Source organism: Algoriphagus marinus (assembly GCF_001936475.1).
Classification (GTDB): Bacteria; Bacteroidota; Bacteroidia; order Cytophagales; family Cyclobacteriaceae; genus Algoriphagus; species Algoriphagus marinus.
Genome location: NZ_MSPQ01000001.1, coordinates 173,015 through 230,685 on the forward strand (window position 1 = coordinate 173,015; position 57,671 = coordinate 230,685).

Genomic DNA, 57,671 nt, shown 5'->3' on the forward strand with positions numbered 1-57,671 from the left:
AACCGGAGTAATTTGACAGGAGGAAAAGGTGGGCTTAGTTTGGTGAAAAGGCTCTCGTCAAACCCTTCTTTTACCTGCAGATATCCCTGCTCTACATGTGTCTCAATTACTAATTTCATAAAATAAGTGTGATTAAAAGCTAAGGATAAACAAGACAAACAAGATAAGCCAAATCAAATCCATGAAATGCCAGTAAACCGTAAAAAGCCTGATCCTCATTTTTTCAAAAGGATTAGTAAGTAAAATCAGATGTTGAATTTCATCTTGTTGCTTCTTCTTCATTTCAATAAGAAGTATTATCGCAAAAATCATTGCACCAAGCAAGTGGAAAATATGGATGCCTGTCAGCAAGTAAAGAAAGCTACCACTTGGAATTCCCTGAAAATCAATCCCCATCGCATCCAGCTCATACCATCCGACAATCTGTAGTCCCGTGAAAAGGATTCCAAGCCAAAGTGTATTTCGCAACGAGTTAATTAATTTATCTGTTCGCTCTTCGATAAAATAAAGTCTCATTTTAGTAGCGGTATAGCCGCTCAATATTAGTAAAAGCGTGGAAATCAAGAAAGCCACCGGAATGTGGTGATTGAAGCCCTCTAGTTGGTTCAATCCTGAAAAAACAAATGCAACCACGAGAAACAGAAAGATCAGACCACTTCCTATCATTCCCAGATAAAGTAAGGTTTCGTAGGGATGCATGCGCTCCAATTTCTGAAACCAAGTTAATTGTGAACTTGAATTGCTCATATTCTGACAAACATTATAAAGGCGCATAGGTTCAGAAATTTGTAAATCTAAATCAATTCAGAATCCGAGAACTGAGAATCCACTAACTTTGGGATTCGATTTCTCCTTCAAAATAAATCTCCTTGGATCGTCAGTCATTTCTTTCCATTTACCAATCCGACCCCGTTTTTCAGACCATCGAGCATGAGATCATGCAAGATGGCAAAATCACCTACCAGCTAAAAGGCCTTTCCGGCAGTTTGGACATGGTGCTTTTCAGTGCCCTATTCCAAAAAAAGGGTGGATTTCATCTGATAATAGCACAGGACAAAGAAGAGGCTGCTTATTTGAATTCGGATCTACAGAACCTCCTTCAAACTGAGGAGCATATGGTCTTCCCGTCAAGTTTTAAAAAAGCATATAACTATGAGGAAGTAGATAATGCGAACGTCTTGATTCGATCGGAAATATTGAATCTTATCCTGGAAGATCGGACAAAGTCCCGCATAATCATCACTTATCCAGAGGCTCTTTACGAACGGGTGATCAATAAACGATCGCTTCGCGAAAATACTTTCACAGCCAAAGTAGGAGAGCAGGTAGATATGGAATTTGTTTCCGAGCTTTTGAGTAGTTATGATTTTGAGCGAACCGATTTCGTCTACGAACCCGGTCAATTTGCAATCCGAGGAGGAATTTTAGACGTTTTTTCATTTTCCAATGAGCATCCTTATCGTCTAGAGCTTTTTGGAAAAGAAATAGAAAGTATTCGAACTTTTGACCCTGAAAGCCAGCTTTCAATTGCCGTTGTGGATCATCTCTCATTGATTCCAAATGTTCAAACCAAGCTCCTCCAGGAAGTCCGCCAATCTTTTCTAGCATTCTTGCCGGAGCATTCTAAAATATGGATCAAAGATCTCCAACTGACTAAAGATGTGATGGATGAATGCTTTCACAAAGCAAGTCAAGAGTTTGATCAGATAGTCAGAAAAACAAAAAACGACAAACTGGTGCTCAAGCCAGCTGACTTATTTGAAAATGGAAATGACTTTATTCAAGAAGTCGATCCTTTTTCTAAAATTGAATTTGGGCGACAGTTTTATTTGAAAAATGCCAAGCAAAGTACTTGGGACAGTCAACCACAACCTTCCTTCAATAAGAATTTCGATCTGCTTGTTAGCCATTTGTCGGAAAATGAAAAGAAAGGCTATACGAATATCATCACTGCAGAAAACGAAAAACAAATTGATCGGCTTATCGGGATTTTCAGGGAATTAGATCCCACGCTTGAAGCACAAAGCATGCTTTTGGGACTCCGTGAAGGATTTGAGGACCGTCAATTAAAAATTGCCTGCTTTACAGATCATCAGCTTTTTGAGCGGTTCCATCGCTATAAAACTCGTACCAAAGCCAGTAAATCAAAGGCGCTTACCATTAAAGAACTCAAAGCTCTTCATCCAGGAGATTACATTGTCCATGTAGATTATGGAGTAGGAAGATTTGCAGGATTGGAAAAAGTCGATGTTTCTGGCAAAATGCAGGAGGCTGTAAGATTGATTTTCAGAGATGATGATCTTTTATATGTAAACATTCACTCTCTCCATAAAATATCTAAATACTCAGGTCAAGAGGGTAGTGCACCTGCCATGTCTAAGCTGGGATCCCCAGAGTGGGAAAACAAAAAAACCAGGGCTAAAAAGCAAGTAAAAGATATTGCCAAAGACCTGATTGCCCTCTATGCTAAGCGAAGATCGGCACCAGGGTTTGCCTTTAGTTCTGATTCCGTATTACAGATCGAATTGGAATCCTCTTTTATATATGAGGACACTCCAGATCAGGCTATTGCGACTCAGGATGTAAAAACCGATATGGAAAAATCCTATCCTATGGATCGTTTGGTATGTGGTGATGTGGGTTTTGGGAAGACGGAGGTAGCGATTCGGGCAGCCTTCAAAGCAGTTAATGATCGGAAACAAGTGGCCGTATTGGTCCCGACAACAATTTTAGCGATGCAGCATTACCAGACTTTCAAGGAAAGACTGGAAAATCTCCCGCTAAAAGTTGATTATATCAATCGCTTTAGAACAGCTAAGGAAATCAAGGAAATCGTATCTCAAGTAAAATCCGGAGAGATTGATATTCTGATCGGCACTCATAAAATTGTCAACAAAGACATCGTATTCAAAGACCTAGGATTATTAGTCATTGATGAGGAGCAAAAATTTGGTGTGAAAGTAAAAGATCAGTTGAAAAATCTCAGGGTCAATGTAGATGTCTTGACTTTGACGGCTACTCCTATACCAAGAACACTTCATTTTTCATTGATGGGCGCTCGGGATCTTTCTGTCATCGCAACTCCCCCTCCGAACAGGCAGCCAGTCACAACTGAAGTCCAGACCTTCCAAGAAGAAGTAATTCGAGATGCTGTTGCGTACGAATTGCGTCGAGGTGGCCAAGTGTTTTTTGTGCACAATCGAGTTGGGGAGATTGATTCCATTGCCAATCTGATTATGAAGTTAGTACCGGATGCAAGGGTAATCGGGGCACATGGCCAGATGGATGGGAAAAAGTTAGAAAAGATCATGGTTGATTTTATCAATCATGAATACGATGTGCTAGTATCTACAAATATTATCGAATCCGGACTTGATATTCCAAACGCAAATACCATTTTGATTAATAGAGCTCATATGTTTGGTTTGAGCGATCTACATCAAATGCGTGGCCGAGTTGGGAGAAGCAATAAAAAGGCTTTCTGTTACCTTTTGACCAGTCCAATGTCCGGATTAACACCAGAAGCCAGAAAGCGACTCCAGACTCTGGAAGAATTTTCTGATCTCGGAGACGGATTCAAAGTAGCGATGAAAGACTTAGACATCCGGGGTGCAGGTAATCTATTAGGCGCGGAGCAAAGCGGATTTATTTCAGATTTGGGATTTGAGATGTATCATAAGATTCTGGATGAAGCAGTTCAAGAATTAAAGGAAAATGAATTCGCATCACTTTTCGAAGTAGATCTAGCAGAGAAAGTAAAGGTTCTTGTTCAGGATTGCACCATAGAGACTGATTTGGAATTGTTGATTCCAGAAGAATACGTAGGGAATATCAGTGAGAGGTTAGGGCTTTATTCCAAACTGGATGCAATCAAAAACGAAGAGGAATTAAGCAAGTTTTCTACTATGCTTTTGGATCGCTTTGGACCCCTTCCAGAATCCGTTGAGGATTTAATGGAGACCGTGAGATTGCGATGGAAAGCAGAAAAACTTGGAATAGAAAAGCTGACACTTAAAGGAAATCAGATGAAATGCTATCTGCTTCCTGCTAGTCGAGATGATTTCTATTCTTCTGATACATTTCAAAAAATCATGCGATTTGCTCAATTCAATACAAGGAACTGTAAAATAAAGGAGTACAAGAATCGTTTGATTCTTACATTGTCAGGTGTTTCGAGTATTTCAAAAGCACAAGTGAAGCTTAAAGAGATGAACGAATCTTAAAAAAATTAACATTTTTACTGGCATAAATATTGCAGTTTTGCACAACTATTCTGTAGTTAAATGAGATTTTAAGCGCTTTTAAGGCACTGTTAAGTTTATTTGATCATCAGAAATCATTGCAAGTGCTTGACATTGCATTTATATTGCATCGATAATTAGACCTAAACGAATACAAAATATGCGTCTGAGTAACAAATCTTGGGGAATGTGGGTAGCCGCTTTTGCGATTGTAGGAAGCTCTATTCTAACCTCATGTAACAAAACACCTGGTTATGGCAGAAGGACTGCAAACAACCCTGGTAAAAAGAGTGCTACAACCGGTCAGGAATTCAGTTTTGAAGAAAATGACTCGACAAACTTTTTCGTAGCCAAAAATGCTGAACAAATCCCTGGGCCGAATCTAAAGTTCATTCAAGGCGGTCGTGCTGTTTTGGGATCCCAAGAAGAGGATATCATGGCTTTCCGAGATAATTTGGAGCGAACCGTGACTGTTTCCAATTTCTATCTGGATGAGACAGAAATCACTAATAATGATTACCGCGAGTTTCTTTTTGATATGAAAAAGAAAGTAAGCGCTGATTCACTGTTAAAATTAGAGCCATCTGAAAATGTATGGAAGGGCGCAATGTCTTTTAATGACATGTACCAATCTTATTATTTCAGATTCCCTGGATTTAACTTTTACCCAGTTGCTGGTGTATCTTGGAGTCAAGCAAATATCTATTCAAAATGGAGAACTGAGTTTGTACAGGAGTTAATAAGAAAAGAAAGAGAAATTGATTCCACGTTTACTAAAACTCAATTAATCGAGAGAGGTGTAGCGTTGGCAGATTATCGTCTACCAACTGAAGCTGAGTGGGAATATGCTGCTAAAGCAATGATTGGAACTCAATATTTGGACGAAAATCAAGAGTATGGAAGAATCTATCCATGGGATGGTCGTGGTGTCAGAAACCCTTACAACGTAAAAAGAAAAGGTAAGCAAGGTGATCTGCTAGCTAACTTCAAAAGAGGTAGAGGTGATTATGGAGGAATTTCCGGTAATCAGCGAAATGATGGTGAAATTATCCCTACTAACGTATATGACATGGCTCCTAATGATTTCGGGCTTTATCACATGGCAGGAAACATGAATGAGTGGGTTCAGGATATTTATCGTCCTCTTTCTTTTCAGGATTTTGACGATCTAAACCCAGTTAGAAATAGTGGGGTATATGATGAAGAAGATACATATGAGACTTCTATGTTGACAGACGAACTACGTGTCTACAAAGGAGGATCTTGGAGAGATGTTACTTATTGGCTTGCCCCAGGTACCAGAAGATTTATGCATCAAGATTCTGCAACCAACGATATCGGTTTCAGATGTGCGATGATTTCAATCGGAGAGAAAGGAAAATAACTCTTAAGAACACATTTAAAAATACCCTTGGCTAATACTAACCAAGGGTATTTTTTTTACTGTTAAAAACCAATCCATATTTTTCAGAAGTAGATTAGGGTAGATAAATTCAGTGGATTTTGGTGAAACACTGCTACTACAAAATTTTCGCACATTAAATTAATCCAGTCAGAATCTTTACCACCAGACTTTACCAAAACCCGGATTAAGAATAAAATCCCGTATTGAAGGTTTAAATGGTAAAAAAAAGTCCTGAAGTTTCCCGTCGAAGGAATCTCATCGCAATAAATCGAAGCGGTTTAAAACTGTAATACAACTTCTATTGAATATCTCGGTTTTAGGAGATGCTAACCATCTTTCGCTCATTCTTGACACTGATTCCTTCCGATTTACAGAACCAAAAAACAACGATAGGCGAAAGTGCAAGAATCGTCATAATCATAATCGATCCGAAAGGAATGGAATCATTCAAACCAAACCAATCACCGGACACGAGAATAATTGCTAAGCCTGAGATACTTTTTAAAATTTCCCAAATCCAAGCTTTCGGATTTTTATCCATCAACTCTGTGTAAGCATAGACAGTCAAAAAGATAAATGCTCCATAAATAAAAATGCCAGGTGAACCAATAGAAGCAATATTGCCAAACATATAAAACACATAAAACACAAGCATCAGAAACTGAAAAATACTCCATCGAAGCAATGCCGGGGAGAGTAAAGGGCTGTATTTTTCAAAATGATATACATCCTCGATTTTTTCAACTGGAAACTTCTCCTCAACATCTGCTGGTCTCCAGCCCAATGGCATAAACCAGATTTTTAATTTATCCTCCCATTTGGAAGCTCTCCAGGCATCTTTGATTAAGAGCCATAAATGCATGAAATTGATTTTGATCGGGTTCCAGGTTCTTACTGGTCGAGTCACCCCATAGACAGCAGGCACATCTTCCAACTCTTCTTGAAACGTACCGAAAAACTTATCCCAGAAAATGAAAATTTGTCCATAATTCTTGTCCAAATAAATTGGATTGATCGCATGATGTACCCGATGGTGAGCTGGAGTAACAATAATATGCTCCAAAAAACCCATTCTCTTGATATGTTGAGTATGATACCAAAACTGGGCAAAAAGATGGATTGGGCCTACTTCTGCGATTACTTCTGTTGGAACTCCCAAAAATGCTGCTGGCAATAGAAACACGGTGAAAATCCTTACAAATGAAGATATACTTTGCCTTAAAGCACAAGCTAAATTGAACTCCTCACTACTGTGATGAATAATGTGATTGTTCCAAAAAATATTGTACTCATGGTTGATTCGGTGTACCCAGTAGCCAGAAAAATCCAAGGCGACGAAGGCAATCAAAAAGGTAAGCCAACTTGCATTTACATGGGTCAATGCTACATGATCAACCAGCCAGCCATAAGAAATAATAGCTATACTCAATCCCAGCACATCTTTGGTAACATTGGTAATACCTGAACTCAGGCTTGAAAGCATATCATTCGTTGGTACCGTATCATTATTCTTATACCAGCCATACCACTTTTCCAATAGAACTAAGACCAAAAAAGCTGGCATTGCAATTAATAATATCTTTCCGTAAGTCTCCATTTTTTAATTTTCCAAGATTAAAATACTGAAATAAACTGATTCCGAGCAAATTTTTAACTGTCTGGGAAATCATATCAAATTTAGTTTTGAAGTTTTTTCTCCAACAACTTTAATGAGCTTTTCTACTAAGCTATTTCAGGCACAAAAAAAAGGAAGCCTCCACTTCCTCTTTTTGATTTATTTTAATTCTAGATCTTAAAGCCTAATCCTGATTCCAGCATTAGCGAATAAGCCATTCGTTTTTCCAAAATCGATATTGGTAAAACTAGTTTGCAAATCGGTCACTGACCATTCATAGCTAATATCCACAAACAAAATCGAGAAATTCAGTCCAGCACCAGCAAAAACGCCCCAAGCCGGAGAATTAACATTATCCTTATTTACACCTTCTCCAGTATCTGTCACAAAGAAGCCTGAAGGACCTCCAAAAAGGCGAAGTGACGCAGTGGATTCTGAGTTTCCAATAAGGTTGTATCCAAGCGCTAAAGGAACTCTTATTCCTTTTAAATCTGCTTTCAAATCCGGCTGAGTCAAATTATCTGAAGATGAGAATTCTGCAGATTTACTTTGATAAAAAATTCCGGGTTCCACATAGATTTTTTCACCAAAGGCTACACTTGCCCCAATCTGCCATCCTGTTCTTCCATTTGCTGTTCCATCTCCATTTGACACTACATCAGTAAAGTTTACACCCACTGTTGGTTTAATGGTTTGTCCTTTAGTCAGATGAACCATTCCTATACTAAAAAGAATGACAATTATTATTTTTTTCATGGTTTCAGATTTTCTTTTTTTGTATCAAAACTTCATTCAATAGTGCTAAAATTAGTTTTATTCTCAAAATAATTTAACGAAATCCACTCATGGCTATGCGCTTATCCTAGAATCATGCAGTATTCAAGTAAGATACAGACCACTTATGAAGTTTACGAAAAGGTTTATTTATCAGGTTTTATCTTCATGCAAACTAATCCAATCAGAATATGAAACGGGTAATACTAATTATTATCTCCATTCTTGGGACTTTCTATCATCAAGGAATAGCCCAAACATCCTACCAAACTCCTCCAAAAGCAATTGCCGATTTGGTTAATGCACCGAGTACCCCATCTGTAAGCTTTAGTAAAAATGGCGACTGGATGATGCTTCTCGAGCGGGCAGACAATCCGAGCATAGAAGAACTTTCGCAGCCCGAGCTTCGAATAGCTGGACTACGAATCAATCCTGCCACATCAGGGCCAAGCCGGGGAAGAGGCGTAGAAAACATCAAGATCAAAATGACTCAAAGCGGTGAGGAAATCCAAATCAAAGGATTACCTACCAAGCCAAGTATGGGAGGGTTTGCCCTTTCAAAAGATGAAAAATATTTAGCTTTTACTCAAACAGAAGCTAATGGAATTAGCCTTTGGGTAGTAGACTTAGGCACTTTTGAAGCCAAAAAACTAACCGATCCAATTTTAAATGAAACCGTCGGAAATTCGATGGCTTGGACTCCGGAAAATCAAATCCTTATAAAAGCAGCCAACCCAAACAGAGGCGGGATTCCACAAAAACCTTCAGCGCCAGCAGGCCCGATCGTCCAGGAATCTACTGGAGAAGCTTCTCCAAACCGGACGTATCAGGATCTTTTGAGCAACCCGTATGACGAAAAATTATTCGCTTATTTCATAGATTCCCAAATCATGCTGGTCGATTTAGACGGGAATAAAAAACCTATCGGTCCTTCCGGAATGATCAAGTCAATGGATCTTTCTCCTGATGGAAAATTCCTCCTGGTTGACCTTATTAAAAAGCCGTTCTCCTATTTAGTACCTGCTTCCAGATTCCCCTACGACGTTGAGATATGGGACAGAACTGGTAAAAAAGTCAAGACCTTGGCACAGATTCCTTTGGATGAAAATCGCCCAACTGGTTTTGATGCAACTGTGACAGGGCCAAGAAATATCAATTGGAGAGCTGATAAAGGAGCAATGCTATATTGGGTAGAAGCACAAGATGGTGGTGATCCTAGAAACGATGTGAAAGATCGTGAGATCATTTACACACTGGATTCACCTTTTTCTGGAGAAAAGAAAACCCTAGCAACCACTCCTTATCGTTTTGCTGGAATCGCTTGGTCAGATGACAACTTTGCGATCATGAACGAGCGCTGGTCAGCGAGCAGAAAGGAAATGAGATCTGTAATCAATCCTTCTAAGCCAGATCAAGCTAAAAGAGTGATCATCGAGCGCTCTTCTGATGACCTTTATAATGATCCAGGAGATCCACTTTTTGTAGAAAACGAATTTGGGAAAAATGTCCTGATGCGAAATGGCGATTTGGTTTTCATGACCAGTCCAGGAGGATCACCTGATGGAAATATGCCTTTCTTATCCACATTTAACACTAAAACCAAAGAACAAAATATCCTCTGGAGATCGCAGGCTCCCTATTATGAAAGAGTAGTAAAAGTCTTGGATGATTCGGGTTCAGAGTTTATTACTCTGAAAGAAAGCACCGATATTCAGCCAAACTATTGGCTAGTTAATACCAAAAAGCGGATGGCTCCTCTCCAAGTGACCAATTTTGCGCATCCATACGAATCCCTAAAAGGAATCCAGAAGCAGCAGGTCACCTATTCGAGAGAAGATGGTTTAAATCTTTCTGCAGTAATCTATACTCCAGCTGGATATGACCCGGCAAAAGATGGCACGCTTCCAGTGCTAATGTGGGCTTATCCACGAGAGTACAAGTCCAAAGAAGTTGCGGCTCAAGTTAGAGGTTCTAAATATGCGTTTACACGTCTAAGTTGGGGCTCACCGATCTATTGGGTGACTCGAGGCTATGCGATTATGGATCAGACAGAGATGCCAATCGTGGGTGAAGGTGACAAAGAACCAAATGATTACTTTGTTGAGCAATTGGTATGGAATGCTGAGGCTGCCATAGACAAAATCGTAGATATGGGAATCGGTGATCGGATGAGAATCGCAGTGGGAGGTCATTCCTATGGTGCATTCATGACAGCTAATTTGCTTTCTCATACAGACCTTTTTGCTGCGGGAATCGCGCGAAGTGGTGCCTATAACCGAACCCTTACTCCATTTGGGTTCCAGTATGAGCAGCGGACTTACTGGGAGGCTCCGGAGGTGTACTTCAACATGTCACCTTTCTCTTATGCACACAAAGTGACAACTCCAATCTTGATGATTCATGGCGAAGCGGATAATAATTCCGGAACCTTCCCGATTCAGTCTGAGCGTTATTATAATGCTTTAAAAGGACACGGAGCAACAGCAAGATTGGTTTTCTTACCTAATGAAAGCCATGGCTATGCCGCTCAAGAATCCATTCTGCATACACTTTGGGAAATGGATACTTGGCTAGAAAAGTATGTGAAGAATAAGAATACGATGGATAAATCGAAGTAAGTTGGAAAACTTAAAACCCCACTCAAATTAAATTTTGAGTGGGGTTTTTACTTTTTAGGATGGATTGGGATACTATTTTTAATTTATTCTAAACTAATCAACCAAGATCAGTTCCCCACATAAAGATCAGAAAGAGGATTCCTAAGACAATCCGATAATATCCAAAAGCAGTGAAACCATGACTGGATACATACTTCAAAAATAGCTTCACTGCTATCCAAGCAGTGATAAATGCCACAACTAATCCGATTCCCATAAATGAAAGTTGCTGATTAGTCATAGCCAAATCACTTTTGAGCAAGTCGTATCCAGAAGCTGCTATCATGGTTGGCACTGCCAAAAGGAAAGAAAACTCAGTTGCTTGTTTTTTGTCCAAGCCATTAAAGACTCCACCTATAATAGTGGCTGCTGCCCGAGATGTGCCAGGCACCATTGATAGGCATTGAAAAAGCCCTATGAAAAAGGCGTTTTTATAGGAAATGTCTTCTACCTCCGCAAGGTCAGTTTCAGAATTCACCACTTTTTTATCAATGAAAATCAACACTATTCCTCCTAAAATCAAGGATACTGAAACCACAATAGGATTGAACAAATAAGCCTTGATGTATTCATAGGCTAAAAGTCCAACAATAGCAGTAGGAATAAATGCCGCTAGTAATTTGAAATAAATGGTCCAGCCACGAAAGAACCGCTTGATGTACATCAGTGCAATCGCTAGAATCGCACCCAATTGAATTCCAATTTCGAAGGTTTTGACAAATTCATCTTCATGAATATTCATCGCAGTAGAAGCCAAAATCATGTGTCCTGTGGAAGAGATCGGTAAAAATTCTGTTAAGCCTTCGATGATCGCAATAATGATGGATTGGAAAAGGGTCATGGCATTTAGCTGATTTCAGGCGCAAAGTTAAGAATACCATTCAAAGGGAAAGAAAAGCTTTGAGAGTTTAGCGTAAATTTTGAGTAGATTTAATTCTAATTTTAGTTAATTTCTTTTTTGAAAAATAAAATCAGCCCTATCTTTTCGTTAAACACCTTATCCTATATATGAAGAAATTATCCCTTTTGCTCGTTCTATTTTGTTTTACATTTTTTGCAAAAGCTCAAGAACTCAAAGAAAGCACCTTCAAATCTGAAATTAAGTCTGTGACCATTTTTCTTTCCGGAGCCCAGATTTTTGAATCAGCTCAAGGAAATTTCCCCGCCGGTGAGTCTGTTGTTGTGATTAAAGGACTGTCTCCCTACTTGGATGAAAAAAGTATCCAAGTCAAAGGAAAAGGGAGTTTTGTAATTCAGGCAGTAAATCGAAGATTGGACTATTTATCAGAAAAAAATATTGGTGAGGAAGTAGAAAAACTCGAGGGAGAAATCGAAACTATCCAGCGAAATCAAAGTAGGGAAAACAGCAGATTAGAAATCCTAAATGAAAAAATCTCGCTACTCAGCGCAAACAAAAATCTTGGAGGAAGCCAAACTAGCACCTCCACAGCAAGTCTGAAACAGGCCTTGGATTTTTATGATGCGGAATTAACTGCGATCAAAAAAGAAGAACTACAGATCAAAGCCAATATGCAGGAGGAGGACCAAAAACTGAGCTCTCTGAGAAGTCAGCTAGCCGGCCTTCTGGCTTCCGACAATAAATCCACCTCTGAAATTCGCGTAAAAATCAAAGCTACAGCTGCGGGCACAGCCAGTTTCGAACTCAATTATCTTGTCCAAAATGCAGGCTGGTATCCAAAATACGATGTACGGGTCAAAGATGTGAGTAGTCCGCTTTCCCTGAATTACAAAGCAGAGGTCTTTCAAAATACTGGCGTAGATTGGAAAAATATCAAGTTGAGATTTTCGAATGGAAACCCTTCTCAAGGAGGGCAAATGCCCGAAATCGACAAATGGGAATTGAATTATGCGCGTTTGACGGTATTACAGCCTAGAAATACACAACCATTTTCCGGATCAGTAAGTGGTAGAGTAGTGGATCAACAAGGTCAGGGAATCCCCGGAGCAACAGTATTAGTGAAAGGAACCACTATCGGTACAACTACAGATTTTGATGGTTCTTATTCGATAACTGTTCCCGGAAAAAATGGTCGTTTAGTCTTCTCATTTGTAGGAATGATGCCAGAAGAAAAGGTCATAAATTCCTCGATTGTTAATGCGCAGCTGTATGAAGACAATCAATCGCTTCAAGAGATTGTGGTGGCTGGTTATGGATCTTCAAACAAAATGGATATGCTTCAAGGCAGAGTAGCAGGTGTTTCAGTCGAAAAAAAATCTGCTTTGGCCCCAGAAGCTCAAACCATCCAAACCACTTTCCAAGAAAATCAAACCACGGTAGAGATCGAAGTAAATGAGCCTTATACGATCAAATCCAATGGTGAACGTACGCTTGTAGATCTTCAGGGGTATCAGATTCCGGCAACTTACCAGTATTCAGCTATTCCAAAATTGGATAAAGACGCCTTTCTGATTGCTGAAATCAACGATTGGAGCAAATACAGTTTGCTTCAGGGCGAAAGTAATTTGTATTTCGAAGAAGGTTTTGTGGGCAAATCTATCCTTGATGGGACTTCGCTTCAGGATACTTTAGGAATTTCGATGGGAAGAGATCGGAGCATCGTCCTCGACCGCAAGAAGAATGAGGAATTTTCCCAAAAGCGAAGCATTGGATCAAATATTACCGAAAGCAGACAATATGAAATCTTGATTCGAAACAATAAATCTCAACCTATCAGCTTGAAAGTAACTGATCAAATCCCGATCTCCGTCAACTCCGAGATTCAGGTAGAAGCAAAAGAACTTTCTGGTGGAAAACTTGATCCGAATACAGGCTTTATTGAATGGGAAGTCCCCCTAAAACCTGGCGAGCAGAAAACACTGGTTTTTGGCTATGAGGTCAAATATCCGAAGCGGGAGAAAGTAATTTTAGACTAGAACCAAAGCAGGCTACTAAAAATTGATAGCCTGCTTTGTTTTATAATTTCTTGGATAACCCCAGTCCGAAGGTAGTTACATTGTAGGCTGTCCATCTGAAGTCTTGACTCAAGACTCCAAATACTTCCCATTCTTTCCGGATTTCAACACCATATTCAATGGATAATCTCGTCAACGTAAAATCCCCATCCACATTCGAAAATTCCTTTCCCATACCAAGCGAAATTGTCCATCTTTCACCAGGTTTGAATACACCAGTAAGAGCAGGAGCAATAGGGCGATTACGTTCTAATATTTTGCCTTTCTCGTTTTCTATATAGAATTTTTCATTCAAAAAATCTGTGTGCAAACCCACTGCCCAGCGATCATTGATCCAATAATTGTAGTCAAGTGCAATTGAAGGAACAGCTAAAAACTCCTTATCTCCCTCCGCATTTCTTCCCTGTCCAATTCTTGCGTGACCAATTACAAAAGCTAAACTATGCTTACTTTGAATCTCGATTTCTTTCTCTTTTTCCGATTCAGTTTGGGAGAAGGCACCAATAGAAAACATAAATAAAAAACTTAATAAAAGTATCTGCTTCATAGAAAACCCATTTAGAACAGCTCAAAAGTAACTTTTGAGCTGTCTTCAATCAACTTTAAACTGCAAGGATTAATCAAAAAAAGGCAAGAATACACATCCTTGCCTTTTCAAAATAAAACCTCTAATCAATTATAATTTAAAGATGGAAGCAACCGCTTGGAGATCCAGTAAAAATCTGGTTCTATTTTCAAAGCCTCTTCCCACGTTTGCCTTGCGAGGGCTTGATTTCCTGCTTCCTGATAAAGAATTCCAGTCCAAGCGAGATTATCTAGATGCATCCAGCTTTTTTCAAAATCGGTTCCTTCAAATTTTTCAGTGGATTTGAGATAAGTCTTGAGCGCAAGTTCCTTATCTCCACCCCACATCTCAGGAGTGAAATAAAGATTTGAAGCATATTGCTTCAAGACAATAGCGGACTGCGGATTTTTCTTCATTGCCTCTTCCAATAAGGCTGAACTTTTAGGCCCGAGAAACATAGCCTTCATCGGAGAATAAGCCATTTTGAAACCAAGTAATCCGGAAAGTAGCGCCTTGGCTTCTGCTCCGTATTTTTTGCTTTCGCTTAAATCTTCAAGACGATCCTGACAGTCGGATGCATATGCCTCAAAAAGCTTTTCATCCTGATCAAACATGGTAGCATTCAATAAGCCGTATTCTGTTAAGGCAAGCTGAAATTTTGCTTCTTCTGAAGGCTTGTCCTGATAAATTTTGTAAGCAAATCCTACATTTTGTTTCCAAGCTTCTTTGTCGGAATTCAGGTAGGCGAGGTAGTTCATTTGCTTTAATTCTTGAGGAATCCCCATGGCAAGCAATACAATCATCATGGGCAAAATGAGAAATTTAGAGTTCGTTTTCATAATTGTAAATTGGTTTATATTATAAACTAAATTGAGAAAATTTTTTTGTCCTTTATTGAATATATTTTTTCAGGTTTTCTACATAGTCTTCAAAAGCCTGAAGTCCTTTACTAGTAATTTTGCAGGTAGTCAATGGTCTTTTTCCACGAAAAGATTTCTCGATGGAGATATATCCCGCCTTTTCCAATTTATCCAGTTGCACGCTAAGATTTCCAGCAGTAGATTCTGTCTTTTCCTTTAGAAAAGTGAACTCCGCTTCCTCCACTGCGATGAGAAGAGACATCACTGCAAGTCGCAACTGAGAATGTAACAGGGGATCTAAAGGCTTAAACTCGCTCACGATAGGTTGTTTTCAGGTAATAACCGGGCACCAAATATCCAAAAATCATTGCAATTCCTGCTACTAAATACTGATCGATCACAGGAAGTAGGAATGCGATAACAGATCCGACCATTAATAGAATACCTCCCAATAATACTACTTTGACACGCACTAGTACTCCTGTGCTAATTACACCTATTCCCGCCAAAATTAGAATGATCGGATTTTGTTGAAAACTCAAAGTCGGCATAAAACTTAGCGTGATCAGCATACCCACAAAGACCGAAATCCAAATTCCGGCGAGCATCTCGTCCAAGTGAGTTTTAACTCGAGCTCTTTTTCGCTTCCGGATATTATCCCAGATACTCAGACCTACTGCAGGGATAATTAGTAACCAGACTATGTAAGGCATTTCGTAACTCATTTTCTCAAAGGTATAATGCCCAAAGTTGCATATTGCAACCACCCAGCCCCAAAGCAAAAGTTGGAAACTTCCATCCCCTGCGGCTTCTTTTTTCGCTTTGCTGATCATCTGTGTGATGATGGCCAAAGACTCTTTGCTGCTTAGTTCTTTTTCCATGATTTTAGATTTATATCATTCTTTACGGATCAAATATAAATAGGTTTACAATATAAACCATTTTACATCAAAATATTTCTCCTCTTGTTTTCTTCACTTGGAGGCTTAAGAGGTGATTCATGAAATATTTTTTAACTTCTATCCTTAAACCCTAGTCTTTTACAAGATGAAAAACATTTTTGATCCCAAAACAAGCAATGAGTTAATCGCTAGAATCAATGCTTTAAATCCTAATACTCCGGCGCTATGGGGGAAAATGTCGGTAGACCAGATGCTAGCTCACTGTATAGTCGCATATGATATGGCCTTCACTGATAAATACCCAAAGCCTAATGCCTTTATGAGGTTTTTGCTCAAGACTTTTGTGAAAAATGGAGTTGTCAATGAAACTCCCTACCCAAAAAACTCAAGAACAGCTCCTGCCTTTATCATATCGGATAGACGAAATTTTGAAAAGGAAAAGGCCAGATTAATAAGCTATATAGAACAAACACGCGATCTTGGGGCTTCCCATTTTGAAGGAAAAGAATCCCTTTCCTTTGGGCCAATGAGTGCTGGAGAATGGAACAATCTCTTCTATAAACACCTTGATCATCATTTAAAACAATTCGGCGTATGAATCATCCAGCAAAATCCATCCGACCTTTTATAGGTGCAAAAGACTACAAAGAAAGCGTATTATTCTATGCCACGCTTGGTTTTAGTGTGCATTCCCTTGGACCCCAGATGTCAGTGGTAAGTGTAAATGAAAAACTCTCCTTTTATTTACAAGATGCCTATGTCAAAGACTGGGTGGATAATACCATGCTTTTCTTGGAGGTCGAAGACTTACAGCATCATTGGGAAGCGATGAAAGTTTTGGGACTTCCAGATAAGTTTCCTGGTGTTCGGCTCTCTACAATCAAAATCAATGATTGGGGCAGTGAATTTTTCCTTCATGATCCTAGCGGGATACTTTGGCATTTTGGTGTTTTTAAATCTTAGTTTTTTCTAACCTTATAATAGACAGTCCGTTAATTCTTCATAACATTAACTTTATTAATTATGAAAAGCCTCTTATTTGCCATTTTCTTGGGATTTTTTTCTGTTACATCAGTCTTTGCCCAGGAAGTAGCTGGCACTGCACATGAGATGAATAAGTTTCTTTCCAGAAATTTAAAATATCCCGCCGAAGCAAGAATGAATAATTTGGAAGGCACAGTAATACTTCAGGCTACTTTTGATGAACAAGGTTTTCCAATTTCTACTTCTATAATCTCCGGTGATGAGGTCCTTGGAGAGGAAGTAACACGAGCATTCTTGGCATTGAAAGAAAATTGGAAGCCTGAATATCTAGGAGATCGAATTAAAAACGATTCTTATTTGATGAGTTTCCAATTTAAATATTCAAAAAATAAGTCCACTTCAACGCGGTTAAATCAAATGATCCCGATAGAAGAACATACGGAATTAATGCAAAGCCCTGAAAAAAGAGTTTCAGGTAGAATTGAAGCCAATCCTTACGATTCCAATTTATACCTAGAAAGAGCAGAATTATATGAGACCTTAAATTTGCCGGTTTTAGCTAAAAAAGATTTGATGCTTGCAGATTATTTCAAACAAAGGATGCTTGCAGAATTCGTTATTATCGTATATCCTGAGGTACATAAAAGCCTCACTTCTTTAGATTAAAAGCTAAATAAGAACACTGCATGGAGTGTTCTTATTTAAAATCGCATCACTTTAAATCTTGTATAAATTTTTGAGTTGAAAGATATTTTTCAAATATTAGTTTTCCATAAACACATTATTCTTTGCTTTGAAATCTCTTCTGCTCTACTCTTCCTTTTTTTTATGCCTTCTTTCTTGTTTTGAAATCCAAGCTCAGGTAGAAAGCCCCTTTAACCTAGTTGGTCCAAAAGCATCCATTGACCAAATTCTTTCAGAAAATGTCCGATATCCATCCGAAGGGTTGCAAACACAAAAAAAGGGGCAAGTTCTATTTTCAATCAAAATCAATGAAGAGGGGATGTTTGACAGTTTGCTGATTTTAGAATCAACCGATGAGATATTCAAAACAGAATCCCTCAGGGCACTCGCATATTTAGAGTCAAATTGGTATCCTGAACTGCTTGAAGATAAACCAAGATCCAGGAGTTATTTGTTGTTTTTCAAATTTGATGCCTTTCTCAACCAACCCAGTCCATATGAGGAAAGAGAGCAAGCTCAAAAATTAATAGAAAAAGAAAAATACGATAAGGCACTTAAACTACTCGATAAACTTTCGGAAGAAAATCCCTACGTCGCAGAAACTTTCGAACTTCGCTGGGAGGTTTATAGGCAATTAGACCAAATTGAGAATGCCCAAAAAGATTATCTTCGCTTTAAATATCTGAAAAAAGAATTTTTAGCAAGTGTTGAAATATTTGCAATAGGACGATCACGCACTGGGGTGCCAATCTCTTTTTAATTCTAACCCTTGATATAATGAAAACTTCGGCAATCACATTATTTCTACTTTCCAGTATCTTATTTTCATGTGATAATTCAAAAAAGCGCACTATACAGGTCGATGAAACTAAAATTGAAGAATCGTTAAGAAAGCCAGATTCTCATAACTCCATGAATTCACTCGATTGGAATGGAACATACAAAGGCATCTTACCTTGTGCAGACTGTGAAGGGATAGAAACAATTTTAACTTTAAATCCTGATCAAACCTATATACTGGTTACAAATTACTTGGGAAGAAATGATGCCTTAGAGGAAGAAAAAAAGGGTTCCTTTTCTTGGAATGAGGCTGGTTCCATCATCACATTAACCAATATCACATCAGGCCCAAACCAGTATAAAGTAGGCGAAAATCGAATTTGGCATCTCGACATCAATGGAGAAATAATCACTGGAGATTTGGCCGATCATTATGTCTTAATTAAATCCTTCTAATTATTTAAAGCGAATGATTTTCCCGTGAGCCCTAGAAGTCATTTCCTGAGGTACCGCCGCAGTTATTTCATTGTAAAGGAGTTCTACCAATTTTTGCTTTAGAAAACTCCGGTTTAAGATTATACTAACTTCTCGCGTAGGTGCTGTCCCACGAAATGGCCTTAGCCGAGCGCGTTCTTCTTTCGAAAGTAACATTGTGGCCAACTCCGGCAATAAGGTCACCCCTTGATAACGATTAACCATATTTTTCAAACCTTCCAGAGATCCGCTTTCGTAGTGAAAATTCTTTGGTCCACTCATCGTCTGATCACATAAGTTGAGTACTTGATCTCGAAAACAATGCCCCTGCTGTAAAACCCAAAAATCTTCCTTTTTCACTTTCAGGGGATCAAAAAATTCTTCTCTGAGAAGTGGATGATCTTCTGAGAGATATGCATAAAACTTCTCATAGAACATTGGTTTTTCTACAATCCCCGGCTCGTCCAGTGGAGTGACAATGATCCCCAAATCCAACTCATCATTTTTGAGTTTCTTGACGACTTCCTCGGTAATCATTTCCTGAACCTCGAGGTTTACCTTAGGATACTTTTCAACAAAGCTTCGAATAAATAAATGAAGCAAGTAGGGAGCTAAAGTTGGGATTATTCCCAATTTAACGACTCCGGAAATATCGCCTTTCAGCTGCGCAACAAGCTCAAAAATCCCTTTGCTTTCAGACAAAACCCGCTTTGCCTGAGCAATTATCTGAACCCCAATCTCAGTTGGGATTACCGGCATTTTGCTCCGATCAAAAAGAATTACACCCAAATCTCGTTCTAGCTTACTCAATTGTGCACTGAGCGTTGGTTGAGTGACAAAGCAGCTTTCTGCAGCATTCCCGAAATGCCGATGCTTATCTACCGCGATAAGATATTCAAGTTGTTGGATCGTCATAGGATTCTAAAGTATCAAAAATCCAAAAGAGTTTCCAAAAAGGTATTTTCTCCTTTTGTCAAATTCCAGAAACATAATTTCACTATAGCCAAGAAAAGCTGTAATTTATTCCGAGTCAATTCATTAAACCTAAAATCATGAGCAAATCCAATTTTTCAAGAAGAAAATTCCTTGCCACCTCACTGCTGACTACAGCAGGACTTGGCGCAATCCCGCAACTTAGTTTTGGGGCTTCGTCCAAAGCCATAAAATTAAAAGACACCTCAAAAGTCCGCCTTGGATTCATTGGAGTCGGTCGACAAGCCATGGGTCTATTGGGGAATTTTATGAAAAACCCCAATGTGGAAGTCACCGCAGCAGCTGATGTGTATGCTATCAAACTGGAGCGTTTTCAAAAGAGAACTTTAAAACATTATGAAGATCGTGGTGGATTGACAGGTGGCATTGCTCTTTATTCCAATTACAAGGATTTGTTAAAAAGCGAGGAGGTAGATGCGGTAGTAATAGCATCCCCAGATCACTGGCATGCTTTGATGGCGATCGACGCCTGCAAAGCTGGAAAAGATATCTATCTGGAAAAGCCTTTGACTTTCACCATAAAAGAAGGTCAAGAGTTAGTAAAAGCAGTCCGATCAAATGGGATTGTCTTAGGAGTCGGAAGTATGCAACGTGCCGGAGCAAATTTTCAACATGCCGTAAGAATGGTGCAAAAAGGCTATTTGGGGAAAATTAAAACCGTCTATGCTAATGTAGGTACTCCTCCCTTTCCAAAGGAAATAGATTTTGAAGCGCAAGCTATTCCAGCAGGATTGGACTGGAAAGCTTGGAATGGACCAATTCCAGCAGTGCCCTATTTCCCAGATCTTAATCCTCCGATTAGTATAAATCCGGAAGAAAATGAGAAAGCTTGGGGTGCATGGCGTTGGTACAAGCGGACAGGAGGAGGATTGATGACTGATTGGGGTGCTCATATGTTTGACATAGCCCAATGGGGAATCGGAATGGATCGAAATGGTCCTGTAGAAGTGATTGTGGATAAAGGGGAAGAACCGATGAAATACCGCTATGCAAATGGAATCGAGATGATCGTCTCACCTTTTGATGACACTAACAGACAAGGGGTAAAATTCATCGGAGAAAAAGGTTGGATTACTGTTTCCAGAGGCAATTATGATACTTCTGTAAAAGAATGCGAAATGAAGTTTACCAAAGAGCAACTGGGTTTCTCTCCACATCATGTGGACTTCATTGATTCAGTATTGATGCGAAAAGATCCAATTGTCCCTGTAGAAGTGGGACATAGCACCTGTACTGTTTGTACAATTGGAAATATTGCGCATGACTTAGGACGCTCTTTAAAATGGGATCCTATTGCGCAGGTATTTATCGGAGATGCAGAAGCAAATTCTAGATTGCATTACAATTACGAGAATGGGCTCTCTCTTTAATTAGCAATTCTAATCTAAAAAAAGGAATCAAAGTTTAAGTTTTGATTCCTTTTTTAATTTTATTCCGTTAGATTGTATTCAATCAAAAAAACTTATTTATGAATCCTTCTCAGAATCTCGCCCTTCATCTTTATTCCAGCTCTCGAATTTTCATTCAACTGATTCAAAGTAGATTAAAAGAGTTTGGATTGACTTATCCACAGTATCTGGTGTTGGCTGTATTATGGAAAGAAGATGGATTACGCGTAAATGAAATAGGTCAACGACTCGAGTTAGACTCTGGAACTTTAACTCCGCTTCTTAAAAAATTGGAGGCGATGAACTATGTAAAACGACAACGTGGAGAAGCGGATGAGCGGACGGTAACTGCAGAATTAACCTATCCAGGAAAGTCTCTTCAGAGTAAAGTTGAGGCACATTTGATGAAGTTTGATGAATTACTTTCAGAAATTCAGGATCTCTCGCTTGATTCTATAAACCAAAGTCTCGTTGAGTTGTTAGAAAGTTTAAAATCATTGAAAAATTCAGAAAATGGAAAAACTTAATATTGATTACACAGCAGTAGCAATCAACACCGGAGGAAGAAAAGGTCATGTGAAAACAGATGATGGATTGCTAGATTTTGATGTCGCTATGCCAAAAGAAATTGGTGGCGAAGGTGGAAAAACCAATCCTGAGCAATTTTTTGCTGCTGGATATGCTTCTTGCTTTGGAGGAGCTTTAGGAGCTGTAGCAGGCAAAACCAGTTTGCGAGATTCCGAAATCAAAGCAAAAGTTCACTTAGGGAATTATGGTCCGGGAAGCTTTGGTTTGGCAGTAGATATCGAAGTGAAAATTCCACATGCGGCATCATTGGAAGAAGCTCAGAAGTTAGTAGATGCAGCACACGAAGTTTGTCCTTACTCTAAGGCTACCAGAGGAAATATCGAAGTAAATGTGAAGGCAGTTGTTTAATACTGACTGAAGAAAAAATAATTAGGCTGGGAGAAACCCAGCCTTTTTTATGTCAAATAACCACAACTCCTTTACCCAACATTTTTCGATCAAGCAGCGCTTGCAAGGCCTCTGGAGAATCTTGCAGAGAATATCGCTTACTAATATGTTGTTGAATTTTTCCTTCATTGATCCATTGAACCAGCTGAGCGATATTCTGAAAACTCTGCTTTGCTTCCAACTTTGAAAATTGGCCCCAGAATACGCCAAGAATGGCACAGCCTTTCAAAAGCGGAAGATTCATTGGAATCTTTGGGATTTCCCCATTGGCAAAACCAACAATCAAATAGCGTCCTTTCCAGGCTATTCCTCTCAACGCCGCTTCCGTAAAATCTCCTCCGACAGGATCGTAAATTACATCCACACCTTTTCCTCCAGTCAACTCTTTGATCCGGGTTTTCAGATCCTCATTGGAATAATTGATCGTTTCTGAAGCACCTTTTTCCCGGCACAATTCAAGCTTCTCATCCGTCGATGCCGCAGCAATTACTTTGGCGCCCATTAGTTTTCCCAACTCCACCGCAGCCAAACCTACACCGCCAGCTGCACCCAAAACTAGGAGAGTTTCTCCTTCTTGGAGTTTAGCCCGATCTTTTAATGCATGAAAAGAAGTACCATAGGAGTAAAGTGTGGTAGCTGCAACCTCTGGAGATAATCCAGGAGGCATCGCAAAAACCCGATCCGCGTCCACGGCTACTTTTTCTGCAAACCCACCCCAACCACAGAGCGCGAGAACCGATTGACCTACTTGAAATTGGGCCACATCCTCTCCGAGTTCAAGTACTTTTCCAGCTACCTCTCCTCCTGGTGAAAAGGGCAATTCTGGTTTGAATTGATACTTTCCTTGAATGATCAGCACATCAGGAAAATTAACTCCACAGGCTTCTACGGCAATGAGAATTTGATTTTTTGCAGGTTTAGGGTCTGGCAGTTCACCAAAAATGAGACTATCCGGAAGACCAAATTGATTACAGATGATTGCTTTCATAGTTGAAATTTTGTCACAAAGGCACTAAGAGTTTAAATTTCTTTGGGCTATTAAACCAAACGGTCAACGCTATTTAGGGAAGTACAGTAAATATCTTTCAGCTTTCTCACTTCTACTTTCTAAATTTTCAAGCTTGGACAAGATGGCATTTCCTTAAATAAAACTAGGCATTTCCTGCCGAAAAGGATAATTTTGAGCTCTTTACTAAAATAGATAACCCAATTATGGCGGTCAACGATTTCATACGCTCCAACAAAGACAGATTTTTGAACGAACTACTCGATTTACTTCGAATTCCATCGGTTAGCGCCGATCCTAAATTCAAAGACGATGTCTTTGCGGCAGCAGATTTTGTGAAAGATTCTCTTGTAAAAGCTGGTGCCGATACCGTGGAAATCTGCCAAACTGCAGGCTATCCAATCGTCTATGGCGAGAAAATCATTGATCCTTCTTTGCCCACTGTTTTGGTCTACGGACACTACGATGTGCAACCTGCGGATCCTTATGAATTATGGGATTCTCCGCCATTTGAGCCAGTGATCAAAAACACCAAAATTCATCCCGAAGGAGCAATTTTCGCCCGTGGTTCGGCAGATGATAAAGGTCAATTCTACATGCATGTGAAAGCGTTCGAAGCCATGATGGCTGAAAATGATTTGCCTTGCAATGTGAAATTCATGATTGAGGGCGAAGAAGAAGTGGGTTCAGACAACCTAGACAAATTCGTAATCGAAAATAAGGAGCGACTGAAAGCAGATGTGATTCTGATTTCCGATACACACATGATTTCTATGAAAGATCCATCCATCACGGTTGGTCTTCGGGGCATGGCCTATATGGAAGTCGAAGTGACTGGTGCCAATCGGGATTTGCATTCCGGAACATATGGCGGAGCAGTCGCCAACCCAATCAATGTGCTTTGTGAGATGATCGCTTCTATGAAGGATGAAAATAATCACATTACCATTCCAGGCTTTTATGATAAAGTACAAGAGCTGACTGATGCGCAGCGTGCACGGTTGAACGAGGCCCCTTTTGACTTAAATGAGTACAAAGAAAAACTCGACATCAATGATGTGGAAGGTGAAAAAGGCTATACTACTATCGAACGAATTGGTATCCGTCCTACGCTGGATGTAAATGGAATCTGGGGAGGATATATCGGAGAAGGTGCTAAAACAGTACTTCCTTCAAAAGCTTCTGCAAAGATTTCCATGCGTTTAGTTCCTGATCAGGACTGGAGAGAAATCGCTGAAATCTTCGAAAACCACTTCAAGTCCATTGCCCCGGCTTCAGTTAAAGTGAAAGTAAAAGCACATCATGGCGGTGCTCCAGCAGTAGTTTCAGATTCGTCTGTGGGTTACCAAGCGGCCGAAGCTGCCATGGAAGAGACTTTTGGAAAGCGACCGATCCCTACTCGCGAAGGAGGCTCAATTCCTATCGTAGCTTTATTCCAAAAAGAATTGGGTTCAGATCCGATTTTATTTGGCTTTGGCTTGGACACGGATGCTTTGCATTCTCCAAATGAGCATTATGGTGTAAAAAACTATTTTATCGGAATAGAGACCATTGCTGCCTTCTTTAGACACTTTAGATCACTAAGCGGGAAGTAATTCAGGAACTTAAACTTCAATTTTCTCCTTTGGATAGCAATATTCCTCATCTCCATGCATTCAATGTTAGGTAAATTCGGAAAACTTATTTTTCCGATCTTCTTCTTTTTTATCGCCATCTCCAACGGGCAAATCATCGCTCCTCCAAAGTGGACGGTGGCAATTAGCCCTGATCAACCAGCGGTTGGTGAAAAAGCAACCTTGATCCTTGAGGCAACCATTCCTGTGGGATGGTATATTTATTCCAATGACTTTAAGCCAGACTTGGGGCCTATTCTCACCTCGCTGGATTTGGAACAATCGGAAGCTTATGCAAAAGCTGGAGGCCTGAAAGCGATTAACCCAAAGCGGAAGTTTGAGGAAATTTGGGAGGGAGAAGTCACCTATTTTATGGGAAAAGGACGTTTTGAGCAACCTTTAACCCTAAATTCTAAAAGTGGGACAATAATAGGTTCCATCACTTATCAAATGTGCTCTGACCTTACTGGTCAATGCATCAATTACGAAGAGGATGTGGAAATTTCTTTCACTGCTGTTCAAAAATCTCCTGAAAAATCAGCAGAAACCAAGACAGAATCTGCGCCCACAGAAAGCAAGCAGAAAGAGGATGTCTTTGCAGAAAGTGATTCCCTTTTTGCTTTCACACCAGATCAGTCAATCCCAGCAGATGAGACCGAAGATTCCCAATCTGAAACGGAAGAAATTCAGCTGATTGAGGCACCTGAAGTACAGCAAGAATCGCTTTGGGGATTTATGATTTTGGCATTCTTAGCCGGATTGGCAGCATTGCTTACTCCTTGTGTTTTTCCGATGATTCCGATGACGGTGAGCTTTTTCACCGGTCGGACTACAAGCAAAGCCATAGGAATTCGAAACGCATTCATTTATGGAGCCTCAATCATTGGTATTTATACCATTGCAGGGACGGCAGTGGCTGCTATTCAAGGACCGGAATTTGCCAATTGGCTAGCCACACATTGGTTGCCAAACCTCTTTTTCTTCGGTATCTTCATCTTCTTTGCATTAGCTTTTTTGGGCATGTTTGAGATCACTTTGCCTTCAGGCCTAGTGAATAAAGTGGATGCTAAAGCTGAAAAAGGGGGATTGATTGGCGTGTTCTTTATGGCCTTCACTTTAGTCTTGGTTTCCTTTTCCTGTACCGGTCCCATCGTAGGCTCTATTCTGATTTCTTCAGCAGGGGGAGAATTAGTCAAGCCCGTATTAGGAATGTTTGCTTTCTCTTTAGCATTTGCCATTCCATTTACACTATTCGCAATTTTTCCAGAGTGGATGAACAGACTTCCAAAATCAGGTGGCTGGCTGAATTCTGTAAAAGTTGTCTTAGGGTTCTTGGAACTAGCCTTGGCTTTCAAATTTCTCTCTATTGCCGACCTAGTGTATCATTGGGGAATTTTGGACCGGGATATTTTCCTTGTGATCTGGATTGTGATTTTTGCAGCATTGGGATTATATCTTCTAGGGAAAATCAGGCTGCCGCATGATTCACCAATGGACCATATTGGTGTACCAAGACTACTATTGGCTTTGGTGACCTTTATGTTTGTGGTCTATATGATCCCAGGACTTTGGGGCGCTCCGCTCAAGTATCTCAGCGGCTATTTACCTCCATTGACTACACAGCAGTTTAAAATCGGTGAGGGAATTTCTGCTTCAAATGAACCCCGTGCGCAAGTTACTTACGGTGATTTGCTTGAGATTCCCTTCGGGATCCAAGGATACTTTGATTATGAAGAAGCTTTAGCTGCCGCAAAAAGTCAAGGCAAACCCTTATTGATTGACTTCACCGGACATGGCTGTGTGAACTGTCGGAAAATGGAGGAAAATGTATGGTCTGATCCACAGGTTTTGGCTCGCTTGAAAAACGATTTCGTGATGGTCGCGCTCTATATTGATGAGCGACTGGAGCTACCGGAGAGCAAGTGGTACACCTCCTCGTACGATGGGAAAGTGAAAAAAACCCTTGGAAAGCAAAATGCTGATTTCCAGATCACCCGTTTTAATAACAACGCTCAACCTTACTATGTGATATTGGATCACAGCGAAAATCTCCTTGCTCCACCACGAGGGTACGAAACCAATATTCAGGAATTCGTGGAGTTTTTGGAAGCTGCCAAGAATGAATTTAAAACCCAGAATTAGGAAATTTAAATTGGGGCCTTGCCTTATTTTTAATTGTGAATATCCGCTTTCTTACCATTTACCAAATTTTATTGATGTTCACCTCGACCTCGCTCGGTGAGCCTTAGCTTTTAAATTAGGTGGGGGAATAAACTGCGGCGGCGGCGCAGTTTATTCCCCCACCATAATTAACCCCAAATCCGAAGGCCGAGCGAAGTCGAGGCCAGTTTGATCAACTGGCATAATTGCGGATAATGAGATTATTCAATTTTAATCTCTTTTATCGTTCAATTATCCGATTTCTTACCGCTTTCTGTACTGCTTCAAGCTTCGAGTGCACTTGGAGTTTGCCGTAGATATTCTCGATATGCTTGCGGACAGTCTTCGGAGATATAAAGAGATTTTCCCCGATTTGGTTGTAGTTAAGTCCTTTTGAAGTTTGCTCAAGTATTTCAATTTCCCGAGCTGTCAGGTTGATTTCTTCCTTTGGTTCTTCAAAATTCGGAGGATTGCGAAGGAGCTTTAAAGCTTTCATCGCTACAGAGGGAGTCATAGCAGCGCCACCCTCTAGGGTATCCAAAATGCCTTGATGCAAAGATTTAGCATCTACTTCCTTAAGCAAATAGCCATGTGCTCCGGCTTGAATAGCTCTGAAAATATTCTCGTCATCATCGAATACGGTAATCATTATGATTTTGATTTGAGGATACTTCTTGGTGATTTCTGCAACTGTTTCAATGCCATTCATTTTGGGCATCTCAATGTCCATTAGAATCAGGTGGACATTGGAGTCCTGCTCTAGTTTTTCCAAAAACTCAACTCCATTATAGCCATAAAATTTGACCTCCAAGTCTTCAAAAAATGAAAGCTTTTCCAAGATTGCTTTGAGCAAAAATGAATTATCCTCTGCAATTGCAATTTTTATCGCCATGATGATTTTTAAAAATTAATAAATACAAACTTCAGTTCCTTGATTTTCCTGCGTATCAATAGTAAGATTCTTTCCGATACGGTCCGCACGGTTTCTCATATTCCCCAAGCCATTTCCCAAATTATTGGTTTTGATCCCTTGCCCATTATCTCTTACACATATCCGTAGAGCATCACCTACTTTTACCAAGTTTATCGTGATTTTCGAAGCATCTGCGTGCTTTATGGCATTATTGATAGCTTCTTGGACTACTCTAAAATAATTAATCCCCTCCAGTGAATTGAGTAAAAATTCCTTTTCAATCTGATCATCCACCTTTAATTCAAAATCAATCGTAGGACATGCTTCTTTTGCCTTAGCTATGAAGTTGGCCAATCTTCCCTGAAGATCTTCCAAGCTCACGTTCTCTTTATTCATGGCCCAGATGGTATCTCTCAACTCGCCAACTGTTTCGACGGTAAAGGAGGAAATCTGATCAATTTTTGATGCCATTTTCTCCGGTCCAAGATTACCCAATTTCAGGTTGTTGAGTGAGGAAACAATAAAGGTCAGCTGAGCGCCAATATTGTCATGCAAATCAGATGAAATACGATCCCGCTGCTCATGAAGGCGCTTTTGTGTTTCTTGCTCTGCATAAATCGCCTGAAGCTTAGCCTCCTGCTCTAAATGTCTGTTTTTAGTTTTTTGCCTGTAGTATATAAAGAAACCGAGTCCAAGAAGTGAAATTGAAAAGATAATTGCGAGCAATAGTTGGTTATTTCGATTCTTGACCAAAAGTTCATTTTCTGCCAAGGCAGCTCTTGACTCTGCTAGCTCCCGTTCTTTGGTTTCCACTTTATACTTAGCTTCAAGATCCGCCATTTGCTTCAAGCGCTCATCTTTGAAGATTGAATCTTTAAGTGAGCTGTACTGCTCCAAAAAGTCAATGGCCACCGGAAGTCGACCGCGTAATTTATTGTAGCGGTATTGCTCTTGAAGGTAATCCCGCTTTTTCTCTATGGATTGACTCAATTCCACATATTTCGCAGCAGAATCCAGCATGTTTTCTGCTTCGCTGTAGTTGCCCAGATTGTAAGCGATCGTCCCTAAGTTTGTATAGTTTGTCGCTATTCTCGTATTGCTTTTTGCCTTTTGATTAAGAGAAAGTGAGACTACCATCCACTTTTTAGCCTCCAAAAAATTCTTTTGCTTTAAAAGCGTGTTCCCAATATTATTGAAGGTATTCGCAACCTTAATGCTATCGAGGTTTTTCAAATCATCAATTACTTGATAATGGTAGTATAATGCACTATCAGGCTTATTCCAATCATCAAAATTAATGGCAATCGCATTTAAGGCATAAGCTCGAAAAAGTGGCTTGGATTTTGGAAAATCTTCTAGGAGCTGGAGCGCTTCCTTTCCATAAGCAACTCCCTTGTCATATTGCTCCATATCATGGTAGATCACCGAGATATCGAATAGCGCAAATGCCATGTAATTTGAATCCAAGGCATTCAAGGCGTGATTATAATGCTCCTGTGAAAAATATAATGCTTTATCCCAGTCTCCCGTGAAACTATTGATACGAGATAGTGATATGAAAGCCATACTTCGAATACTGGCTTCAGCTTTTGGGTCAACAAGGTCAACACATTTTTGAAAATAAATTTCAGCACTATCGTATTCCGAATTCGAATAAAATCGATCAGCGATGAAATAAAAATAAAGACCTGAGTCACCCGAATTCTGAAGATTCTTTTTTTCCAATTCAAATATAATGGAGGCAGAGTCTCGGTTAAGCACAGTTCTTCCTAGCCTATCCCGCAAAGTTTGAGAATAGGAAGCCGTAATCACCAGAAATGCTACTTGAAAAAGGGCAAATGTTCGAAGCATAAAGGTCAAGATCGCTAACCTTTTAAATATAAAAAATGCTTTTTGGGTTTATGCTTTTTTCGAGATTTTTTAAAATTATTTGTTGATTAACCGTAAATCTCTTCCAAAATCTGGGCTAATCTAACGCTTGCTGCAACCAATCTTTCCTCAACAGTATCATTGGATTCGTACATATAGACCCAGCTGATTTTTTTACTCTCCGGTAATTTGTATACAAGTGGTCGAAGGGCAACAGCTTCCTTCAGCCAATCCTCCATAGTTGCATTACGATACGTCTGCTTGAGCTCGGGAGTTAATCTACGATAAAGCTCATTCGCAAGCTCAGAATAGCTCATGCCTTTACGGTCAATCATTCCACTATCCCAAAGTGCGTGAAGATTGGTTGATTGGTTAAAAAATTCTATTCTGACGTCATTTCCTCCACGATCCTCACCTGTACCCACATGGAGCGGCTGATGAATATCCTCTACCATATGAATCAGCATTTTGAGTTTTTCTGCCTCTTCCTTCGGGCTTAGATTTCCAGCTTTAAGCTCTGCCTTCAATCGCTGAATCGCTTCAAACGCATCCCCTCCTTTTTCCTGATGTGCAGGATCATACTCCCCATTTTTGGAAGTCAAATAATGCCAAGAATTTGCATAATCATAGGACTTATCAGATCTAATCTCGTCCATCCAAGTGCCACTTCTTCCGAGCGACATAGGATAAAGAACCTTTTCAACTTTGGTTAAAACCGATTTTTTCATTTGCCGCTCAGCCATAAGGCCAATTACATAGTGACCTAATTGCCCCCAAGCAGAAGCTTGAGTCACAGAGAGGGAGAGCATCACTGCAAATAGAAGTACTTTTTTCATAAATCTGATGATTGAATAGTCACAAAGATAGTAGGCAAATTATAGAGGGAGATGAATAAAAGATTAAGCTTTTTGCAATTCGGCCACTGCGAGCCAAGCCATCAAACCAGCTCCAATTTCAAGAGCATCTTCATCAATATCAAAAGTCGGTGTATGCACTCCAGAGACAATTCCCCTTGCTTCATTTCTAGTTCCTAGTCTATAAAAACATCCATCAACCACTTGAGAATAATAAGCGAAATCTTCAGCTGCCATCCAGATATCCAAGTCCAGCACATTTTCAGCACCTAGATAGGCTCTTGCAGCTTCGGTTGCCCGAGCGGTTAATTCAGGGTCATTTTGAAGAAAGGGATACCCTTTTCGAATTTCAAAATCCACTTCTCCACCCATTCCTTCAACTATACCATGAGCGATTTGAAGCATTTTTTGATGTGCTTTGGCACGCCAATCTTCATTCAAAGTTCGGAACGTTCCCTGAATTTTGACTTCATTAGGGATCACGTTTGTCGCTCCGAGAGCTTCCACTCTTCCAAAGGAAAGTACGGAAGGGATTTTTGGACTAGCGGCTCTACTTACCACTTGCTGCAGAGCAACAATTAGATGAGAGGCAATCAAAACAGGATCTATCAAGGTCTCTGGCATAGCTCCATGACCTCCTTTGCCTTTTACTGTGATGTAAAGCTCATCGGCAGAAGCCATGTATAAACCTTGTCGAAAACCAACTTTTCCAGCTGGAATAAATGGCATCACATGCTGACCGATAATTCCGGCTGGACGGGGATTTTCCAAAACTCCATCTTTGATCATAAAAGATGCTCCGCCAGGAGCGACTTCTTCGCCCGGTTGAAAAATAAGCTTAATGGTTCCTTCAAATTGATCTTTGACCTCCTGAAGTATTTTGGCTGCTCCCAAAAGTGAAGCAGTATGTGCATCATGTCCGCAGGCATGCATGACGCCAGGGTTTTTGGATTTATAGGGAACATCATTTGCCTCGATGATTGGCAGCGCATCCATATCAGCACGAAGTGCGATGACTTTTTTACCGGGATTTTTACCTTCAATCAATGCTGACCAACCGGTATTTGCCTTTTGCTCGATGGTGGTTATACCCAGGTTTTCCAGCTTTTCCTTTACAAAGGCAGCTGTTTCAAATTCCACATAAGAAAGCTCCGGATTTGCATGAAGGTGACGCCGATTTGAAATTACCTCGTCTTTATAGGCTTTTGCCAGTTCTTTAATTTTGTCCTTGAGCATTTTCTTTCTCCAGTGGTGTCACAAAACCTTCACGTTGAAAACGGTCCTGAATGATCCGGGCAGTAGGAAATTGAGACTTTATTAATGAAAAGTTTTTTTGTGATTCAAATTTGTAATTGTATTTCCCCACTTTGACCAAATAGCGTGGCTGCTGGTACTGAATTTCAGCATTGATGTCAGGAAAATATTCATTGAGTTCGGACTGGGTTTTGAAAGCCCGATCTCGATCGACACCTGAATAAACCAAAATGGTATATCCTGAATAATAGGGTTCCGATTTATTCTTTTCGATCAATCTGGTTTTGACCTGATTTAACTCTTTATCTACAGTGTTATCTGAAACAGCCAAGTTGGCCTGACTTGATTCATTAAGTTGTTGTGTATAATCCGGGTATTGAGGTAGGGAAGAAAGCTGAATATCCTCTCGATAGTTCTGATAGGAATTTCCGGAATCAGTAGTCACTTTACTTGTTTTACAACTAGCAAAAATCAATACTATTCCAACAATCCAATAACCTCTCATCGTTCTTTTTAATTTTCTATAATTACACAATTACCTTCCTGCACGTCCTGTTCCACACTTTTATATTTCACGTCTTTTTTCGTGGTACCATTCGAATATTGAACAGTAACTTTATCATTTCGCCCGTAGGCTTTATCTGATTTTCGAGGCGCTACAACTTGTGGAGCTGGTCTTCCTGCATTCGCCGCAGCTACTGCTGCACGGTTAGCTCCTGGATTCAGGGTACTTGATACTTCTGCCTTTGAAGCCTGAACTTGAGGTTCAGCCTGTTTTCTCGGCTGTGCGGCATTTACTTGAGAAGGATCTTGCTTAGGTAAATCCGCTCTGGTCAGGAAGGAAATCATATCTTCATTCAACTTGCCAATGAATCGCTTAAACATTTCAAATGCCTCAAACTTGTAAATCAAAAGAGGATCCTTTTGCTCATAAACAGCATTTTGAACTGACTGTTTCAAGTCATCCATATCTCGAAGATGTTCTTTCCAGTTTTGATCTATAATGGCAAGCGTAACATTCTTTTCGATGGATCTCACAAGCTCTGCTCCTTCATTTGATAGCATAGAATCTAGATTGACTACGACGCCAATTTGCTTCATCCCATCCGATATCGGAACCATAATGTCCTTGACAGTTGCCCCACGCTCTTCGTTAACTCTTTTGAAAATTGGAAGTGCGGTCAGCATTATCTGATTATTCTTCTGCTGATATGTTTCAAAAGCAAGTGTATAAAGCTCTTGTGTAAGGGTATTGGCATCTTTGCTCTTGAGATCATTTTCTGTGATTGAGAAATCAACCCCCAAGGTCGTGAACGCATTCATCCGAAGATTTTCTGCATCCTCTGTGGATTTAGCCATATCAATTAGGCTTTCACTTACGTCAAAGATGACGTTCAGAATATCCAATTCCAGTCTATCCCCTTTCAGTGCATTTCTTCTCTTCTTATAAACAACCTCTCTCTGGGAATTCATGACATCGTCATATTCCAAAAGTCGCTTTCTAGTGCCGAAGTTGTTTTCTTCCACTTTTCGCTGAGCTCGCTCAATAGACTTAGTAATCATACTATGCTGAATCACTTCACCCTCATCAAGACCCATTCGATCCATCAATTTGGCGATACGGTCTGACCCGAATAATCGCATCAAACTATCTTCCAATGACACAAAGAATTGAGATGATCCGACATCTCCTTGTCGACCTGATCGACCTCTAAGCTGCCGATCGACACGACGAGACTCATGACGCTCAGTACCGATAATCGCCAATCCTCCGGCTTTTTTGGATTCCGGGGAAAGTTTTATATCCGTACCTCTACCCGCCATGTTAGTGGCAATAGTTACAGTTCCACTTTGACCTGCTGCCGCGACTACATCTGCTTCTTTGGCATGTTGCTTTGCATTCAATACCTGATGAGGAATCTTTTTCAAAGTAAGCATTCTGCTAAGTACTTCTGAGATTTCTACAGAGGTGGTACCCACCAATACTGGTCTTCCGGCGGCCACCAACTCATTGATCTCATCCACCACCGCATTGAATTTCTCACGCACGGTCTTGTAGACTTTGTCCTCCTTATCATCTCGTTGGATTACCCGATTGGTAGGGATTACTACCACATCAAGTTTGTATATCTCCCAGAATTCTCCAGCCTCCGTCTCGGCAGTTCCGGTCATACCAGCAAGCTTGTGATACATTCGGAAGTAATTCTGAAGAGTAATGGTGGCATAGGTCTGTGTAGCATCTTCGACCTTCACGTTCTCCTTGGCTTCGATCGCTTGGTGCAGTCCATCTGAATAACGACGCCCCTCCATCACACGACCAGTCTGCTCATCGACGATTTTCACTTTGCCGTCCACCAAAATATATTCGGTGTCTCGCTCAAACATACAGTAAGCTTTAAGCAATTGGTTTACAGTATGTATTCGCTGTGCTTTTACGCTGTAGTCTTTAATTGCTTCTTCCTTACGGATCAGTTTTTCTTTGTCATCGATCTCTTCGGATTTTTCCAAGTCAGCGATGACAATTCCGATATCCGGTAAAATGAAAAAGTCAGGATTTTCATTTTTGGTAGTCATCGTTTCGATACCCCGATCGGTCAAATCGACAACATTGGTCTTTTCATCTATGGTAAACAATAGCGGCTCATCTGCTTCTGGCATATTCCGCTTATTGTCCTGCAAGTAGAAATTTTCTGTTTTCTGAAGGATTACTCTTATTCCTGGCTCAGATAGGTATTTGATCAAAGGCTTATACTTTGGCATTCCTCGAAAAGCTCTAAACAAAGCTAGACCACCATCCTTATCATTTCCATCAGCAATTTGTTTTTTGGCGGCAGTTAGGAAACCTTGAACCAATTTCCGTTGCTCATCCACTAGTGCTGAAACCCTTGGTTTCATATCATCAAATTCATGGACATCCCCTTTTGGCACCGGTCCTGAGATAATCAATGGCGTTCGAGCATCATCAATCAATACCGAATCGACCTCATCAATCATAGCAAAATGATGCTTTCCCTGAACTAGATCACCAGCCTCACGAGCCATATTATCTCTCAGGTAGTCAAAGCCAAATTCGTTATTGGTACCATATACGATATCACTTGCATATGCTTTTTTCCTACCAGCAGAATTTGGAGTGTATTTATCAATACAATCCACAGTAAGACCATGGAATTCAAAAAGTGGCGCATTCCATTCAGAGTCACGCTTTGCTAAGTAGTCATTTACCGTCACGATATGAACACCTCTTCCAGCTAAGGCATTTAAAAATGCAGGCAATGTAGAAACCAAAGTTTTACCTTCACCTGTTGCCATCTCGGCAATTTTTCCTTTGTGAAGCACCATGCCACCAATTAGCTGGACATCGTAGTGAACCATGTCCCAAACGACTTCCGTCCCTGCAGCAAGCCACTTATTATGCCAGATCGCATCTTCTCCCTGTATTTCTACATTAGCTTTCACCGCAGCAATTTCCCGATCGCGTAGATTGGCTTTTACGACTAATTTGCCAACTTCCTTCAATCTTCTGGCAGTCTCTTTTACAACAGCAAATGCTGTAGGAAGAACTTTCTGAAGAATTTCTTCTAATGCCTGATCCCGGTCTTTTTCAATTTGATCTATTTGATTGAAAAGCTGATCTTTTTCATGAATCGCAGTGGCAGGCAATTCATCCACCTTAGCTCTGATATCAATGATTTTTTGATCGAACTCCTGCAAGTGATCATTGATCTGAGATTTGATCTCTTGGGTTTTTGCCCGGAGTTGTTCATCACTGATTCCTTTCAAACCATCAAAAACTGTATTGATTTCCTTGACGATTGGCAATAACTCCTTAATATCTCTATCAGACTTGGTTCCAAATACTTTAGCAAGTCCTTTTGCTATAAAATCTAACATGTTGGTCTTTTGTAATTCTCAAATGAAGGGTTAAAATTAAGCCCTTTTTATTATAAATGATACTAATGCCAAGGTCGGTTATGATCCTTTCTTAGCCTTTTTTATACTGTAATTTGCCCTTTAAATACCTGTTTGGCAGGCCCAATCAGCCAAATATCTTGGAAGGTACCATCCGGTAAGGATTGAAATTTTACGGATAATTGGCCCCCAAGGGTGTTAATTTTCACATTACTTGTAGGTTTATCTTTGGAAAACGCGATCGCTGCGGCCGTCACTCCGGTACCGCAAGAGAGTGTCTCATCCTCTACGCCTCGTTCATAAGTTCGAACGAACAATTCATCAACATCTATTTTTTCTACGAAATTCACATTAGTCCCCGCAGGAGCATATTCCTGATCGAATCTCACTTCTTTTCCCTTCTCATAGACGGGATATTCCCTCACTTTTTCAACAAATCGAATATGATGGGGAGATCCTGTATTGACAAAGATATCATCGCCCTTTTTTTCTAAGGTCTCAACATCACCCATCTTTAATTGCACTAACCCATCTTCAATAACCGCCTCATGTGGTCCATCAATTGCCAGAAAATTAGTTTTATGATGTACTATTCCGAGAAATTCCGAGAAAGCAACAGCACAGCGGGCCCCATTTCCACACATACTTTGGCTACCGTCCGCATTGAAGTAAATCATCTCAAAATCAAGGTCTGCATGATTTCGAATGAGAATCAGGCCATCTGCACCCACACCAAAACGACGATCACAAAGTTTGGAAATTAGATCCAAATCAGTCAAATCAAATACTTCATTCCGATCATCGATCATGACAAAGTCATTTCCTGTACCCTGATATTTATAAAAAGAGATTTCCATAAATTTTTATTATTGAAAAGAAAGGCAAAAACCTATCCAAGGTATTTGAGTGATACAAACTTAAACAACTTGTCAGAAAATCAGACTTATTGTCTGATTGCCAATTTCCAATCAATCGATTTAATGGTTAATTTCAGGTTTACAAAAAAACTTGAAACCTAAATCCAATACCTGATGAATACTCCTGAGAATTTAATCACCAGAAGATTGTTTCTGTCTAACACATCCAAGGCGAGCATCGCTTTGGGGCTTGCTGGGACAGGAATTTTGAGTGCTTGCGCAACAGATGCAAATGGTGACGAGAAGGCTATCTTAGCTACCAGTTTCACTCAGACACCTTTAGCATATGAATTTACTGCTTTGGCCCCCAATATTGATGCGATGACCATGGAAATCCATTATACCAAGCATGCTGCCGGCTATGCTAAAAATCTTGGAGAAGCTATCGTAGAAGAAAAAGTAGATACAAATAAGCCGTTGGAAGATGTTCTGAGCAAAATATCAAGCTATTCTACCAAGATGCGAAACAATGGAGGTGGGCATTATAATCATGAATTGTTTTGGAAAGTAATGAGTCCAACAGGTGGTGGGAAGCCTGAAGGCGACTTGGCAGCAGCAATTGATTCTTCTTTTGGAAGTTATGATGCATTTGTAACCGAATTTGAAACAGCTGCAAAAACACGGTTTGGATCAGGCTGGGCTTGGCTGGTATTAGGAGAGGATAAAAAACTTGCCATTGGATCTACTCCAAATCAAGACAATCCATTGATGGATATTTCTGATTTCAAGGGAACCCCACTTTTAGGATTAGATGTATGGGAACACGCCTATTATCTGAATTACCAAAACAGAAGGCCGGATTACGTCTCCGCATTTTGGAATGTGTTGGACTGGAATACTGTCAGCCAGCGATTTGCTGCAGCTTCTATATAAAATTCTTACTATTGAAACCAAAAAAGACCGGAAATTCCGGTCTTTTTCATTTATTTCAAGAATTCAAAAATCAAAATCATGCAAGACCCTAAGTCACTTTCTTCAGTAGCTTTATTCCACGAAACCTTCAAGCATCCAATTGTATCGGATCCGGCTATACCGTCTGAAACACGATGTAACCTTCGGGTCTCATTGTTGGCTGAAGAGCTCAAAGAACTGGAAGAAGCCATAGAAAATAAAGATTTGGTAGAAATCGCCGATGCCCTTTGCGATTTACAATACGTACTTTCAGGTGCGATTCTGGAGTTTGGATTAGGAGAAAAATTCAAAACCCTTTTTGATGAAGTACAGCGTTCTAATATGAGCAAAGCCTGTAAAACTGAAGAAGAAGCCAAGGCGACCGTAGTTCATTACGAGTCAAAAGGAACACCTTGCTTTTATGAAAAAGAGGGTGATCTATTTTTGGTATTTAGAGAAGGAGATCACAAAACTTTGAAATCTGTAAATTATTCTCCGGCGGATTTGAAGGGAATACTTGAGAAATAACTAAGAGGTCTTCAGGTTTTTTCCCTGATGGTTTTTCAATTCAATAATTCGGGCCGGCAGATTGTAGCCGGCCTTTTCTAATGCCGTCAAGACTTCCAAAATGGCATTACTTTTAACCACTACATCCAAAATACCACGATCGAAGGTATCCACCCAAATGGTTACTTGAAGATTCAAAGTGCTTTCAACAAGATCAGACACCCAGACATTTGGACTTTTCTGATCAGACAGTACTCCAGGAACTTTTGAGACAGTATTTAAAATCAGTTCCATCGCTGCCTTGTAATCAGAGCCATAGTCCAGGCCGATGATAAAATCATAACGTAGAAATCCATCTATCGTAAAGTTGATGAGTGGGTTTTTTATTATTGTAGCATTAGGTATAAAAACATCTTTTCCATCGTTTGTCTTAATCTGCGTATCTCTAAGGTTTAGGGAAAGGATTTGCCCACGAAATCCATTTATATCCACAAAATCTCCGATCCGAAAAGGGGGCTTAAATGCAAGTATTATCCCAGACAGGAAATTCTCACCGATATCCTTCAAAGCAAAACCAATAATGAAGGCTGAGATTCCGGCTCCTGTTAATACACCGGTGACCACACCTGTTAGTCCCACAAAGCGAAAAACGATCATAAAACCAACTAGGATGATTATTAGTCTAAAAACGACTGATATAAAATTCGCCAAAAGTGGATCATTCATTCTTTTGAGTAATCTCCTTTTGAGAAGCTTTTGAAGGGTATTAGCCAAAAAAAAGAAGACAATGATAATTCCCAAAGAGATCCCAAATGTCTTCAGTGTACCATAAGTGTCATCCAGATTTATATCGAAAAATGTTTCCATAAAGTAAAGTAGAAAAAAGAGACCTTCTCTACAAGCTTCACCTAAACCAAGACAGGGGAATTAGATTTCAAAAAGTTTTTTTATCACTTTAAACCAAGAATAAGTTTGATTTCTAGCCTGAGTTGAAATTAAATGAAAATTAAAAACCTGTAAATACAAAAAGCCCCGTATTTCTACGAGGCTTTGTACCAGGAGCGGGAATCGAACCCGCACGGGATTGCTCCCACAAGATTTTAAGTCTTGCGTGTCTACCTATTCCACCATCCCGGCTTCACTCCGGCATACCGGAGCTACTTGTTAACCGAAACAAGAAAGCCCTTGAATCAAGGGCTTTTTTGAGCGGGAGACGAGATTCGAACTCGCGACCCCGACCTTGGCAAGGTCGTGCTCTACCAGCTGAGCTACTCTCGCTTTTCACATACCCAGAACTTGATCTGGGCGTATTGTGAAATTTTCAAAATCAATCATAGGGCTCAAAATAAAAAAAATAACACCGCGTGTGAACCCGGTGCTATCTAAACCTGCTCTTACGTTCTTAAATTATTTAAGAGTAATGACAACATTTGCCATGCCTCCACCGGATAAGGATGAAGCTATCCACTCTGGTAGATATGGATCACAAGACGAAGGTTGTGCACTACACCACGTGGCTCCTAAAGAATAGTAATAACTTCCTCCACTAATACCTTTGGAATCGCTCTCTGGCCATGCATAATAGCTTGGAGGGCTTCCTCCATTTGCCCAAGATACTGTTTTGTTTTCGTAGGGGTGCTTGTAAGGTGTTTTGAAGCCGTAAGTTGTTACCGTATAAGTTTTTGCTTCTGAGTTAACTGGAACAATCACTAATGCATGAACCCCTGCGCTATAACCTCCACCAGGAGACGTTATCTTATAACTTTTTGCTGTTACTGGAACATTCAGAATGATTTTCTTAGGGTCGTTATTGACCTTTACTTTACCTGTGACCTCTTCTCTAAGAATCCAATCGCCAGAACCAGGAACCCTAAAATAGATACTGGCTTTGATGTCTTCTATACCTTCCAATACATCTCCATCTAGCGCTTGATAGTTAATAGCATTGCCTCTAGTCGTGGCTATGGTGTTTTTCCCATCAAACATGCCATGCTTGCCTTCGGTGGACCATTCCACCTTATATTCCAAGGCACTGGTGCTCACGATGTCATTGACATTATCACTTCGCTCGAGGTAGAGTCGGACAGAGTGTTTCTGTTTACCACTTAAGGTAATGCCATCTGGTTTCATTTGAAGTTTCTGCTTTTTGACATTGATTTTAGCAGTAGCGCTACCTATCCATGTCAATTGATCACCTTTTTTGATATAAACTTCCACCGTGACTTTTTCAAAATTGTTCTCTTCTAGATTACTCGAATTCACCTCACTTCTGAAATTAACCGACGGGGAGGTAGTTTCAATGCTTGGCCCCTTGAGTCCTCCTGTTGCGGTGATTACTCCAAACTTGCCAGTAGTAGACCATTTATATAGGAAGGATTGACCAGTTGAAAGTTGGGTTGCAGTCTCCGCTTTCAAGGGTACGTTGGTGAAGGGTACCGTAGACTCTTCCGCGGGGTTAATTTTAACATCACCTCGAATAGCTTTTACATCGAATAAATCAATTCTATTTGACATTTTTACCTCAGCAGTGAGCTTTCCAAAATCCAGTATTTTCACTGCACCTTCTACAATTTTTAGAATTTTCAGATATCTTGCTACTGACGCTTGATTCACATAGTCCCTATTCAAATCAATTTCGATTCCCGTAGGGTTTTTGCTCCAATAGTTCACTTGTTCTTTAACAAAATCTTCTAAAAACTTCTTACCTGTAACTTCAGTATTAAAGGCTTTCACAACGGCCAACCCTGCCTCAGACCAATTTCCTTTTTCTATAAGTTCCCAAATGACTGTATTTTGACTTAAGAAAAATTCAAATGCTTCTAGACCTATTCCTTCTTTTTGGCCTTTAGCTTTAGAAAAAATTTCAGAAAGGATAGGTGTGATGATGTCAAAATAAACTTGCTTGATCATTAATTTTCGCCAAGTTTCCTGTTCCTTTTGGGTCATCAATGGAGAAGAGGCAGGATTTAAAGAGGTCCCAATTACCCTAACGAAGTAGGTTGCTTCGCTTTGATTATCACCTAATGGGATTGGTACAGCTCCTGTTTCCACCATTGCATATTTTATCCCATTGCCAGTGGCCCAATCCACCACTGTACCAATCAAGCCACTAAATGCATTGGTCGGCCCTACTTCGACCTCTCTTTCAATTTTTGTATCTTCTCTTACTGAATTGTTGATTACAACCTCCTCAGTTGAACCATTTAGTTTATATGCTTTTTGATAGATAAATGCATGGGCCCTTCTTCGATAGACATTTCTGATTTTTACAGTTTGGACATCATTTTCAAAAATCTGAATTCCACTTTGAAACCCACCAGGATTAACGTTGATCTGCCTGGCCCGAGAATCCAGAACCTCTCCATTATTTTTATACTGTTCTAATAAGGCAGTCAAATCTTGCTGAAATTTAAGATTTTCAATATAAAGAATATCACTCCGCAATCCTGCGTCGACTGTTGTCTTAAATTCCGTGTAACCGGGAAGCGTGACGGATGGACTTAAAAAATTATTACCAACCTCGATGGGCATGTAAAAAACACCTAAGCCAAGGTAAAATAATGCCTGGGCGGTGGTCTCTGTGGTGATGATCTTGTTCTTAGCATTGAGAACTCCCATCATGATCAGATTATCAGCCTCATCAAACAGATAAGCCATCCTGTTGACTGAATCTGGTAAGACGGCTTTCGATTTTCCATCAGCCGAAACCGGAAAAGTCATTAAACCTGTAGAAAGAGTCGCCTTGGACAAGTCAACATTTACTCCTGCTGGCAAGGATACGCTGATATCCACTGTTTGGGCTATTACGGTGGTCGTACCACCACCGCCGTTAGGAGGGTTCCCAGAGTCTGGAGTAGGAGGGGTAGGTTCTTCTGGATCAGTACAAGAGAAAGCCAGCACTGAAAAAAGGATAAAAATCCATTTGAAGAGTTGTAAGTTTTTCATGGTAAAAGTCGTTTATACTTCTCCATCGAAAAACTTGGAATAGGTCATCAAAAATTGATAAAATAATTTATATGACCCAAAAAGCCTATTCTTCCATTTCCTGCAACTTCGAGATCAGACCCTCTGCCTCATCTCTATCTGAAGCGTTCAAGTAAAAAATTGCTTCTTGATATTTATGTTCTTTGATCTTGATTAGGCCCAAATACCAATTGGCATCTTGCACAAACAGACTGTTGCCATCAAGGATTACTTGCTCAAGCAGAAGCTTACCCTCATCTAAAGATTCCAATTGCAAATAATCCATAGCCACGAAATACAGAAGCGTGTCATTTTTGGGGGATAAATCCAGAAGTGGCTTCCAAAACTCCAGCGATTTGGCGTATTCTCCAGACTTGTATTCGATCATACCTCTGTCAAATTCATAATCTTCTGAATCAGACATCATCGAAGTCAATCCTGGGTCTTTAGCATAATAGGCCGTAAATAGTCGCTCAGAACTGGAATCAAACCAACCAGACCAAAATCCCACCCCAGCAGTAATTACAATAAAAAGAGAAGCTGCCGCCGTCCAAATCCATCTTGTATTCAAAAACCGGTGTTGGCTTTGCTTTGAGGCCAATCCTTGATGGAATTCTTCTAACTGAGACTTCATTGCTACGCGCTCTATCCCTTCCCTCAGAATCATTACTTGGCTTAGCTTTTCCTTCCAAAGGGCCTCTTCCTTTAATCTATTTTCAAATGCAGACAGAGCGTCTCCTGAAAGATTTCCGTCTAGATAATCTTCCAATGCACTATACTCTTCTAAGGATATATTTACTGGTTCTTTCAGCATGATTTTATTTTTGTAAAACAAACTTCCGTAGCTTTTCCATGCAGCGGTATTTGTTGTTTTTGACAGTCTGGGTTGTCCATCCAAAGGTTGTAGCCATTTCTTCCATGCTCTTTTTTAAGAAATAAAAGCTTTTCAGCAGTTCTTGGCAATCACTACCGAGCTTTGATAAGGCATGTTCTACCTGTTCATATTTATCCTCCATACTTTCCCCCACTGGCTCAGATGCCTGATTCAGGAAAAAGGAATCTTCTTGTTTTCGATCTCTTTTGAATCGAGAAGAACGAACCCAATCCAACCATTTATTCTTGGCCACTTGATATAAATACCCTTGCACTGCAGACTGATTGGTAGGAATAAAAGCTCCTTTTTTGACATTTTGCCATAGTACCAAAAAGGCTTCTTGATAAATGTCTTTTGCCTCGTCTTCATTCCCATGATTGGCCTGTACAAACTTCCTCACCTTGGGAAAACCATCTTCATAAATTTGCCTAAGCACCAAGGCATCATTTAGACAAATCGCCTGAGTAATTTCATCTTGAGAAAGGGACTTAAAAATATCTTTCGGCATTCTATTAACAATTGCCAAAAAGATACAATTAAATGGTTTTCAAGCAAAGAAATCATGTCTATTGAGTACAAAAGACTTTACTAAATACCCAAGTTAACCTGACTATATATTCATCGAATTATTCAGAAAAGGTCATCAAGAAAGGCTACTCTTTTTCTTTCTAATGTATATTAGGAGCAAAACGCCCAATAGAATTACAAATGCAAATCCTAAAAGCCATTTCAAATTTCTAACTGGCTGTAATACAATCGGACTGGAATCGCCCATAGTAATCAGCCCTGCCCAAAATTCTGGTGAAAGTGCTCGTCCTTCTGCGATGGACAAATAATCCAGCTTAGCCTGTCTCAGCGCTTCATCCTTAGACATGCCATCTGCAAGATATTCGTAGAAGCTTGCAGCGATTTTGGAACTCGCTTCCTCGTCTATTTTCCAAAGTCCGATCAACAGACTCTTACTCCCCGCATAATTAAAAGCATGTGCCAAGGAGATCATACCTTCACCTGGTTGATAAATTGGTTTCCCTGTTTCGCAAGCGATCAGCACCGCCAATTCCGAGCTGAGATCCATCTGATAGATATCTTTAGCAAAAAGAGAGTTCTCCTCATTTTCAGAGGTTTTTGCAAAAATGAGCCTTGAAAATTCAGGACTTAAGTTATCGGACTCAGCATGTGTGCCTATATGCAAGACTCTATATTGGCCAGCTTCCTCAGCAAATTGATCTCGGGTAGAAGTTTTTTGGGAATAAACAGTTCCTCCAAATAATTTTTTAAGCTTATCCACCAACCTTTCAGTAAATGGCTGAGGAATCAGTTTCATATAGGATCTATCAATCTGAAGACTATCCTTGATCGAGGATAAATACTCAGCTTTCATTTCATCAAAAAAACCAGGAGCAAAAGCTACAAAATTGGATTTGTAAGACTGGATCTTCGCTGAATAGTTGAATAATAGTGTACTATAATGATAGGATATACTATGTTTAGCCAAGAGAGAGTTCTCACGTAATTCCCTATAATCTGATATCAATACAGGCGTTAGTATCTCAAAGCTTAGATTAAACAGCGCACCATCTGGAATGATCATTACACGCTGAGTCTTAATTTGAGAAGCCAGAGGCATCCAGAGGCTCTTATAAAGGCTATTTAGATTGGCGAAAGAGTTGGATTTATTATTCCATTCTTGCTGATAATTGGAAATAACTTTTTTGGCATTTGGATAGTCCAACTCAAAAAAATGAAGTTTTCTATCTTTCTTGGAGAGCACCAAGGCCACTAATCCTTCTCCTATTTGCAAATACCTTATAACCGTAGTTTCTATAGGAAGACTCTCCCAAATATTACTCATCGTGTAGTCTAGCGAAGCGTACCTGAATTCATAATACGCTGGATAGGTAGTTCTGGCTTTTTGAAGAAACTTTTCCCAAGCTGAGATCGCACTAAGATATTGCGCTACACCTCCATCTTGTTGATTGATTGCTTTGCGCATTTTGTCCTTTAGTGCCCGTTCTTCTTCGAAAAAAGAAGCAGGTAGTGAGCCAAATCTTGAGACATCAATCTGGTCAAGCCTGGCCCTTACTTTCTGATAGAATGTCGACTCGTGAAGAATCAATAGCCTCACGAGGAACTCTTGGTGAGGAGATTTTTTGTATAATTCCAAATAGAGTTGCTCCAGAAATCCAAAATACGCAGCGTTTTCAGTGATTAACAATGCCCTATCTTCATCGGCATCAAGGAAGGTTTTTCTTCGCTCTATCACCTTCAGTCCTTCTTCCAACTCTTTGACCATTCCCTCTAGCTCTTCTACAGAAGGGTTTGACTTGCCCAAAAATCTTGATTTTGTACTTAGCAGAATCGCTTGCGGCTTATAGCGCTCATTTTGCAATGAATCCAAAAATGACGAATTAGTATTGAACTGATTTTCCAACGTATTCAAAGCAATATAACTCCACTTAGAAGCTTCCTCATAGTTACCAACAGTCAAATACACTTCACCAATGTTCAGTTCCTGCTCGAATGCTATCAGATTACTTTCCCCTAAATTACTTTTCACATAGGTATATGCTTCCAAAGCTATCTGAACAGCTTCTTTGCCTTGATTTTGTCTAGCCATAAACGCTGAGAAATCCTTGAGAAATCCCAGATATATAAGGTCAAATTCATCCCGAAAGACCTCATTGAAGAGATTATGTGCCTTACGATAATAGTTTTCTGCAAGTTCAAGGTTTTCATATCCATCCTCAATCCTGGCCAATGCGTACCATCCATCTGCTTCATAATCGAGGTAGATTCCATCCATATTTTCCAGACCTTGAATGCCTTTTATTATGATTTTCCTAGCTTTTTCTGGCTCTGCCTGATCAAGGTATAATTGACCTAAAATAATCTCAGAAAGAAAAATGTCTTTACTTTCTTCGCTTAACTCTGCTTTTTTGCCTGCATAAGAAAACTCCATCAGACTCTGGGACTTTCGATAATTGCCTAGGCCTTTATAGATACCACCAAGATTGTCCAATGCCTGGAAGTAAAATTCCCTTGCACTCAGCCGCTGGGCTGGATCTTTTTCTACTTCTACATATGCCATCAGTTTTTCGATTGTCATATTCATAGAAGCAATAGCCTCAGTTGTTTTCCCTTGACCTGATTGCACACCAGAAAGGTTGTTGAAAACTATAGCTGGTCGATAAAAAGAATTCCGAGGTGAAGGCTCTGTCTTTTCCAATGCCTGAATGCATTTATTGTAATAATATTCTGCTGAATCAAGCTTAGATGCGAAATAGGCCATATTACCCAAATAGCTGTTAATCTTATAAATGGATTCAGGATCAGGATCGTTTTCAAGGAGTTTTTGAGCTATTCCCAAATGTTTTTTCGCAGTAGGAATATCCATTGTATTGACTGCATAAGACCCCAAATTCACTTGCAGCATCCCCAATTCTTGCATAGAAACATTAGGTTGTTTTTGGGCATGGTCAAAGGCGGTAATTTGGGCACGATATGCTTTCTCTAGCAATCCAATGTATTGGTACCAAGATGCAGCAGCCAGATAAAGGTCTTTTTTAACCTTGTGAGAAATGAGGATTTTGTCCCAGTCAGCTAGTTGAGCATCCACCATTTGAATAGCAGATTTTTCATCATAAAGTTTTAATTGGATTCTGCCATATACTTCTAGATAATCTGGCAATTTACCCGTTTTCTCATCTGCTACCAGATGTTGAAATAGTAGTTGAATTCGCCTATTAGCCTCATTTTCTTGCTTAGCAGCTATTAGGCTATCTAGCTCTACTATTGTCTGAGCACCTACAGAAAAAGAACAAAAAATTAAAATGCAAAAATGGTAACGCATAAAACAGGATTATAGGAATTAAACCTACTGAAATTATTTATAATTTATGTTGAGAAAGAAACCTGAAAAAAGATCTGTTTTTTCCCCAAGTACTAATCGAAAAAATAGTAAAAGGTCATCCAGGGAAAACTTAAAAATACCTAAAACACAAAAAGCCCCGTATTTCTACGAGGCTCTTGTACCAGGAGCGGGAATCGAACCCGCACGGGATTGCTCCCACAAGATTTTAAGTCTTGCGTGTCTACCTATTCCACCATCCCGGCTTCACTCCGGCATACCGGAGCTACTTGGTAACCGAAACAAGAAAGCCCTTGAATCAAGGGCTTTTTTGAGCGGGAGACGAGATTCGAACTCGCGACCCCGACCTTGGCAAGGTCGTGCTCTACCAGCTGAGCTACTCTCGCTTTTCACATACCCAGAACTTGATCTGAGCGTATTGTGGATGCAAAGGTAAGCTACTGAAATAAAATTACAAGAATTCAGCAGTTAATTTTTTTCTAAATCTTACTCATTTAATAGCTATCCCTTGATTTTCAAGTCTCTATCAGAAATCATAGGAGGCAAGAATTTTTATCATCTCACCCATATTTCTTGCATTTAGTTTCTTTAGGATGTTCTTTCTATGAGTTCCCACCGTATTCATGGAGATATTCAGTAATTCGCTCACCTCTATGGATTTTTTTCCATCCAATATCATTTGAGCTATTTCCTTTTCCTTTTTAGTCAGTTTTACATTATTATCTTTTGGGGAACTTTTGCTCACATAAACTCTTGACCCATCTTCCTTTTGATAAGAATAATTCCAATCATAGCTCGTTACCTTAGGCTGATTTTTTAATTGTATGATAATATGCAAATCAATCGCAAAATTCCCATCAGAATCTATCAAAAAGGGTTTGGCTTTCCCAACAGTCCAAATAATCTCATTAGTGGTCCTGTGTACCCAACGAGTAGTGTAAGAGAACTCAAAGCTATGGCGCTCCTTCATGGTCAATTGATGAAAAACGTCAAAGACAATTTTCTGGAATCGAAATAACTCTGGTCTATCATCAGGATGAATCATAGAAAAAGAAGCCTCCATTCCTTTTTCACGAAAGATAGATTCGGGATAGCCAGTGATTTCTTCAACATTTCCTGTGAAAAAAGCTAAATCCAAATTTCGGTAGTCAAAACAAGCAATAACGAAACCTTCCCGCATTCCAATGTTTTTACTCAAAATCTCTAATTCTTGCAAAACTTTTGATTCATCCGGGTGGTCTTTAAACTCCTGTTTCTGCCACTCTTTGAAAAACTTGGTGTACTTGTCTTGCCTCTTTAAGTCCTTTAAAAGTACTTTATCCATAGAAATACATTCTATTACGCTTTTTTACAAATTAAATATAAGGAAAATGAACCTAATCAGCCTTCTATTTTCTTTTTGATTTCGTGCAGCTTCAAAAGTGCCTCTATTGGAGAAATAGCGTTTATATCAATTTTATCAATCATTTCTTTAGCCTCTTGGAACTTTGGATCTAGCTCAAACATGCTTAACTGATAGTTGTTTTTGGGTATTGATTTAAGGTTTTCTTTGCTCTTCTTTACCGATTTGTCATGCTCCAAATGGGACATTATCTCAGAAGCTCTGAGCACAATGGGATTTGGCATACCTGCCATTTGAGCTACATGAATTCCAAAGCTATGTTCGCTGCCGCCAGCTTTGAGCTTTCTCATGAAAATCACCTTGTCACCTACTTCTTTAACCGATACATTGAAATTTTTGATTTTTGGAAAATCTGAAGCTAATTGATTCAATTCATGGTAATGAGTCGCAAAAAGTGTCTTGGCCCTAAAAGTCGGATGATTATGCAAATATTCTACGATGGACCAAGCTATTGAAACACCATCGTAGGTAGATGTTCCTCTGCCTATTTCATCCATCAATACCAGACTTCGATCAGAGAGATTGTTCAAAATACTAGCTGTCTCTGTCATTTCAACCATGAAGGTGGATTCTCCTTTAGATAGATTGTCAGAGGCGCCTACCCGGGTAAAGACTTTATCAATGATACCTATCCTGGCGTAAGATGCCGGAACAAAGGATCCCATTTGAGCCATCAGAACAATTAAGGCTGTTTGCCTAAGCAAAGCAGATTTACCGGCCATGTTTGGCCCGGTGATGATGATAATTTGCTGGGTATCATTATCCAGATAAATATCATTCGGAACATAGTTTTCTCCTGGAGGAAGTTGCTTTTCGATGACTGGATGACGCCCCTCTTTTATTTCCAAGGTTTCAGTTTCAGAGATTTTAGGTCTGGCGTAATTGTTTTGTATGGCAACTTGCGCAAAAGAAAGCAGTGCATCCAAAGTCCCCAAGACTCTCGCATTTTGCTGAATTTCTGTAACAAACTGTGCTACTTCCTGTACCAAGGCCTGAAAATAGCGTTGCTCAATACCGACCATCTTTTCTTCTGCATTCAGAATCTTTTCTTCATATTCTTTCAATTCAGGAGTAATATATCGCTCCGCATTGACAAGCGTTTGCTTTCTGATCCACTCTTGAGGCACCTTATCACGATGGGCATGAGTCACCTCTAGATAATATCCAAAAACTTTGTTGAATGCTATTTTCAAGGAAGAAATACCGGTTTTTTCAACCTCTCTCTGCTGAATTTGGACTAGAAAATCCTTACCCGAAGTAGCTAGCCCACGGTATTCATCCAGTTCCTCATCAACTCCGTCGTTTATAATTCCCCCTTGATGCGTTAGCATTGGCGCATCTTCTTTCAGTTCCTTTTCAATTTTTTCCAGTAGAAACTCACAGGGATGCAGTTGATCAGAGAGTTTTTTTAGCGTAGGGTTTTTCTGGACTTTCAAAAGTTCTTTTATCGGAAGAGTAACCTTAAGGGCTCTTTTGATCTGATTGATTTCTCTGGGGTTTGCACGACCAACCACCACTTTCGAAATCAATCGCTCCAAGTCACCTATTAATTTCATAGGGCTGATGATTTCTTCAATAAGGGCTGGATTTTGGTAAAAAAAGTCAACCACATTTAACCGCTCCTCAATCATTCCTTTTTCTTTCAAAGGAAGTACAAGCCACTTCTTCATCATTCTTGAACCCATTGGAGTCACCGTTTGGTCCAAGACTTGAATCAAAGGAACTCCTCCATCATGCTGTGGAAAAACCAGTTCCAGATTCCGAATGGTAAACTTATCTAACCAGACATATTTCTCTTCAGCAATTCTGGAAATGGCTGAAATATGCTGGATCTCCTTATGTTCGGTTTCTTCCAAATAATATAAAATAGCGCCAGCAGCGATCGTTCCCGATTGTAGTTCTTCTATTCCAAATCCTTTAAGGTTTGCAGTTCCAAAATGACTCTTTAATTTTTCGTAGGTAAAATCATATTGGTAAACCCAATCTTCACAATGAAAAGTGATAAACTCATTTTTCAATAATTCCGTGGCAGTCTTTTTAGCTGCTTTAGAATATATGATTTCTGCTGGGGCAAAGCTTTGAATTAGCTTTTCCAAATAGGGGAGTTTCCCTTCAGCACACATAAACTCTCCGGTAGAGAGGTCTAAAAAGGCGATTCCGTGAACATCTTTCCCAAAATAAATCGAAGCAAGGAAATTGTTTTTTTTGGTATCTAAAACTTGATCATTGAATGAAAGACCAGGGGTAACCAATTCGGTCACGCCACGCTTGACAATTCCTTTCACAGATTTTGGGTCTTCCAACTGATCGCAAATAGCTACCCGGTTGCCTGCTCTAACTAATTTTGGAAGGTAAGTATCCAGAGAATGATGTGGAAAACCTGCTAATTCGATATGTGAAGCTGCTCCATTTGCCCGTTTTGTCAAAACGATATCGAGAATCTTACTGGCACGGATCGCATCTTCTCCAAAAGTTTCATAAAAATCCCCAACCCGAAAAAGTAACAATGCTCCAGGGTGTTTTGCCTTGATCGCATTGTATTGTTTCATCAATGGGGTTTCGTTTCCGTCTTTGGACCTACTCATCGGGATATGCTTACTTTTGTGTTTGTAAAAAATTCTGGTGATTTAAGCCTGAAAATACGGCATTCAAATAGGAGAACAAAAAGGGATGAAAAAATTAAGCATGGAAGAGCTCGAAAGGCTCTCAATTGAGGAATTCAAGGAAGTAAAAAAGTCGCCAATAGTTTTGGTCTTAGATAATATCCGAAGTCTGAACAATGTTGGTTCGGCTTTTCGGACCGGAGACGCATTTCGTGTAGAAAAAATATACCTCTGCGGCATCACGGGTACACCACCACATCGAGACATACAAAAGACCGCTCTTGGAGCTACAGAATCTGTGGAATGGGAATACTTTTCGAACACAACTGAAGCCCTTGAGAAGCTTAAAACTGAAGGGTACATCAATTGTGCCTTAGAGCAAGTGGATCGATCCGTAATGCTTCAAAACTTTAAGCCAGACACAGCCAAAAAATATGCCTTGATTTTTGGAAATGAGGTTTTTGGAGTAGAAGAGGAAGTTCTTAAAGCCTGCGATCACGTGCTGGAAATACCACAACTGGGGACCAAACACTCCTTAAATATTTCAGTCACTTTAGGAATCGCAGTCTGGGATTTGATGGTAAAAATGGAGCAGTTTTAGTTCTTAGTGAATCGATACCTGATTCCAAAAGAACCTCTAAATAATGAGCTGTCATTAAATCCGATTATTGGCGCTCCTTCGATATGAAAGCCAAAATCTTTCTGCTCAAAAGGGTAAATATTCAATCCAACCGGGACCACTAGCCCTTCAAAACTCCCAACTCTAACTCCCAGTCCTGCATAAAACTCATATCTCTCCTCATTTTTTAAAATATAATTTCCGGCTAATTCCAAAGAAATATTCTCAAAGAATTGGTCAGTACCTATTCTAAATTCAGGGATAAAACGTTCACCAAACTGATAATTCACTCCAATGAAAGGGAGGTTGCTTTGGTGAAAAGATACAGTGGTTTGAGAAAAAGCGGATATAGTAAATAGTCCAAATAAGGCAATGAGAAGAGTTTTTTTCATTTGTATAAAGTTTATTATGTCAAATCTATTAGAGTCCTAGATCAATTAGCTTCACATGAGTCTTGATCATATTGCTGCTTGCTTTAGCTACGATTTTTCCAGAACCTTTTGTGATTACGGCTTCCCAATGATTTAGGTTAGATCCTAAACGGATTAATTTTGCTTCTACCTGTACTTTCTCGCCAAAATTGACTGATGAAAGAAAATCTACATTCAAATTGATTGAACTCATTAGATACTCAGACCCCAAAGAAAAATTTGCTAGTCCAATCACATCATCGAGCATCAAAGAAGAAATTCCTCCGTGCAAAATCCTTCCCGGGTTACAAAACTCTTCTCTAACTTCATACTCTAATTTTGAATAGCCATAATCTATTTCTAAAAGTGTTCCAGCAAGCCAATTTCCTGCAGGAGAAGGCGTATTAGTAAGTTTTTGGCCTATCATTTTTTTGAAAACTGCCAATTTTGAATTCATTTGTGCGGTCATAGTTTGAGAATTAGTCTGTCAGATTTTGAAAATCTTCCAAGATTGCGTTTAGTGCTTCCTTTTCTTTAGGTGTGGACCAAATTGGATTCCACCCCGAACTTGTTTGTATTTCTATCAAGTTTCCAGCTTCAATGGCCGGTTTCAAAATTTGAAAATAGTGCAAGTGATCTGATTTGTTGCCATTTTCAAAAGTGTAGCTTTTTGGCTTTTCGCTAGAAATAATTCTTAGTGTTATTGGCCAATTCAAGTTTATTGGCTCCAAATAAATGTATGCTTCATCTTTTGTCGGATTCAGAATAATCATCAAACCAATAGTCGGATTATTCTCCTCAAGGATCCGCTTTTTATGCCTGTAAACAGTCATTCCTGCGTCTCGACGGAGTTCTCGATCATACTGGATTGCTTTGACATTCTGAAAATACATCCTATTAGCAGATGTCATCACGAAACTTTGATCCTGCCCGGTATTATTTGCTCGGCGTTCATTAAAAAAGGACAAAATAAGAACGAGTCCCAAGGAGACTACCCCAAAAATCTTGATTATTCGAAGCAACTCAGGGGTAAAAACCGAATCTGAATTAGCTCTTTTGGACATGGGTTATTGTTTGGATAAAGTTTGTTGTAATTGCTCTAACAATAAACTCCATGCTTTTTGGATATGTTTTTCGGTAACGTCAGTTTGACCAATAACCCATCTAATCACATATTTTCCATTTAGTTTGGTATGCGAAAAAAAAGCTTCTCCAGTGGCATTCACTTGATTCATCCAAGCCTCATTGATTTGATTTTCTTTTTCTAGAGAAAGACCTTCTGAAAAATATCTAAAACAAATGGTGTTGAAATTTACCGGAGCCAAAATTTCCAGTTTATCCTCATCCTTTATCCAAGATTTGGCTTTCTGAGCAAGTAAAAGATGGATTCTCAACTTTTCTCTCAAACCCTGCAGCCCATAGGACCGAACTACAAACCATAATTTCAATGCTCTAAACCTTCTTCCCAACGGAATCCCCCAATCTCGGTAGTTATTCACTTCCTCATCTAATTTGGTTTTCAAATATTCCGGAGTCATGGAAAATGTGTTGACTAAATACCTCGGCTCTTTTAAGTACATGATCGTGCAGTCAAAGTTTGTGAACATCCACTTGTGTGGATTGAACACATAGCTATCTGCGAGTTCGTGTCCTTTGATTAATTCTTGGAATTCAGGCAAGATCAAAGCTGTTCCTGCAAATGCCGCATCTATGTGATGCCAAATCTTATATTTCTGAGTGATTTGGGAGATTTTATCAATCGGGTCCACAGCGGTAGAACTGGTAGTTCCCAAGGCAGAGACAACACAAAGTGGATGAAAACCGTTTTCCAAGTCTTCTAAAATAGCTTTTTCCAACTCCTCTGAAATCATTGAAAAATTTTCATCAACAGGGATTCTCACCAGATTATTCAATCCAATCCCTGCTATTTTTAGTGCCTTATCAATTGAGGAATGCACATGCGAAGAGGAGTAAACCCGAAATTTTTCATTACCCTGAAATCCATTTTCATTGATTTGATAGTTGGTTGCCTTTTCTCTAGCCGCCAATAAAGCGCTAAGCGTGGCTGTGCTTGCAGTATCGTGAATACACCCTTTCCAGGTTTTATCAATGCCTTTGGCATCTCGAATCCAGTCACATACTCGTTCTTCCAACTCAGTGGCAGCCGGCGAAGTCAACCAAGACATGCATTGAGCACCAAGGGTGGACATAAGCATTTCTGCTAGAATCGAAGGTTCAGAATTATTTGCAGGAAAATATCCGAAAAAAGCAGGATGTTGCCAGTGAGTCATCCCAGGGACGATGATCTCTTTAAAATCTTCTAAGATGGCATCAAATGACTCTCCCTTTTCAGGTGCAGAATCAGGAATTTGATCAAAAATAGCTCTAGGTTGGATCTGCGGAGTAACCGGATAATTTTCTTTCTGAATAAGATAATCAGCCATCCAATCCACCAATTCGTGTGCTCTTTTTCTAAATTCTTCTTTTTCCATGGGGTTTAGTGGACGTATGATCCCGCATTTATATCAATTGTCGCTCCAGTAGCATGATCTGCAAGACCCGAGCATAATAAAGTTACCATAGGTGCAATATCCTCAGGTCTAGTAAGCTCTGGAAGAGCAATATCATTTAAAGCAAACTCTTCACCGTATTCAGATAGGATCTCATCGGCCATGTCAGTCCGAGTGAAACCCGGTGCAATTACAAAAGCCTTTATTCCAAGTTTGCCATAATGCCTAGCTATAGTCCGGGTGATGCTTACAATAGCTCCTTTTGAAGCTGCATAAGCGATGTAGTCTGTCGTATCACCTCTAAATGCTGCTCGAGAAGAAATATTGACAATTCTCCCACTATTTTTTGATTTAGCCTGATCCACAAACTCCTTACATAATATCGCCAGTGAAGTCGTATTTACCGCCATGGTCTCATCCCAGATTTGGAGCCATTCGGAGGTAGGAAGCGTATCCGGAGCTGATCTAGAAATTCCCGCATTATTTACTATGGCTGAGATAAAGCCATATTTTTCTACTAACCTTGGAATAAAGCCTTTTACTTTCAAGGGATCAGATAGGTTACATGGGGCAAGGATTGCTTCATTTTTCATTTCTGATAAAAGTAATTCCGCTTCTTTTTGATTGCGGTTATAATGAATTATCACTTTTGCTCCAGATTCAGAAAGCTGTTTCGCAATAGCTCTACCAATACCTCTTGAGGCACCAGTTACAAGGATCAGTTGATTATTGAGAGAAATATTCATATTCAGCCCTTTGGGATTAGTTGGATTCTATTGACTTTGGCTATTCCAGTCAGTTGGAGTTCTTTATTTTCACTTGAACTTGAAAAAAATCAAAATTTCCCTTCACTTAAACTTGGAAGATGTACATGTGCCAAATGATGCTTGGAATGCCAAGTATACATCAAAGTAACTTCCGCCAATGTTTGGCTTCTCTTTTTTTCTGGGTGAAAATATGTTTTCTGGAAGTCTTCATTAGTCATGGATTGAAGTAATACGACCCACTTAAAATGTACGGCTTTGATGATTGCCATAGAAGAATCTATAGCAAGAGAGGCATCAGCGAGATTTGCCCAAGCGCTTTCATCGTAGGGCTTGATCGTTGGATTATCTTCCGTCAAGGCCAATTTGAATCTACTAAAGGCATTCATATGACTGTCTGCGACATGGTGAATCACTTGTTTGATCGTCCATCCTCCAGGTCTATATGCCATGTCTAATTGTGTTTCAGACATTTTAATTACCGAATCAGCTAGATACGAGGGAAAATCCCTCAAATATTCTATTGATTCTTGAATTTGATTGGAAGTGATGGTTTCTGGTACTGAGAATTTTCCTATCGGAAACTTCAAATGCTCGATGTCAATGTTTGTCATATTTTTCCTCCTGCTGCTAAAGTGATCAAATCTACAGTTTTTGCCTTATTTCTCAAGAGCTCATTTGCGCAGGCACAAAGCGTAGCACCGGTAGTCATGACATCATCTACAAGCATTATCGACTGATTATCAATATTTTTGCCATCCGAAAATCGGAAAACATCATCAACATTTGACATTCGTTCCAATCTACTTTTTTTGGTTTGGGTTTCCGTATATTTTTCACGTTCCAATAGATTCTGAAGAGGTATTCCTAATTCTTTACTTAAGCCTTTTCCAAATTCCTCGCTTTGATTATACCCTCTCCGTTTTAACTTTAAAGGGTGGAGAGGCACAGGAACAATCACATTCCAGCGATTTTTTAATTGGCTTTCTACTAATATTCTGCCGTACAAAACACCAAGCTCTTGGGCCAACTGAGGCTTATTTCTATATTTTAATTGATGAAGAAGCTGCTGACTTTTACCTTCTTTGGTGAATTTCAGAAAAGCCATGGCGAGTTCAATTCGACTCAATCCTCGAACTTTATCAATAAGGTCATTATCAGAACCCCTTAAATGATAACTCGTAACAGGTAAAAGGCCAATACATACAGAACAGAGGCAATTTTCTCGATCAAAAAGGGTTTGACCACACAAATCACAATTCCTAGGGAATATCAAATCCAGAAAATCTTTTATTAAAAATAAACGCATTGCTAAAAAGGCTTGTTGTACACTCCTAAGGACAAATAGGTGGTATATTTGCATCCTACAATTTCCTAAACAGTTAATTTAATGAATCTTATAGAGGAATTCAATGCGTACCGCAGCAAAATGAATGAAAGTATTCTAGCTGCAGATAACAAAGTAATTAAAAGGTTTTTTAATCTAGACACAAACGCCTATGCTGCTGGTGAGCTGGAAGTAAAAACCAAAGAAATGATTGGTTTGGCATGTTCAATGGTTCTCCGTTGTGATGATTGTATCAAGTATCATTTGGGAAAATGCCACGAAGTGGGAATAAATAAGGAAGAAATCTTTGAAGTTTTCTCTATTGCAACACTTATTGGAGGATCAATTGTAATACCTCATTTGAGAAGGGCGACTGAATATTGGGAGGAATTAGAAAAAGTAAATCAATGAAAAAAGATCTTGAACTGGAAAAACGCTGGGGAAAATTGCTGGATGGCTTAAAAGAAACCATTGGAAAAAAACCTGCAGACTTAAATGGCGTTCTCTTTCTTATAGGGGTTCAAGAGCTTGGACAAGGAACCAAAACGTTCAGTAAAGAGCAAAAACAAGATTTATTACATATTGCTGTCTGCAAAGTCCTAAGTTTAGCAGGATTTTACGAACTTGATTTCATCGATCAAGACGGTTGGCCGCATTGGAATTTAATAAAGGAGTTACCACATTTTGATCTATTAGATCAAGAGAAGCTCCTGAAAATCCAAGTTTTAGATTATTTTGAAAAAGAGTATCAAATAGAAATCAACTAAAAGGTGAAAATCATCTCATATAATGTCAATGGAATCAGGGCCGCTATGAATAAAGGCTTTGTGGATTGGTTAAGGCAAGAAAACCCAGATATCATTGGTTTACAAGAGGTTAAAGCAGAATTAAATCAAATTGACCCAACTATATTTGAAGACTTAGGGTATGAATTATATTGGTATCCAGCAGTGAAAAAAGGATATAGCGGAGTGGCAATCTTGACTAAAATAAAACCAAAGTCCATTAAATACGGAATGGGATTATCAAAATACGACGATGAGGGTAGGTTAATTCAGGCGGAGTTTGAAGATTTCTCTTTTATCTCATCTTATTTTCCATCAGGAACTACCGGAGACATAAGGCAAACCTTCAAATATGAATTTTTGGATGACATTTCTGGGTATTTGCAAGATTTGAAAAAAGAGAATGCAAATCTAATCGT

At 39.6% G+C, this 57,671-nt stretch carries 52 protein-coding genes and 4 tRNA genes (2 of these 56 running past the window's edge); 20 read left to right on the top strand and 36 right to left on the bottom strand.

Annotated elements, in window-relative coordinates; genetic code table 11:
- Both BVC88_RS00705 and BVC88_RS00710 read right to left on the bottom strand, forming a co-directional pair.
- On the bottom strand, positions 1–119 hold the 5' end (the start) of the coding sequence (locus BVC88_RS00705) for an SRPBCC family protein (RefSeq protein ID WP_075348725.1). It extends 316 nt beyond the left edge of the window; 119 of the gene's 435 nt are visible here — the first part of the coding sequence; its start codon is at positions 117–119; the stop codon falls past the left edge of the window.
- Between the two features lie 13 nt (positions 120–132).
- Complete coding sequence (locus BVC88_RS00710; RefSeq protein ID WP_075348726.1) at positions 133–747, bottom strand: cytochrome c oxidase subunit 3; 615 nt, start codon at positions 745–747, stop codon at positions 133–135.
- Between the two features lie 122 nt (positions 748–869).
- Here BVC88_RS00710 and mfd point away from each other — a divergent pair, with 122 nt between their 5' ends.
- Both mfd and gldJ read left to right on the top strand, forming a co-directional pair.
- Positions 870–4,223, top strand: coding sequence for a transcription-repair coupling factor (gene mfd / locus BVC88_RS00715; RefSeq protein ID WP_075348727.1), 3,354 nt, complete (start codon positions 870–872; stop codon positions 4,221–4,223).
- A 178-nt stretch (positions 4,224–4,401) separates the two neighbouring features.
- Positions 4,402–5,625: a gliding motility lipoprotein GldJ gene (gene gldJ, locus BVC88_RS00720; RefSeq protein WP_075348728.1), complete on the top strand. Its 1,224-nt coding sequence runs from the start codon at positions 4,402–4,404 to the stop codon at positions 5,623–5,625.
- Positions 5,626–5,962: 337 nt separating this feature from the next.
- Here the strand turns inward: gldJ and BVC88_RS00725 are convergent, their stop codons facing one another.
- Positions 5,963–7,243, bottom strand: coding sequence for a sterol desaturase family protein (locus BVC88_RS00725; RefSeq protein ID WP_075348729.1), 1,281 nt, complete (start codon positions 7,241–7,243; stop codon positions 5,963–5,965).
- A gap of 195 nt (positions 7,244–7,438) precedes the next feature.
- Positions 7,439–8,017, bottom strand: a complete 579-nt coding sequence (locus BVC88_RS00730; protein ID WP_075348730.1) for an outer membrane beta-barrel protein — start codon at positions 8,015–8,017, stop codon at positions 7,439–7,441.
- Between the two features lie 209 nt (positions 8,018–8,226).
- Between BVC88_RS00730 and BVC88_RS00735 the strand changes: the two genes are divergently transcribed.
- A complete protein-coding gene (locus tag BVC88_RS00735; RefSeq protein WP_075348731.1) occupies positions 8,227–10,653 on the top strand; it encodes an alpha/beta hydrolase family protein in 2,427 nt (808 codons plus the stop codon).
- A 97-nt stretch (positions 10,654–10,750) separates the two neighbouring features.
- Here the strand turns inward: BVC88_RS00735 and BVC88_RS00740 are convergent, their stop codons facing one another.
- Complete coding sequence (locus BVC88_RS00740) at positions 10,751–11,533, bottom strand: undecaprenyl-diphosphate phosphatase (protein WP_075348732.1); 783 nt, start codon at positions 11,531–11,533, stop codon at positions 10,751–10,753.
- A 167-nt stretch (positions 11,534–11,700) separates the two neighbouring features.
- On the opposite strand from BVC88_RS00740, the gene BVC88_RS00745 reads away from it, so the two are divergent.
- Entirely contained in the window at positions 11,701–13,587 is a 1,887-nt protein-coding gene (locus tag BVC88_RS00745; protein ID WP_075348733.1) for a DUF4139 domain-containing protein, read from the top strand.
- A 40-nt stretch (positions 13,588–13,627) separates the two neighbouring features.
- Here BVC88_RS00745 and BVC88_RS00750 read toward each other — a convergent pair whose 3' ends face one another.
- The 4 genes from BVC88_RS00750 to BVC88_RS00765 all read right to left on the bottom strand — a co-directional run bounded on the left by BVC88_RS00750 (position 13,628) and on the right by BVC88_RS00765 (position 15,932).
- The gene (locus BVC88_RS00750) at positions 13,628–14,173 is read right to left on the bottom strand and encodes a hypothetical protein (protein WP_139316497.1); all 546 of its coding nucleotides are present in this window, start codon (positions 14,171–14,173) and stop codon (positions 13,628–13,630) included.
- 125 nt (positions 14,174–14,298) lie between these two features.
- The gene (locus BVC88_RS00755) at positions 14,299–15,030 is read right to left on the bottom strand and encodes a hypothetical protein (RefSeq protein WP_139316498.1); all 732 of its coding nucleotides are present in this window, start codon (positions 15,028–15,030) and stop codon (positions 14,299–14,301) included.
- A 52-nt stretch (positions 15,031–15,082) separates the two neighbouring features.
- On the bottom strand, positions 15,083–15,370 hold the full coding sequence (locus BVC88_RS00760) for a winged helix-turn-helix domain-containing protein (RefSeq protein WP_217694735.1): 288 nt from the start codon (positions 15,368–15,370) through the stop codon (positions 15,083–15,085).
- Positions 15,357–15,932: a hypothetical protein gene (locus tag BVC88_RS00765; RefSeq protein ID WP_075348737.1), complete on the bottom strand. Its 576-nt coding sequence runs from the start codon at positions 15,930–15,932 to the stop codon at positions 15,357–15,359. The genes BVC88_RS00760 and BVC88_RS00765 overlap by 14 nt, the downstream gene beginning before the upstream one ends.
- 166 nt (positions 15,933–16,098) lie before the next feature.
- Here BVC88_RS00765 and BVC88_RS00770 point away from each other — a divergent pair, with 166 nt between their 5' ends.
- The 5 genes from BVC88_RS00770 (at position 16,099) to BVC88_RS00790 (ending at position 18,857) form a co-directional block, all read left to right on the top strand.
- On the top strand, positions 16,099–16,551 hold the full coding sequence (locus BVC88_RS00770; protein ID WP_075348738.1) for a DUF1569 domain-containing protein: 453 nt from the start codon (positions 16,099–16,101) through the stop codon (positions 16,549–16,551).
- Positions 16,548–16,916, top strand: coding sequence for a VOC family protein (locus BVC88_RS00775; RefSeq protein WP_075348739.1), 369 nt, complete (start codon positions 16,548–16,550; stop codon positions 16,914–16,916). The genes BVC88_RS00770 and BVC88_RS00775 overlap by 4 nt, the downstream gene beginning before the upstream one ends.
- 60 nt (positions 16,917–16,976) lie before the next feature.
- Positions 16,977–17,603: an energy transducer TonB gene (locus BVC88_RS00780; protein ID WP_075348740.1), complete on the top strand. Its 627-nt coding sequence runs from the start codon at positions 16,977–16,979 to the stop codon at positions 17,601–17,603.
- 127 nt (positions 17,604–17,730) lie between these two features.
- Entirely contained in the window at positions 17,731–18,381 is a 651-nt protein-coding gene (locus tag BVC88_RS00785) for an energy transducer TonB (protein ID WP_075348741.1), read from the top strand.
- A 17-nt stretch (positions 18,382–18,398) separates the two neighbouring features.
- Complete coding sequence (locus BVC88_RS00790) at positions 18,399–18,857, top strand: copper resistance protein NlpE (protein WP_075348742.1); 459 nt, start codon at positions 18,399–18,401, stop codon at positions 18,855–18,857.
- Here BVC88_RS00790 and BVC88_RS00795 read toward each other — a convergent pair whose 3' ends face one another.
- Positions 18,858–19,790 carry a hydrogen peroxide-inducible genes activator gene (locus BVC88_RS00795; protein WP_075348743.1) on the bottom strand — a complete coding sequence of 311 codons (933 nt, stop codon included), beginning with the start codon at positions 19,788–19,790 and terminating at the stop codon, positions 18,858–18,860. It abuts the gene before it with no gap.
- A gap of 137 nt (positions 19,791–19,927) precedes the next feature.
- Here BVC88_RS00795 and BVC88_RS00800 point away from each other — a divergent pair, with 137 nt between their 5' ends.
- The 3 genes from BVC88_RS00800 to BVC88_RS00810 all read left to right on the top strand — a co-directional run bounded on the left by BVC88_RS00800 (position 19,928) and on the right by BVC88_RS00810 (position 22,192).
- A complete protein-coding gene (locus BVC88_RS00800; RefSeq protein WP_075348744.1) occupies positions 19,928–21,238 on the top strand; it encodes a Gfo/Idh/MocA family protein in 1,311 nt (436 codons plus the stop codon).
- A 98-nt stretch (positions 21,239–21,336) separates the two neighbouring features.
- Positions 21,337–21,783: a MarR family winged helix-turn-helix transcriptional regulator gene (locus BVC88_RS00805; RefSeq protein ID WP_075348745.1), complete on the top strand. Its 447-nt coding sequence runs from the start codon at positions 21,337–21,339 to the stop codon at positions 21,781–21,783.
- Positions 21,770–22,192, top strand: a complete 423-nt coding sequence (locus BVC88_RS00810; RefSeq protein WP_075348746.1) for an organic hydroperoxide resistance protein — start codon at positions 21,770–21,772, stop codon at positions 22,190–22,192. Before BVC88_RS00805 ends, BVC88_RS00810 begins: the two co-directional genes overlap by 14 nt.
- A gap of 52 nt (positions 22,193–22,244) precedes the next feature.
- Here the strand turns inward: BVC88_RS00810 and BVC88_RS00815 are convergent, their stop codons facing one another.
- Complete coding sequence (locus BVC88_RS00815) at positions 22,245–23,219, bottom strand: NADPH:quinone oxidoreductase family protein (RefSeq protein WP_075348747.1); 975 nt, start codon at positions 23,217–23,219, stop codon at positions 22,245–22,247.
- A gap of 224 nt (positions 23,220–23,443) precedes the next feature.
- On the opposite strand from BVC88_RS00815, the gene BVC88_RS00820 reads away from it, so the two are divergent.
- Positions 23,444–24,832: a dipeptidase gene (locus tag BVC88_RS00820; RefSeq protein WP_075348748.1), complete on the top strand. Its 1,389-nt coding sequence runs from the start codon at positions 23,444–23,446 to the stop codon at positions 24,830–24,832.
- Positions 24,833–24,895: 63 nt separating this feature from the next.
- The gene (locus tag BVC88_RS00825) at positions 24,896–26,992 is read left to right on the top strand and encodes a protein-disulfide reductase DsbD family protein (RefSeq protein WP_075348749.1); all 2,097 of its coding nucleotides are present in this window, start codon (positions 24,896–24,898) and stop codon (positions 26,990–26,992) included.
- Between the two features lie 259 nt (positions 26,993–27,251).
- Here the strand turns inward: BVC88_RS00825 and BVC88_RS00830 are convergent, their stop codons facing one another.
- From BVC88_RS00830 to dapF, 7 genes are all read right to left on the bottom strand, one after another.
- Complete coding sequence (locus BVC88_RS00830) at positions 27,252–27,902, bottom strand: response regulator transcription factor (RefSeq protein ID WP_075348750.1); 651 nt, start codon at positions 27,900–27,902, stop codon at positions 27,252–27,254.
- A 15-nt stretch (positions 27,903–27,917) separates the two neighbouring features.
- The gene (locus BVC88_RS00835) at positions 27,918–29,774 is read right to left on the bottom strand and encodes a tetratricopeptide repeat-containing sensor histidine kinase (protein WP_075348751.1); all 1,857 of its coding nucleotides are present in this window, start codon (positions 29,772–29,774) and stop codon (positions 27,918–27,920) included.
- Between the two features lie 86 nt (positions 29,775–29,860).
- On the bottom strand, positions 29,861–30,628 hold the full coding sequence (locus tag BVC88_RS00840; RefSeq protein ID WP_075348752.1) for a S1/P1 nuclease: 768 nt from the start codon (positions 30,626–30,628) through the stop codon (positions 29,861–29,863).
- A 63-nt stretch (positions 30,629–30,691) separates the two neighbouring features.
- Positions 30,692–31,882 carry a M20 metallopeptidase family protein gene (locus BVC88_RS00845; protein WP_075348753.1) on the bottom strand — a complete coding sequence of 397 codons (1,191 nt, stop codon included), beginning with the start codon at positions 31,880–31,882 and terminating at the stop codon, positions 30,692–30,694.
- A complete protein-coding gene (locus BVC88_RS00850; RefSeq protein WP_139316500.1) occupies positions 31,863–32,345 on the bottom strand; it encodes a hypothetical protein in 483 nt (160 codons plus the stop codon). The genes BVC88_RS00845 and BVC88_RS00850 overlap by 20 nt, the downstream gene beginning before the upstream one ends.
- Positions 32,346–32,413: 68 nt before the next feature.
- Positions 32,414–35,794 carry a preprotein translocase subunit SecA gene (gene secA / locus BVC88_RS00855; protein ID WP_075348755.1) on the bottom strand — a complete coding sequence of 1,127 codons (3,381 nt, stop codon included), beginning with the start codon at positions 35,792–35,794 and terminating at the stop codon, positions 32,414–32,416.
- A gap of 101 nt (positions 35,795–35,895) precedes the next feature.
- Positions 35,896–36,669: a diaminopimelate epimerase gene (gene dapF / locus BVC88_RS00860; RefSeq protein WP_075348756.1), complete on the bottom strand. Its 774-nt coding sequence runs from the start codon at positions 36,667–36,669 to the stop codon at positions 35,896–35,898.
- Between the two features lie 174 nt (positions 36,670–36,843).
- On the opposite strand from dapF, the gene BVC88_RS00865 reads away from it, so the two are divergent.
- Complete coding sequence (locus tag BVC88_RS00865; RefSeq protein WP_075348757.1) at positions 36,844–37,602, top strand: superoxide dismutase; 759 nt, start codon at positions 36,844–36,846, stop codon at positions 37,600–37,602.
- Between the two features lie 78 nt (positions 37,603–37,680).
- A complete protein-coding gene (locus tag BVC88_RS00870; protein WP_075348758.1) occupies positions 37,681–38,148 on the top strand; it encodes a pyrophosphohydrolase domain-containing protein in 468 nt (155 codons plus the stop codon).
- On the opposite strand, the gene BVC88_RS00875 is transcribed toward BVC88_RS00870, so the two are convergent.
- From BVC88_RS00875 to mutS, 11 genes are all read right to left on the bottom strand, one after another.
- Positions 38,149–38,994, bottom strand: coding sequence for a mechanosensitive ion channel family protein (locus BVC88_RS00875; RefSeq protein WP_075348759.1), 846 nt, complete (start codon positions 38,992–38,994; stop codon positions 38,149–38,151).
- 186 nt (positions 38,995–39,180) lie between these two features.
- Positions 39,181–39,264 (bottom strand) — tRNA-Leu (locus BVC88_RS00880).
- 68 nt (positions 39,265–39,332) lie between these two features.
- Positions 39,333–39,405, bottom strand: a tRNA-Gly gene (locus tag BVC88_RS00885).
- Positions 39,406–39,534: 129 nt separating this feature from the next.
- A complete protein-coding gene (locus tag BVC88_RS00890) occupies positions 39,535–42,072 on the bottom strand; it encodes a hypothetical protein (protein ID WP_075348760.1) in 2,538 nt (845 codons plus the stop codon).
- An 85-nt stretch (positions 42,073–42,157) separates the two neighbouring features.
- A complete protein-coding gene (locus tag BVC88_RS00895; RefSeq protein WP_075348761.1) occupies positions 42,158–42,904 on the bottom strand; it encodes a tetratricopeptide repeat protein in 747 nt (248 codons plus the stop codon).
- 4 nt (positions 42,905–42,908) lie between these two features.
- On the bottom strand, positions 42,909–43,472 hold the full coding sequence (locus tag BVC88_RS00900) for an RNA polymerase sigma factor (RefSeq protein ID WP_075348762.1): 564 nt from the start codon (positions 43,470–43,472) through the stop codon (positions 42,909–42,911).
- 135 nt (positions 43,473–43,607) lie between these two features.
- Positions 43,608–46,814 (bottom strand): CHAT domain-containing protein, encoded by a 3,207-nt coding sequence (locus tag BVC88_RS00905; protein ID WP_075348763.1) that lies wholly within the window; start codon positions 46,812–46,814, stop codon positions 43,608–43,610.
- A 179-nt stretch (positions 46,815–46,993) separates the two neighbouring features.
- Positions 46,994–47,077: transfer RNA gene (locus tag BVC88_RS00910), tRNA-Leu, on the bottom strand.
- 68 nt (positions 47,078–47,145) lie between these two features.
- Positions 47,146–47,218 (bottom strand) — tRNA-Gly (locus tag BVC88_RS00915).
- A 140-nt stretch (positions 47,219–47,358) separates the two neighbouring features.
- On the bottom strand, positions 47,359–48,156 hold the full coding sequence (locus tag BVC88_RS00920) for a LuxR C-terminal-related transcriptional regulator (protein WP_075348764.1): 798 nt from the start codon (positions 48,154–48,156) through the stop codon (positions 47,359–47,361).
- Positions 48,157–48,212: 56 nt separating this feature from the next.
- On the bottom strand, positions 48,213–50,819 hold the full coding sequence (gene mutS, locus BVC88_RS00925; protein WP_075348765.1) for a DNA mismatch repair protein MutS: 2,607 nt from the start codon (positions 50,817–50,819) through the stop codon (positions 48,213–48,215).
- 85 nt (positions 50,820–50,904) lie between these two features.
- On the opposite strand from mutS, the gene BVC88_RS00930 reads away from it, so the two are divergent.
- Positions 50,905–51,438, top strand: a complete 534-nt coding sequence (locus tag BVC88_RS00930) for an RNA methyltransferase (protein WP_075348766.1) — start codon at positions 50,905–50,907, stop codon at positions 51,436–51,438.
- On the opposite strand, the gene BVC88_RS00935 is transcribed toward BVC88_RS00930, so the two are convergent.
- The 7 genes from BVC88_RS00935 to BVC88_RS00965 all read right to left on the bottom strand — a co-directional run bounded on the left by BVC88_RS00935 (position 51,435) and on the right by BVC88_RS00965 (position 56,449).
- On the bottom strand, positions 51,435–51,848 hold the full coding sequence (locus tag BVC88_RS00935) for a hypothetical protein (protein ID WP_075348767.1): 414 nt from the start codon (positions 51,846–51,848) through the stop codon (positions 51,435–51,437). The two genes, BVC88_RS00930 and BVC88_RS00935, sit on opposite strands and share 4 nt — an antisense overlap.
- Before the next feature lie 28 nt (positions 51,849–51,876).
- A complete protein-coding gene (locus BVC88_RS00940; protein WP_075348768.1) occupies positions 51,877–52,335 on the bottom strand; it encodes a PaaI family thioesterase in 459 nt (152 codons plus the stop codon).
- A gap of 10 nt (positions 52,336–52,345) precedes the next feature.
- Complete coding sequence (locus BVC88_RS00945) at positions 52,346–52,930, bottom strand: hypothetical protein (RefSeq protein WP_075348769.1); 585 nt, start codon at positions 52,928–52,930, stop codon at positions 52,346–52,348.
- A 3-nt stretch (positions 52,931–52,933) separates the two neighbouring features.
- Positions 52,934–54,358: a pyridoxal phosphate-dependent decarboxylase family protein gene (locus BVC88_RS00950; protein ID WP_075348770.1), complete on the bottom strand. Its 1,425-nt coding sequence runs from the start codon at positions 54,356–54,358 to the stop codon at positions 52,934–52,936.
- A 5-nt stretch (positions 54,359–54,363) separates the two neighbouring features.
- Entirely contained in the window at positions 54,364–55,122 is a 759-nt protein-coding gene (locus BVC88_RS00955; protein WP_075348771.1) for an SDR family NAD(P)-dependent oxidoreductase, read from the bottom strand.
- 89 nt (positions 55,123–55,211) lie between these two features.
- Complete coding sequence (locus BVC88_RS00960) at positions 55,212–55,754, bottom strand: YfiT family bacillithiol transferase (RefSeq protein WP_075348772.1); 543 nt, start codon at positions 55,752–55,754, stop codon at positions 55,212–55,214.
- On the bottom strand, positions 55,751–56,449 hold the full coding sequence (locus BVC88_RS00965; RefSeq protein ID WP_075348773.1) for a ComF family protein: 699 nt from the start codon (positions 56,447–56,449) through the stop codon (positions 55,751–55,753). Before BVC88_RS00965 ends, BVC88_RS00960 begins: the two co-directional genes overlap by 4 nt.
- A gap of 81 nt (positions 56,450–56,530) precedes the next feature.
- On the opposite strand from BVC88_RS00965, the gene BVC88_RS00970 reads away from it, so the two are divergent.
- The 3 genes in view from BVC88_RS00970 to BVC88_RS00980 are tightly spaced (at most 3 nt apart) and all read left to right on the top strand, a layout consistent with a single transcriptional unit that may run on beyond the window.
- A complete protein-coding gene (locus BVC88_RS00970) occupies positions 56,531–56,878 on the top strand; it encodes a carboxymuconolactone decarboxylase family protein (protein WP_075348774.1) in 348 nt (115 codons plus the stop codon).
- On the top strand, positions 56,875–57,234 hold the full coding sequence (locus tag BVC88_RS00975; RefSeq protein WP_075349409.1) for a hypothetical protein: 360 nt from the start codon (positions 56,875–56,877) through the stop codon (positions 57,232–57,234). Before BVC88_RS00970 ends, BVC88_RS00975 begins: the two co-directional genes overlap by 4 nt.
- Positions 57,235–57,237: 3 nt before the next feature.
- Positions 57,238–57,671: the 5' portion of an exodeoxyribonuclease III gene (locus BVC88_RS00980; protein ID WP_075348775.1), read on the top strand. Its footprint extends 328 nt past the window's final position; 434 of the gene's 762 nt are visible here — the first part of the coding sequence; it begins with the start codon at positions 57,238–57,240; the stop codon falls past the right edge of the window.

Excerpts from the sequence above, each read along its gene's own strand:
- BVC88_RS00890 (WP_075348760.1), bottom strand. The coding sequence starts at position 42,072 with ATGAAAAACTTACAACTCTTCAAATGGATTTTTATCCTTTTTTCAGTG.
- BVC88_RS00790 (WP_075348742.1), top strand. The coding sequence starts at position 18,399 with ATGAAAACTTCGGCAATCACATTATTTCTACTTTCCAGTATCTTATTT.
- BVC88_RS00900 (WP_075348762.1), bottom strand. The coding sequence starts at position 43,472 with ATGCCGAAAGATATTTTTAAGTCCCTTTCTCAAGATGAAATTACTCAG.
- BVC88_RS00945 (WP_075348769.1), bottom strand. The coding sequence starts at position 52,930 with ATGTCCAAAAGAGCTAATTCAGATTCGGTTTTTACCCCTGAGTTGCTT.
- BVC88_RS00730 (WP_075348730.1), bottom strand. The coding sequence starts at position 8,017 with ATGAAAAAAATAATAATTGTCATTCTTTTTAGTATAGGAATGGTTCAT.
- dapF (WP_075348756.1), bottom strand. The coding sequence starts at position 36,669 with ATGGAAATCTCTTTTTATAAATATCAGGGTACAGGAAATGACTTTGTC.
- gldJ (WP_075348728.1), top strand. The coding sequence starts at position 4,402 with ATGCGTCTGAGTAACAAATCTTGGGGAATGTGGGTAGCCGCTTTTGCG.
- BVC88_RS00810 (WP_075348746.1), top strand. The coding sequence starts at position 21,770 with ATGGAAAAACTTAATATTGATTACACAGCAGTAGCAATCAACACCGGA.
- BVC88_RS00820 (WP_075348748.1), top strand. The coding sequence starts at position 23,444 with ATGGCGGTCAACGATTTCATACGCTCCAACAAAGACAGATTTTTGAAC.
- BVC88_RS00970 (WP_075348774.1), top strand. The coding sequence starts at position 56,531 with ATGAATCTTATAGAGGAATTCAATGCGTACCGCAGCAAAATGAATGAA.
- mutS (WP_075348765.1), bottom strand. The coding sequence starts at position 50,819 with ATGAGTAGGTCCAAAGACGGAAACGAAACCCCATTGATGAAACAATAC.
- BVC88_RS00840 (WP_075348752.1), bottom strand. The coding sequence starts at position 30,628 with ATGAAAAAAGTACTTCTATTTGCAGTGATGCTCTCCCTCTCTGTGACT.
- BVC88_RS00815 (WP_075348747.1), bottom strand. The coding sequence starts at position 23,219 with ATGAAAGCAATCATCTGTAATCAATTTGGTCTTCCGGATAGTCTCATT.
- BVC88_RS00955 (WP_075348771.1), bottom strand. The coding sequence starts at position 55,122 with ATGAATATTTCTCTCAATAATCAACTGATCCTTGTAACTGGTGCCTCA.
- secA (WP_075348755.1), bottom strand. The coding sequence starts at position 35,794 with ATGTTAGATTTTATAGCAAAAGGACTTGCTAAAGTATTTGGAACCAAG.
- BVC88_RS00875 (WP_075348759.1), bottom strand. The coding sequence starts at position 38,994 with ATGGAAACATTTTTCGATATAAATCTGGATGACACTTATGGTACACTG.
- BVC88_RS00745 (WP_075348733.1), top strand. The coding sequence starts at position 11,701 with ATGAAGAAATTATCCCTTTTGCTCGTTCTATTTTGTTTTACATTTTTT.
- BVC88_RS00870 (WP_075348758.1), top strand. The coding sequence starts at position 37,681 with ATGCAAGACCCTAAGTCACTTTCTTCAGTAGCTTTATTCCACGAAACC.
- BVC88_RS00735 (WP_075348731.1), top strand. The coding sequence starts at position 8,227 with ATGAAACGGGTAATACTAATTATTATCTCCATTCTTGGGACTTTCTAT.
- BVC88_RS00740 (WP_075348732.1), bottom strand. The coding sequence starts at position 11,533 with ATGACCCTTTTCCAATCCATCATTATTGCGATCATCGAAGGCTTAACA.
- BVC88_RS00845 (WP_075348753.1), bottom strand. The coding sequence starts at position 31,882 with ATGCTCAAGGACAAAATTAAAGAACTGGCAAAAGCCTATAAAGACGAG.
- BVC88_RS00920 (WP_075348764.1), bottom strand. The coding sequence starts at position 48,156 with ATGGATAAAGTACTTTTAAAGGACTTAAAGAGGCAAGACAAGTACACC.
- BVC88_RS00780 (WP_075348740.1), top strand. The coding sequence starts at position 16,977 with ATGAAAAGCCTCTTATTTGCCATTTTCTTGGGATTTTTTTCTGTTACA.
- BVC88_RS00795 (WP_075348743.1), bottom strand. The coding sequence starts at position 19,790 with ATGACGATCCAACAACTTGAATATCTTATCGCGGTAGATAAGCATCGG.
- BVC88_RS00805 (WP_075348745.1), top strand. The coding sequence starts at position 21,337 with ATGAATCCTTCTCAGAATCTCGCCCTTCATCTTTATTCCAGCTCTCGA.
- BVC88_RS00960 (WP_075348772.1), bottom strand. The coding sequence starts at position 55,754 with ATGACAAACATTGACATCGAGCATTTGAAGTTTCCGATAGGAAAATTC.
- BVC88_RS00770 (WP_075348738.1), top strand. The coding sequence starts at position 16,099 with ATGAAAAACATTTTTGATCCCAAAACAAGCAATGAGTTAATCGCTAGA.
- BVC88_RS00835 (WP_075348751.1), bottom strand. The coding sequence starts at position 29,774 with ATGCTTCGAACATTTGCCCTTTTTCAAGTAGCATTTCTGGTGATTACG.
- BVC88_RS00975 (WP_075349409.1), top strand. The coding sequence starts at position 56,875 with ATGAAAAAAGATCTTGAACTGGAAAAACGCTGGGGAAAATTGCTGGAT.
- BVC88_RS00940 (WP_075348768.1), bottom strand. The coding sequence starts at position 52,335 with ATGACCGCACAAATGAATTCAAAATTGGCAGTTTTCAAAAAAATGATA.
- BVC88_RS00750 (WP_139316497.1), bottom strand. The coding sequence starts at position 14,173 with ATGAAGCAGATACTTTTATTAAGTTTTTTATTTATGTTTTCTATTGGT.
- BVC88_RS00765 (WP_075348737.1), bottom strand. The coding sequence starts at position 15,932 with ATGGAAAAAGAACTAAGCAGCAAAGAGTCTTTGGCCATCATCACACAG.
- BVC88_RS00965 (WP_075348773.1), bottom strand. The coding sequence starts at position 56,449 with ATGCGTTTATTTTTAATAAAAGATTTTCTGGATTTGATATTCCCTAGG.
- BVC88_RS00865 (WP_075348757.1), top strand. The coding sequence starts at position 36,844 with ATGAATACTCCTGAGAATTTAATCACCAGAAGATTGTTTCTGTCTAAC.
- BVC88_RS00930 (WP_075348766.1), top strand. The coding sequence starts at position 50,905 with ATGAAAAAATTAAGCATGGAAGAGCTCGAAAGGCTCTCAATTGAGGAA.
- BVC88_RS00905 (WP_075348763.1), bottom strand. The coding sequence starts at position 46,814 with ATGCGTTACCATTTTTGCATTTTAATTTTTTGTTCTTTTTCTGTAGGT.
- BVC88_RS00725 (WP_075348729.1), bottom strand. The coding sequence starts at position 7,243 with ATGGAGACTTACGGAAAGATATTATTAATTGCAATGCCAGCTTTTTTG.
- BVC88_RS00755 (WP_139316498.1), bottom strand. The coding sequence starts at position 15,030 with ATGAAAACGAACTCTAAATTTCTCATTTTGCCCATGATGATTGTATTG.
- BVC88_RS00895 (WP_075348761.1), bottom strand. The coding sequence starts at position 42,904 with ATGCTGAAAGAACCAGTAAATATATCCTTAGAAGAGTATAGTGCATTG.
- BVC88_RS00800 (WP_075348744.1), top strand. The coding sequence starts at position 19,928 with ATGAGCAAATCCAATTTTTCAAGAAGAAAATTCCTTGCCACCTCACTG.
- BVC88_RS00935 (WP_075348767.1), bottom strand. The coding sequence starts at position 51,848 with ATGAAAAAAACTCTTCTCATTGCCTTATTTGGACTATTTACTATATCC.
- BVC88_RS00830 (WP_075348750.1), bottom strand. The coding sequence starts at position 27,902 with ATGGCGATAAAAATTGCAATTGCAGAGGATAATTCATTTTTGCTCAAA.
- BVC88_RS00825 (WP_075348749.1), top strand. The coding sequence starts at position 24,896 with ATGTTAGGTAAATTCGGAAAACTTATTTTTCCGATCTTCTTCTTTTTT.
- BVC88_RS00950 (WP_075348770.1), bottom strand. The coding sequence starts at position 54,358 with ATGGAAAAAGAAGAATTTAGAAAAAGAGCACACGAATTGGTGGATTGG.
- BVC88_RS00710 (WP_075348726.1), bottom strand. The coding sequence starts at position 747 with ATGAGCAATTCAAGTTCACAATTAACTTGGTTTCAGAAATTGGAGCGC.
- BVC88_RS00775 (WP_075348739.1), top strand. The coding sequence starts at position 16,548 with ATGAATCATCCAGCAAAATCCATCCGACCTTTTATAGGTGCAAAAGAC.